The organism is Flavobacterium sp., assembly GCF_027484945.1.
Lineage (GTDB): Bacteria > Bacteroidota > Bacteroidia > Flavobacteriales > Flavobacteriaceae > Flavobacterium.
In genome coordinates, this window is record NZ_JAIXRZ010000026.1 from 1 (window position 1) to 50,950 (window position 50,950).

Here is a 50,950-nt window from a genome sequence, read left to right on the forward strand (position 1 = left end):
AATTGGTCCAATCCAATTGCTTAAATCACCAGGAGCACAAACGGCTCTTACATATAAATCATAACACGTATCTGGAGTCAATCCTGTAAAAACATGTGGATTAGTTGTTGTAACTGTAAAACCAGTAGTAGCCGTTGTTGGAGCAGGCGACCCACAAGGTAAAGCAATTACATTCCACGTAGTAGCTGTATTTGGATTCGTCCATGCTAATGTTGCACTATTGGAAGTTACGGCTGAAGTAACTAATGTATTCGGATTTGGACATGTTGGAGGTGGCGCACAAATCACATTAGCTAACCATCCTGCACCAGCCACTGAACCGTCACTTCTAAAACGGAATGTTAAACATCCATCGGGTGAAGTTGACGTAAACGATGGTAAGTTTCCGCCGGTTAATGTTCCCCAATAGGAACCGGGTAAACCTCCAGGTACATTCCCTGCACCATTGGCGCTTGGGATCTGTGGAGAAGTTATTGTGGCTCCATTAAATACATATAATCCGTCCCAGTTGGCTTCGGTTGAAAAGAATGTAAAATTCACGGTAACCACATTTCCAGCAGTTGCAGGACATATGGTAACTGTTGAATCGGTATTATTGGCATAGTCTCCATTTCCTCCTGGATCAGAGAATACCCCTCCACAAGCTGGAGGCGCTACTTGCGTTGTAATTGATACAGGTCCGGTCCATGTACTTACGTTTGGTGCAGCACAGATGGCACGAACATATACGTCATAACACGTTAATCCGTTTAATCCCGTTAATTGGTAAGGGTGTGCATTCACAACGGTTCCGTTGGTTGCCGCCGTTGGAGCAGCCGATCCACAAGGTAACGCAATAATTTGCCATTGCGTTTCTGTTCCACCATTAGTCCAGTTAAATGTTGCTGTTGTTCCCAACACTACTGTAGGTGCCAATGAAAATGGCGCCGGACAGGCTGGTGGAGCAGCACAAGTTACGTTGGCCGTCCATCCTGCAGCTGTGGTTGTTGCATTACTTCGGAAACGGAAGGTTAAACATCCATCAGGACTTGAAGAGGTAAACGAACCCGGGTTGGTAGTACCCCAATAGGCACCTGGTAAACCGCCAGGTACTGCACCCGCGCCATTAGCACTTGCTATTTGCGGTGCCGCAGTTGAGTTACCGTTAAATACATATAATCCGTCATTCGTTGCCTCTACGTTAAAGTTTGTAAAGGTCACTGTTACAACTTGTCCTGCTACTGTAGGACAAATGGTTACGGTTTGATCGGCGTTGTTGGCATAGTTTGCTGCTGTACCTCCGCCGTCAGTATACGTTCCGCCACAAGCTGGAGGAGGAACTAAAGTATTGAATATATAAGGTCCTGCCCAAGCACTAAACGTTCCGTTGCCACAATTTGCACGAACCCAATATTGATAGGCAGTATCTGCGTTTAATCCAGTTACAGCAACTCCAGCATTGGTGTTCACTGTAGTTCCTGCTCCCGCGGGGATAGCAGCACCTGAAAGTTGTACTACATATTCCCAAGAAGTTGCCCCTCCGGGATTCCCCCAAGATAAAGTCGCACCATTTAATGTGATCCCCGTAGCGTTTAAAGCATCCGGTTGGGCACAATTTAATTGTTGAATAATTAAGTTGTAGGAATAACTTTGTGTTCCAGCCGCCGAAGACAATACAATAATATAGGTTTGCCCCGCAGTGACGTTCAAACTAGGAATATTACGAATACCATTGCCGGTATTGGCAACTCCCGCCAAACAGTTTACGCCAACATTGGCACATCCTTGGTATACGAAAATACCAGAGTTGGCTGCGCCGGGAGTCATTGAAATACTGATTGCTCCTGTAGTGGTAGGTGTATAAGCATAGTATACTTCATTACCAATCATATAGTTGGTAGTCGATCCACACGATCCCCCTTGATTGGTGTCGTTGGTATCGGCATAGCCACTTGTGTTATCGTTTGTACTGTAGGGTAATCCCGGTACAGTGATTGCCGAGTTACAGGTTAAACCTGGTGTTGCTGTGGTGAAGTTAAACGGCCCCACCCAAGCACTATTACTTTGTGCACATCGGGCACGAACATAATAAACATAAGGCGTAGAAGGTGTCAGACCTGTTGCAGTATATGAGTTGGTATTGACTAAAACACCCGTCCCTGTTGGAACACCCACAGCCGGAACTACTTCTACTTCATACTGAGGAGCCGAACCGTTCCATCCTAAAACTGCAGAGGTCTGTGTTATACCCGTAGCACTTAAGTTGGTGGGAACCAAACAACGCTCTACTAAACTCACCGAATCAATTAACCAACGGTCTCCACCCAAAGCCGTAGTAGGTTGGGTAAAACGCATTCTAAAAGCAATGTAAATTTGTTGCCCTGCATAAGCTGACAAATCAACCACCTTCTCTTCGTATGTGTTAAACACCGTAGACAAGGTTGCCTCAGTATAGGTTGCAGCAGTTACTGTGTAGCTCGAAATAGTGGTTTGAGTACCTGCAGTACCTGTAGGATTTACTAAAACCGCATATTCTGTACCCTGAGGACCTGTTAAAGTAGATCGCGTCCAAAAGTGTAATTCACCATTGGCAGGAACCAAAATTCTAGGCGTAGCTAAATAGTCCTCTGAAGTATTCCCTTGACCAATATTTTCATTATTCATGAAAGCCGAATTAGTCCCGGCATAAACATTGGCAGCAGATGTAGTTATAGTCCATCGACGGGCGGTTCCTACACCATTGTCAAAAACTGCCCACTGGTTACCTGTGGCCCCAGTCCCTAAAGTCCATGGAGAAGGATTGGTCGCAACGTCCGGATTGGTCGTATTCTCAAAGCCTTCAATCCCAGGAGTGGGAAACTGGGAATATCCTGTAAAATGCATAAAAGCCAACAGGATCAATAAAGTAATTTTTTTCATAAAAATTAATAATTGATAGGTTTGTTTGTATTTATGTTGTTAGCTACCAAAAATATAAAAAAAACATAAACTAAGTAGCTTAAATTCTAAAAATTCCTCCAAATGCAATAATTTTTTGAAGAAAGAAAAAGTGTTGACTGGCTCTATCGGGTCCATTATGTGTGGTAATAATGTCTGGCATATCAATATAGCCGCCTTTCAATTCGGTTTGGATAAAAAAGTATTTAAATAAGGTCAAATTAAGACCAACTTTGGCAGCAATTCCATATCCTGCCACATGAAAATCATCATGACGCTGTTTACCTAAAACACGTGCATTTGTTTTCGGATATAAAATACCAGCACCAATTCCTTCCGTGATATTGATTTGTATTTTATCGGTATTCTTGATTGTGAATAGGGAGGAGATATCATCCACTCTTGAAAATTCAGTATTCACATAATTTAAACCATCTGTATGTTCAAAGGTTAAGAAAGGTGGGGGAGTAGTATCATCAAACCCTGTAAAGTTCTGACCAAAATTAACTGGAGTGCCCTGGTAGATACCATTAAACATGGATCCTATTTCGTTGGATGGTAAATTAATATATCCATTTACTATAGCGGTTTGGTGTTGCGTCATTACGTATTTCATATGATCCAAACCGATCGAAATATTATAGTGATCCGATATAAAATAACCCATTCTAAAATTTGTTTGGGGTATTGTCATATTAGCTGGATTGATATAGTCACAATGCCATCCTTTAGGTTTGTCATGCCCCGTAGCATCATGAACGGTGAAGTTGTAATTGGCTCCTTCGAAATGGATGTCCGATTTGGAATAGGTTTCCCGATTTCCACCCCAATAAAAATAAAATTTACCTTTATTATGTTGGGTGTATCGTTCGGGTTGAATTGCATCTTGAGATTGAGCAATTCCTGTAAAAGAACTTATTGCAATACTCAGGGCTATTCCACCCCGCAAAAGAAAATTCATTTTAAAATTGATTTATTGTTTTGCGAATCTGGGTAAGTTTATGCATCAAACCTTCAAAATAGTCCAAATGCAACATGTTTGCGCCATCACTTTTGGCATTAGCTGGATCAAAATGAGTTTCTATAAAAATACCATCGACCCCTACAGCAATACCTGCTTTTGCAATAGTTTCGATACGATCTGGGCGACCTCCTGTGACTCCCGACATTTGATTGGGTTGCTGTAATGAGTGGGTTACATCCAAAACTGTCGTAGCAAACTCTTTCATAGTAGGAATTCCACGAAAATCAACGATTAAATCTTGGTAACCAAACATACTTCCCCGATCGGTAACCATTACATTTTCATTTTTACAATCCAAAACTTTTTGGGTTGCATGCTTCATACTTTCCGGACTCATAAATTGTCCTTTTTTTAGATTTACTGTTTTTCCTGTTTCAGCAGCAGCTACAACTAAATCGGTTTGACGCACTAAAAAAGCAGGAATTTGAAGTATATCTACATATTCAGCAGCTTTTACTGCATCTTCATTAGTATGGATATCGGTAACCGTTGGAACATGAAATGTTTCTGAAACTTTACGAAGAATTTTTAAAGCTTTTTCATCACCTATTCCCGTAAAACTATCAATTCGAGATCGGTTTGCTTTTTTAAAAGAACCTTTAAAAACAAAAGGGATTTTATATTTATCGGATATTTTTACAAGATGATCAGCAATACGTAGCGCCATTTCTTCGCCTTCTATTGCACAGGGTCCTGCCAAAATAAAAAAGTTACCACTATCGGCATGCTTAATTTGCGGAATATTAATTAAATTCATGAAATTAGTTTTATGGCGCAAATATAGAAAATAAAAATCCTTCTCAATTGAAAAGTCTCTGAAGGATAGGTTTGTTTAGGTCTTATTCCAAAAGGCGTATCGAGAATCCTTGAGGACACATTATCTTTCCTTTTTCATATAGATTAATATAAAAGGTGTAAGTTGAAGTATCGCCCTTAATTTTTACCTCATAAACCTCTAATGTTCCGGCGCCTGTAGGACTTTTTTTGCTTTCAAAAGGACAGCAAGTCGCTACTTTTTTCCACTCGATTTCTTCACCATTAGGCCCAAGAAGGGATTTAAAGTATAAATCCACATTTTTAAAATTTACTCGTTCTTGGTCAAAACCCAAATTGATTGGAAATTCTTTGCTAAAGGCATATTGTTTATCGGGAGCTATTTCATTAAAGACAAAATAACCTTTTGGATACTGAGGTTTTCGACCGGTATTGTCAATATTTTTTATTACAAAATGATTTCCGCTGCATCCGGAAATAATCAAGGTTAAACAAAGAAATAGGAAGCTTCTGTTCATGGTTTTCGATTTACAATTCAAAATTGTAAATTTTATTACAATAATCAAACCACGATTTCTATTTTTGTAAAAAATGTTGAAATTATGAATTCAATTTTGGGGACATGGCATTGGGCTATATCTGGTTTTTTAATTGGAATGGTGATGTTGCTTTTGATTTTTTTAGGAAAAGGATTTGGAATGTCTTCCAATTTGCGTAGTCTTTGTTCGATGACTGGAATTGGCAAGAAAGTTCCATTTTTTGATTGGGATTGGAAAAGTCAAATTTGGAATCTAGTGGTAGTGTTAGGGGCAATGTTAGGGGGATATGTAGCTGTAAATTATCTTTCAAATGACTCTATTGTTCAGCTCAACCCTGTGACTATACAAAAATTAGAAAAACTCCATATCGATGCACCCCAATCAAAAATATTACCCGATATGCTTTTTGGCAATACGGTGTTTAGTGAACCCAAAATGATTGCCATGCTTGTTTTAGGCGGATTTCTTATTGGCTTTGGTTCCCGCTACGCTGGAGGCTGTACATCGGGACATGCTATTACAGGTCTAAGTGCTTTTCAAGGGCAATCCTTAAAAGCGGTTATCGGATTTTTTGTAGGGGGACTGTTGATGGTTCATTTTATTTTACCTTTAGTTTTTTAGTTTATGAAATACAGTCAGTTTTTACTTGTCGGTTTTGTGTTTGGTGTTGTATTAACCAAATCTGAAGCCGTTTCATGGTACCGGATTTATGAAATGTTCCAGTTAGATTCATTTCATATGTTTGGAATTATCGGAGTAGCAGTAACCACAGGCGTAATTGGGGTTCAATTGATCAAAAAATATCAACTTAACGATAGCACAGGTACACCTATTGTAATTCCCAACAAAGAAAAAGGTACTTTTCGGTATTGGATTGGAGGACTCCTTTTCGGACTTGGTTGGGCCTTGGTAGGTGCTTGTCCTGGACCGATATTTATTTTAATTGGTGCTGGATTTATGTCGGTTGGACTCGTTTTTTTCGGGGCGTTATTAGGTACGTTTGTATACGGATGGATTAAAGATTACTTGCCCCATTAAGCGCACTTTTTACCACCAATTGTAATTCTTTACTTTTTCATTTTTAAAGTAAAAAGGGAAAACAGTAACCCTCAAAAGTAGAGCAATGATTTGTGGGGAATAAAACCTAGGAGAACCACCTGAAAAAAAAGACTTCAAAGGCTATTTTATTGTATTTCGGCACTCAACCCAGCATCCAAAAGTGCGGTACACAACGGTTTAAGTTTGTCATAACTCCCGGATTTAACAGTACATTTACCTGTATAATGCACCAAAATAGCACATTGTTCAGCTTGTAATGGGGTGTGATCACAAACTTTTATTAAGGTTTCAATAACATGATCAAATGTATTCACATCATCATTGAAAACAATTAACTCATGATCAAAATTCAATTGCTCGGCCAACGCAACCGATTCCTTAACTTTTTCAAGGGTACTCATCGAATTATCCTTTTTTAATGTATTTGAGTGAAGCCCAATTATTGCGTTCTTTTTGTTTAACCAATTCCAATCCTTTTTCAGTACAGGATTTATCCAAATAAGGAATATCATCAACGTAAAATCCACTTAACAATAGCAATCCGTTTGACCGTAAACACGCTACATAGGTTTCCATATCATTTAGTAGAATATTACGATTAATATTTGCAATGATTAGGTCATACGATCGTCCTGCTAGTAAAGCGGCATCTCCTTCTTCAACTGTAATGTATTGGCATCCGTTGCGTGCGATATTTTCTAAAGAATTCAGATAGCACCAATCATCAATATCAATTGCATCAATTGGGTGTGCACCTTTCATTTCGGCTAATATCGCTAACACAGCCGTTCCGCAGCCCATGTCTAATGTTTTTAATCCTTCAACATTTGTTTCCAATAGGTGTTGTATCATCATGTGCGTGGTTTCATGATGACCTGTGCCGAAACTCATTTTGGGTTCGATTACTAAATCGTAAACCGCATCCGTTTTATCGTGAAAAGGTGCTCGAACATGACATATGCCCTCAACTACTATAGGTTCAAAATTCTTTTCCCACGCTTCATTCCAATTGACTTGATCAATTTCTTCAATAGTATAATCGATTGTAAATTCGTCCGATTGGAGAATATATAAGTCTTTGAGCGATCCTTCTCGATATAACTCTTTTTGGATATAAGCCGAAACGCCATCTTCATTCTCTACAAAACTTTCAAAATCCAATTCGGCTAGTTCTGCAATTAGAATTTCTGTAGCAGGTTCTTTGGGCTCTACAGTAAAATGAAATCCGAGATAAATAGTAGACATGAAATTTTATTTTTACAAAAGTACGGCAGAAATTGAATAAAAAACCCGACTAAAAAGTCGGGCATATACTTTATTTAGTTGGATGCGCACATTCTTTTTCAATCTTATGGAAAACATCATGTACATTTTGGAATGTTCGCATGATTTCTACATCCGGAGCTTTATTTGTGATTAGTTCACTTAATTTTTTCGTCATTTTTTTTAAAATACCTACTTGTGCTACTAGGGTTTCCGACTTTAATTCAGAAGGCATCGTATTTATATCTAATGCCTCAGAACGCTGAACTAAATAATCATGAGCATTTTTAATAGCATTTAAGTTACCATTTTCTGCTGGGTGAAATGTTTTCGATAACAATTCATGGTATTCGTGTAATTGCGACCATTTGGTAGATGCCGATTGCGCATTCATTTGAAATGCAAAAGTTGTAACTAACAACAAAATAGCTAATCGAAGTGCTTTCATAATTAAAAGATTTACTGCAATAATACAAAAATATCTAATACAACAAAGGCATTTCATCTTTTAATCCAATAAAAAGTAAGATTAAACATATACTAAAATACAGTAATTGCCTTTCGTCGTTTTTTCGATGAGTTGAACGGATTAATCTCAACCCTTACTTGGTGATAAAATAACTTTATAATTGGATCCTAAATCTACTTATTGATGCTGATATACAGCGCTTTAAATGATTTTAATTTAAAAACTTTAACAAAACTTAAATTCTAAAAACATGAGAAAAATTTCACAAGAAATTGTTGTAATTGCTTTCGTTTTATCGTCAGCATTTACAGGGGCCCAAAATTGTAATTCGGGCTTCAAAACATTCACCATTGGTGGGTGGGGGTCGGAATGCAGCGGTAATAATCCCGGATGTTATCGCGATCAAAATTTTAGCCAAGCTTTTCCTAACGGATTAGCAATTGGATGCGGATTGAACCAGCTTGTTTTAACCTCGTCACAAGCTGTTCAAGATTTTTTACCATCAGGAGGAACTTCTTCAACGCTGAATTCAGGAATTTTAATTAATCCAGGTCAGTCCTACAGCAATGTTTTAGCTGCACAATTAGTCGGAGTTACCTTGGCATTAGGGTTTGATACCTATGATTCTACTTTTTCCGACAATTCTTCAAGTTTAGGCGATTTAAGGATTGGGAGTGGCCCTTTTGAAGGTATGCGCGTGGGTGACTTTTTAGAATTAGCCAATGATGTCATAGGGGGGTGTCAATCGGGTTATTCTTTGTCGGATTTAAATGCTACTGCAACAGCAATTAATGAGAATTATGACAATGGAACCGTAAACAATGGATTTTTGATATGTGATTCTTTCCGAATAGGAGCAATTACAATTGATTCTAATGTTGACTGTTATGGTTTTCAAAATGGTCAAGTTACCCTAAATGTTGCTGGTGGTGAGCCACCTTATATATATGCATTATCCAATGGTATGACTTCAGGTTACGTTCAAGAAACAGCATTCACCTTTACAGGGTTAGCAGCCGGAAATTACTCGGTCACGATTACTGATGCAGCACAAAATACGGCAACTGGCAATGCTGTTTTCACCATTTCACAACCCTCCCAAATTCAAGTGGTAACAAGTGCTACTGCTGTTCGTTGTTTTGGGGAGTCAAATGGTTCGGCTACTATTACTTCAATTACGGGTGGGGTAGGCCCCTATTTGATTACATGGTTTAATGGAAGTACAGCACAAACCGTTACTAATTTAGTTGCAGGTTCGTATTCTGGTACAATAACCGATAGCCTCGGTTGTATGATGCCCTTTTTGGTCATTATTGATCAACCTCAAATTCTAACGGTAACAACGGTTTCTACCGCTGTACGATGTTTTGGTGGCAATGATGGTTCGTTAACCGCTTCTATATCAGGTGGAACGGCGCCGTACACTATTTTGTGGTCAACAGGAGCTACTGATACTTCAATTACGGGCTTAAGCGCAGGAATCATTTATTCAGCTCAAATTATCGATGCCAATGGTTGCGAAATCAATATAGCAGCATTTGTTACGGAACCTGCACCTTTAGTACTTTCGGTAGTAAAAGAGAAAGTGCTTTGTGTTGGAGGAACGGCTATTGCTGTTGCCTCTACTACCGGTGGTATGGCTCCCTTTACTTACTCTTGGAATACCAATCCAATTCAAGAGGGTGATTTAGCCTATTTGCAAGTTGGCACATGGGAAGTTACAGTGACCGATGCCAACGGTTGCAGTACGTCAACAAATGTAACGATGGTATTGCAATCTTGCGAAGGATTTAACACGGTTACCCAAGGCGGATGGGGGGCAAAATGTGCAGGCAATAATTGGGGTAATTATTTGAGAAATAATTTTGCTGTATTTTTTCCTAACGGTTTGACAATAGGAGCTGGCTCACGCTTTTTACGATTAACTTCTGCTTCAGCCGTTCAAGCTTTTCTTCCCTCGGGTACAACCCCACGCGCTCTAAATTCTGGAACATTGGTAAATCCAACAACACGAACTTACTCCAATGTTTTGGCAGGACAAACAGTGGCTTTAACATTAAATATAGCGTTTGATTTTAATGCCAATTTTTCTCCATCTTCACAAAACTTAGGGGATTTAGTATTAACAAGCGGGCCATTAGTTGGATTGAACGTTTATAGTGTATTGGATTTGGCCAATCAGGTGCTCGGCGGAATCTCTACTCCCTTTACTGCCGCACAAATTAATGATGCCTTAGACCGAATTAATCGAAATTATGATAACGGCGCCGTTAATTTAGGTTTCTTAACCTGTCCATGTAGACCAGGTGCAAAATTAGCAGCAACAGTACCTTTTGAAGTGACTATATATCCTAATCCAGCTACGCATTACATCCAGCTTGTTTTTGATGTTATAAATTATCCAATTAAAATTGAAGTTTATACCCTAATGGGCCAAGTACTCCTAACGAGAAATTATGAAATGGATCGATTGGAAGCTCATGAAATACGATTGGATTTGGATAACTTAAAATCTGGAATGTATATAGTACGTGTTCAATCAGGGAATGAAACGGTTGTTAAAAACATAATCGTAAAATAAGAACTGCAAACGTGTACGTAAAACTCGCTTTGTGAAAGGCGGGTTTTTTTTGTCAATTTGTTATGTTTTTTGGTCACCGTACCCTCGAATTATGCTTTGCAATAGACATATAAACGATTCAAAGGGTAAACAAACAAAATGGGTATACCTTCAATATGTAAAATTTATTTGGTACTAATAAAAAAAGGGAATAGGCTCAAGGCACATTCCCTTTTTTAAATCCGATAAGGAGATTTATTTTTTATTCTGTAAATCAAATCGATCTAAGTGCATCACTTTATTCCATGCAGCCACAAAATCCTTGACCATTTTTTCTTTCGCATCACTACTTGCATAAACTTCTGCCAAAGCGCGTAATTCAGAGTGAGATCCAAAAATCAAATCGGCACGTGTAGCGGTCCACTTAACAGCATCGGTTTTACGATCACGACCTTCAAAACTTTCTTTTTCTGTATCTTTCGCTTTCCAAACGGTATTCATATCCAGTAAGTTTACAAAAAAATCATTGGTTAATGCACCAGTTCGCATGGTTAATACTCCGGTATTGGTTCCATTATAATTGGCACCTATAGCACGCATTCCACCAACTAAAACGGTCATTTCAGGGGCCGTTAAGGTTAGTAATTGTGCTTTGTCTACCAAAAGTTCCTCTGTGGTAAAGGTGTACTGCGTTTTTTTGTAATTTCTAAATCCATCAGCCATTGGTTCCAAAACTGCAAATGAATTTACATCGGTTTGCTCCTGACTTGCATCCATACGACCTGGTTTGAACGGCACTTCTACAGGATATCCAGCTGCTTTTGCCGCTTTTTCAACACCCACATTTCCAGCCAATACAATTAGATCGGCCATAGATATTTTTTTGGTACCCGAGGTGGTTTGAAATTTTTTCTGGATCCCTTCTAATACATCCAATACTTTATTCAACTGTTGAGGGTTATTGCATTCCCAGTTGCGTTGGGGCAACAATCGAATGCGTGCTCCATTAGCACCCCCTCGTTTATCGGATCCTCTAAATGTTGATGCTGAGGCCCAAGCCGTACTCACCAATTCTTGTGTAGAAAGTCCTGAATTAGCTATAGCTGTTTTTAAGGTAATGATATCTTTTGCATCGACCAAGGGATGGTTTACCATCGGTATCGGATCTTGCCAAATTAAATCTTCTTTGGGCACTTCAGGACCTACATGACGTGTTTTTGGTCCCATATCACGGTGAGTTAACTTATACCAAGCGCGTGCAAATGCATCTTCAAATGCTTTAGGATTATCTAAAAAGTTACGGGATATTTTTTCATAAACCGGATCATATCTTAACGATAAATCCGTTGTTAGCATCGTGGCTTTGTGTTTCTTAGTAGCGTCAAATGCATCCGGTACAATCGCAGCTCCATTTTTGGCTACCCATTGGTTAGCTCCGGCCGGACTTTTGGTCAATTCCCATTCGTTGCCAAATAATAAGTTGAAGTAATCATGACCCCATTTGGCAGGCGTAGTCGTCCAAGTAACTTCCAATCCTGAGGTTATTGCATCGGTTCCTTTTCCACTTTTGTAGGAACTATTCCATCCCATACCTTGTGCCTCAATACTGGCTGCTTCAGGTTCTGGACCAACATGACTTGCCGGACCCGCACCATGGGTTTTTCCAAAGGTATGTCCCCCAGCAATTAAGGCTACAGTTTCTTCATCATTCATTCCCATACGGCCAAAAGTTTCACGAATGTCTTTTGCAGCCAATACTGGATCGGGATTGCCGTTTGGTCCTTCGGGATTTACATAAATTAATCCCATTTGAACCGCTGCTAGTGGATTTTCTAGTTTTCCATCTTGGTAGCGTTTGCTATTATCCAACCATTTGGACTCCGACCCCCAATAGACATTTGATTCGGGTTCCCACACGTCGGCACGACCTCCAGAAAAACCAAAGGTTTTAAAGCCCATTGACTCCAATGCCACATTTCCGGATAAAATCATCAAATCGGCCCATGAAATTTTATTGCCATATTTTTGTTTTATCGGCCATATTAAACGCCTTGCTTTATCTAAATTAGCATTATCAGGCCAGCTGTTTTGAGGTGCAAAACGCTGTTGTCCTGAACAAGACCCACCACGTCCATCACCAGTTCGATAGGTTCCCGCACTGTGCCATGCCATTCGAATAAATAACGGACCGTAATTACCGAAATCGGCAGGCCACCAATCCTGTGATTGCGTAAGCACCGCTTTGATATCGTTTTTTAACGCTAAGTAATCTACAGATTTGAATGCTTTTACATAGTCAAAATTAGAATCCATTGGATTGGTTAGATTTGAATTTTGACGTAAAACAGATAGATTCAACTGACTCGGCCACCAATCACTATTTTTAGTTCCTGATGAACGCATTTCTTTTTTTACCACATCCATAGTCCCATTTTGAAAGGGACATTGCACGATATCCTTTTTAGCCGAGTCTTGGGCAAATCCATTCAAGGCCGCACTCGCTATTACTAAAATTGCTATTTTTTTCATACACGTTAATTAAATTCTCAAATTAGTTTGATGTGTAAAAATATAACCTATATTTGATTGATAAAAACGATATTTTCAAACTTTACATTGATAAAATCGATGAATATACGTCAATTTGAATATATTTTAGCAGTCGCAGAAGTTAGACACTTTGAATTAGCAGCAGAAAAGTGCTTTGCTACACAATCGACTTTGAGTACTATGGTTTCTAAATTTGAAGAAGAAATAGGAATTACAATTTTTGATCGCAAAAAAAAACCGGTTGCGATAACTGCTGAGGGGGAAGTAATCATTGAACAATTGAAAGCAATTCAATCCCAAATCGGAGTGCTCAATGAATTGGCCAAAGAATTTAAAGGCGAAGTGAATGGTAATTTAACGATTGCAGTTATTCCTACAATTGCACCTCCGTTATTGCCTTTATTTTTGCAGTCATTTGCACAAAAATTTCCCCAATTGCAAATTGAAATTCGAGAGCAAACTACAAGTGAAATTATTCGACTACTTAAATCACGAGAACTGGATATTGGCATTGTCTCTATCCCGGTGAATGATCCCGATTTAATAGAAATTAAATTATATGATGAACCTTTTTTATTGATGGATTGTGGTTCTCGGTATGAAAATCCGGTGCAAACCGATGTTTTAAATCCTGCAGATATATGGTTAATGGAAGAAGGGCATTGTATGCGAACACAAATATTAAATTTTTGTGATTTGGATAAAAATTACAGCAATACCCATTTAAATTTTAATTTTAAAGCTGGTTCGATTGATAGTTTGGTCCGTTTTGTAAAAGCAAATCAAGCGACAACATTAGTCCCTTATTTGGCCACTACATCATTTCCAGAATCGGATGAACAGTATTTACGTGAATTTAGTGAACCCGTTCCGATTCGCTCCGTAGGATTGGTAGTACACCGCTATTTTGTGAAGCGCCGGGTATTGTATTTTTTAGAACAAGAAATCTTAAAACAGGTAAAACCCTTATTGCCAACAATAACAAAGTCAAAAACACTTCATCCGATTTAGATAAATATCGCCAATAGTTAAATTCAATCGATTGACACTTATTTACTCACTCGATGCAGGGTAAACGTGATCGCTGCCAGTAAAAAGAAGGCTACGGCTTGATGCGTTACACCCAACCACAGAGGAACGCTGTAAAGTAAAGTGAAAATACCCAAACCAACTTGAACAAAAACGATCAAGATGAGCGCATTCATTCCTCGTTTTTGAGTAACCGATAATGAGTATTTTTTACCAGAAAAATATAGAGTAAGAATCAGTGCAACTACAATATAAGCCAGTATTCGGTGAATAAACTGAACACCGCTTTTCCCTTCTGTAAAACGGAGTAACCAATTCGGTTTTTCTAATACAATGCTATCATGAAAAAACTGACCGTCACTCATCAACGGCCAATGGTTGTGTACATGACCCGCATCCAAACCGGCCACAAATCCACCCCAAATGATTTGGATGACCACCAAAATCCAAGTGAGACGCGCCAGATTTTTTAGAGGGGCTACACCTTCATGTCGACCGGCATATAGTAAGTCTAAGGCTACCCAAAGGGTGTAGGCAAAGGTTAAAAACGCAAAGGTCAAGTGCAAGGATAAACGAAAATGACTTACATCGGGTTGGTTGAAATCTACTAAACCACTTTTAACCATAAACCACCCTAAGAAACCTTGCATTGCACCCATTCCTAACAGAATAAAACACTTCGTTAACGTTTCGGGATTTAACCTTTTTTTCCATAAAAAATATAAAAAAGGGAGTATAAAAACCAATCCAAGTATTCGGGCAATAAAACGATGAAACCATTCCCAGAAGTAGATAAACTTGTAATCGGAAAGTGTAAAATGACTATTAATGCGTTGGTATTCTGGAAACTTTTTATATTCATCAAACGCCGTTTGCCATGCAGCCTCAGTCAAAGGAGGGAAGGTGTCGGTCACCAAATGCCAATCGGTCATCGATAGGCCTGAACCAGTTAAGCGGGTTATACCTCCCACAACTACCATTACAAATACCAAAACACATCCGGTTAATAACCAATATACAACGCCTTTGTCGGTTTTCATAGCGCTAAATTTAGAGAAAACAAAAGTACATTACAGAATTGAAATGCAACGATTAAACGGTGGTTAATTTTTTGTTTTTTTTAGCGTTTTAAATGTAAAATGAACAAAAAATGTTGGCCACAAACAAATGCCACGAGTTGCTGCATTATTGGTAATCAATTGGGTCCAATTAACCCCATTTGCTTGGCTTTTACCATCACAAAGTCGAATGCAGCTTGGTACTCATTCGGAATTTCACCTTCTAATATGGCTTCTTTTACCGCATCTTTCAATTGACCCACTTCACGCGAAGGTTTAAGATTAAAGATGCTCATAATTTCTTCTCCAGTTATCGGGGGTTGGAAATTACGCACCTGATCACGGGCTTCAACTTCTACGATTTTTTGACGAACCAACTCAAAGTTCTTGTGGTACTTTTCAAATTTCTTCGGATTCTTTGTAGTGATATCGGCTTCGCACAGTGTCATCAGACTTTCAACATCTTCGCCTGCATCAAAAATCAAACGACGAACTGCACTATCCGTTACAATGTCTTGTGCCAAAACAATTGGGCGCGAACTCATCATCACCATTTTTTGCACAAATTTCATTTTTTGATTCAACGGCATGTGCAAACGAGCAAAAAGTTTTTTTACCATTTTGCTTCCTAAGAATTCGTGACCATGAAACGTCCATCCTTGTTTTTTGTGAAAGCGTTTGGTTGGAGCTTTCCCAATGTCATGCAACAAGGCAGCCCACCGCAACCACAAGTCGTCGGTGTTCGGACAAATATTGTCAACCACTTCTAAGGTATGGTAAAAATTGTTCTTATGCGTATGTCCTTCCACTTCTTCCACGCTATTAAGTGCGGTTAATTCGGGAAGAATTCGTTCCAATAATCCTGTTTGATGTAACAGTAAAAAACCCAAAGAAGGTTGGGCTGTAGCTAAAATTTTATTCAATTCATCCACAATGCGCTCACCCGAAATAATGTCAATCCGGTGGGCATTTCGCGTAATCGAATCCAATGATGCGATGTCTATTGTAAAGTTTAATTGCGAAGCAAAACGAATGGCGCGTAACATACGCAAGGGGTCGTCAGAATAGGTAATATCGGGATCCAAAGGCGTCCGTATCAATTTTGCTTCCAAATCAGCTACCCCGCCAAACGGATCGACTAAATCGCCAAAAGTCGTTGGATTTAAAGAAAATGCCAAGGCGTTGATTGTAAAATCTCTACGTTTTTGATCGTCTTCTAATGTGCCTTCGGCAACAAAAGGATTCCTGCTGTCTTCAGCATAACTTTCTTTTCGCGCACCCACAAATTCGATATCCATATCCTTGTAGCGCAACATCGCTGTACCGTAGTTTTTAAAAATTTGTACCTTAGGATTGTGGGGGAGAAGGGAACTTACTTTAACCGCCAAATCAATACCCGAACCTACAGCCACTATATCAATATCCTTTTTGTGCTTGCGTTGCAGCAATAAATCGCGAACAAAACCGCCAATCACATAACACTCGAGATGTAATTCTTTTGCTGCTTGTGCAACTACAGAAAAGATTTTAGGGTTTAAAACTTCGGCGTAATTAGTTTTCAACGGGATTATTTTTTGCAAAAGTACAAATTCCACTCGGTTATATGGGCACCCGGGCGCGTCATCCGCTCTATCTTTTATTTCGCTTGCGCTTCATAAAAGGATGCCTCTACTACCGCTGGTGCATTCTTGGACATATCAAATATTCGAAACTAAAGACCAATGTAATGTTGGAACCCATTTAAAATATCGATTCATATATTAAAATGGTAACGCATTGACACATCGCCTCATTGTCACATTGCCTCATTGTCACATTGCCTCATTACCTTATTTCCGTATCACCTTTACTTGTGCATCCTGTGTCAACTTGATAATCGTAGAAGGAGTATTACACAATTTATCTTGGTGCAATTGTACGATATAATCGACACCATTACGGATAACTGAACTGATTTCTTGAAAGGATTTTGGGGTGGGTTCACCCGAAATATTGGCTGAAGTCGAAACCAACGGACGTTTCATGCGTTCCATTAGTTTAAAGCAAAAAGGTTCTTTGACCAACCGCATTCCCAATGAATTATCTAGAGCAATAATATTTTTGGCCACATTTTTAGGATGATCCAAAATTAATGTAGTTGGCTTTTCTGATAAATCCAATAATTGCCAGGCCACTTCTGGAATGTTATGAAACACCGAATGCAGCATGCGGTCGCCATTCATCAATACAATCATATTTTTGGATTCTTCCCGGCGTTTTAATTCGTAGATTTTATTAATAGCCGCCTCATTAGTAGCATCACAACCAATGCCCCAAACGGTATCGGTAGGGTATAGAATGATGCCACCCTTGGCAATGACTTCGTAGGCGTTATGCACTTCGGTTGCAATTAACTTTGGATCCATAGTTACGCGCGTTTCATGCGTTGTAAACGCTTTTTTCTTCGTCTAAAATTCTTTAAAATATAGCGAAACGAATTCCATTTCACCTGTAACGCCATCCAAAAATCATTACTCTTCTTTTGAACACAATAGGCTTCATACAAGGCTTCCCATTGTTCAAAGCGGTATAAAGTAGGATTATCCAATTCGATATCCATTTTTTCAGGTAATCGTAAGCCCAATTGGTCCAATTCTAAAAACACAAAATTATCAATCAGTGTTTTTTCCGAAAGGGCAATTTTTGAAAAAGGTACTTCACAGTAATAGTTTAATTGCAAATTTATTCCTTTTTTGGCAGCACAACGATACCAAATATATTGTTCACAAGCATAACGCATTTTATAGGCATCATAAACATACGGTTCATTGTAAATAATATGAGTTTCAGGAAAAAAACGTGTTGTTTCGGGTTCGGGTTGCAACGGAATATCCCATAATAATTTCATATCCCTAGTTAACCCAACTTGAAAAATATCACTTACATGATATAAAATTGGTATTCTTCTAGGGTCTTTGGTAAAGGCTACAGAAGTTAAAATACGCTGTTCAAAAACTTGATATCTGTTGTGTGCATTGTATTTGCACAAATAGTTTAAAAAACCGTTATGAATCAAATGGCAATCACTGCGTAATTTCATGGTGTATGTTCGTGTAGCTTTCAATACACCATTGCGCGTTGACACAATCTGACGGTTATTGTTATTGAATTTGGAGGTGTTGCTATCGTAATAGGAGGTGCCACCTGGATCTTCGTTTTCAATTAAAACATCAAAGTCCAAATGAGAAACGGCACTGCCTCTCCAAGTCGATAAGATAATCTCAGCACCCGGTAAATGCTGTCGCGCACTTGCCAAACAGCGTTGCGTGAGTTGCAAAGCTGCTTCATCGCCGGGTTTACCATGAACCGGACCTTGAACTACAACAGAAAAATCTGAGGGATTATACATGTTTTTCTAAATAGAGCGTCAAATCTTCAGGCGTACCCAAACCGTGCATCGCTTCAAAATCAATGTTGTAGATTTTGATTTTTTGGCCTTCTGCAATACAATAATTATAGACCGGACAGGTGTAAAATTCGTTATTGACACGGTCGTTATTGGCAATCATATCAATGGCGCCATCCACAAAATAGCGTCCATTGGTAAAGAAATAAATCCCTACCGTTGCATATTCTGAAATGGCTTTTTTCTCTTTTACTTCGGTCACATTACCCTGAGCATCGATTTTGGCAAAGGACCACTTCGGATTGCGTTCTGCATCTACAAACGTCAAAATACTGCCGTCTGCATTTTGCTCCAAACAATCGTTGATATACGCTTCTATCGAATGATCTACCAACTGATCAGAGTTGGCAATCAATAAGGGATAATCATTGTTAATGAATTTACGAGCAAACAAAACGGTACAAGCCGTTCCTTCAGTCAATTGATCCAATTCGATGAATTGAGCGTTGTAATTTTTTTCCAATGCAGCGACCAATTCCCGCTCTTGTTCCAAATGTTCTTTACGTCCGATTAAAATATAATTGGCATTGGGATAGTATAAATTCTCCATCACCCGCGCAATCATTGGCTTACCGTTTACATCGATAAAAGGTTTTGGTTTTTCATAACCGGCTTGAGCAAAACGACTGCCTTGACCAGCCATCGGAATTACAATATTAATCATAATGAATCTACGTATTTATCATTGGAAGCACCGGGAACTTTTACCACTATTGTAGTTGTGTCGGTGAGTGCTCTAAAATCAGTTGAAGTATTGGGTTCAATTTTGATAATCGCACCGGCGCCATATTTTTCACCACTCATTTCCACTTCTCCAGAAATGATTACGGTAAATTCCGTTGCGATTTTGTGATGGTGCGAAGCTTCGTATTCCCCCGCAGTATAGGATTTTACACCTACTTCTACATCATTGGTTTTGTATAATGAAGGTTCGAAGTTACCAATGAACCATCCTTTAAACATATCGGCTAAATCGTGTTTTTCAAGCGCCATTATTTTTGTGCTTTTAAGTATTCTTGTAAATTTTGTGGAGCATAAAACGAATGGTAATCCGTTTTGTTAATGCCAAAATTCACTACTTTTTGATTCTTTAAAATGTATTCATTAATCACGGATGAGGTGAAAAAGTTCCCATTGATTTGTACATCGTCCAAAATACATTGGAACGCATTGGCAAAGAAATCCTGTGCTTTTGCAAAAAAGTAAAAACCGGCAATAGCGGCATTACTAATCGGATTTTTCTCAGCCGTTTGTACCACTTCACCATGTTCAATGCGGGCATACGACCAACGTGGATGTACCGAAGGAAAGGTAACAATACCCACATCGGCTTTGCGTTCGTCGAAAGAAGAAAGAATCGCTTGAAAATTATGGTTGATGATTTGGTCGCCGTTCAATACTAAAATACGATCGTCATCCGAAAGGGAATCAATCGTCATTAAGATACTGCACAAGGCACCTTTGGTATCACTTTTCAATTTTACAATTTCGCTATTGGGTGCCAATAAACGAATGGTATTGTCCAAGTGAAATTTTCGTACATCTTCATCTTTTAAAATAAAAACAGCCTGAAAAGGTTCGGTAATCGATTGGAATTGTTCAATCACTATTTGAATCATGGGTTTGCCATCGATTTCAACCAAAGGTTTTGGATAGGAGAATCCGGCATTGGTGTACAATTCAGAACTACCGGCTAAAGGAATAATGATTTTAAGCATGTTCAATTTCTTTAATACGGTTCATAATGGCGGTAAATTGTACGTCATCCACCGTCTCTACTTTGAATAAATGGGCTCCCGAAGCGATCGCTGCTTTGATTCCGTTTTCATTATCTTCTACAATCAAACATTCTTCGGGTTGGAGTCCCAAGCGTTGAATGGCTTTTTGGTAAATCTCCGGATCGGGTTTACCGTGAGTCACATCTTGATTAGAAATAAAGAAATCCAAATATTGGGTCAAGTTGGCTTTTTGCATCATGATTTCGATGGTGTTGCGCACCGAATTCGAACAAACGGCAATATGGTAGCCTTCTTCTTTTAGTTTGGATAACGTATATTGGTGATTAAAGGAAGGTTTGCATTTGGCATAGACCATTTCCATCGTATACACTTGCTTGAGGTCGTTGATGAACCCATGCAATTTACGGGGAAAACCACCTTCCAAACTTAACATCTCCAATTTTTTCTTGGTCGGAAGTCCGTCAAAAGTGACCAAATGATCGTAGCGACTAATTTCGGTTCCAAATAAGCGCAAGGCTTTGTTTAAGGCTTCATAATGCCAATCTTTAGCATCGATGAGTACGCCATCCATATCAAACAATACGGCTTTGATTTTTGTCATTTGCCAATTTTTTAATTTTTACAAAAATAGGATATATTTTGCAATAGTATATTGCTTTTAGTATGCTAAAATATTTTGATTTAATCAATTCATTTTCAGTGTATATAGAGTCTGCGTGCCAACCGCTAATAATGCGCTTTGGAATTGTAATTCCTAATTGATTTGGATTGTGAATTTTGAAATTTTCGATAAATATTTTTTCAGAAAGGTGCGTAAATTCCGAGTTACTTTTTAAACGTGAATTATGATAATCGGTTAATAATCCTTCGCGAATCAGCAAAGACATGAGTAGATATTGTTCCGGAAAAATGGGAGCATTACCATTAATATTATTGAGTATAGAAGTTTCAGCACGTTCTGCGCTGAAGAATTTTTGTACAGCTTTAGTTTTCCCAAAAAGGAAAATATCTGATGGATGAAATAATAGTCCGATACCATGTTTGACAAACTGTTTATATGGATTTCTTGAAAAATAATTAAGTAATACAATTTTAGATTCAAACAAAACTGCTTTGTCATCGAATTGAAATCCGCATAAATAACTACTAGTAAATACAATATCAGTTCGTGTTTTAACGGCATAAGGAGTTTTAACTTTTTCTAAACCATGTTGAGAAGAAACTATAAGGCGGTTTACATTACATTGTTCAGAATATACAGTATTTAATACTTCCGGTGCTTGCTGTTTAACCAATAAATCATAATCAAGTTCATTTGTATTTTCGGTGTCCCATGTGGATAGAATAATAGTTGCACCCTTATAGTGTTTTCGGATGCTCTTCAATACCAAAAGTGTATTAAATGATTCCTCATGAACTATGGGACCCTGCACAACAAATGAAATATCTTGAGGATGGATCATTAGCTTTCTTGAAAAAAGAGTGTAGCGACCTCTGGTAAATCGGTACACAAAATGATATTGGGAAGTCTATGTAAGTTTTCCGATTTTAGTAAATTCCAAAGTGTTTCAGGATCTCTTTTGTGTAATTCGGGCGATACTAGAGCTACTTTTTTGTCATCGTCTATAAATTTGCGAATCAACGTGTTATCATACCATAAGCTTTCAAATGCATCTAACCAAATACCATTACACTCTGCGTATTTGCTAACCGCGGTTTCGTATTCGCTGCGACGGGAATAGTAGATAAACCCGTGGCGATCGTAGTGCAATAAATCCGGAACCGACATGTCAAAAACAAAATAATTGGTGATGTGGTGCGCCTGTAATAATTCCATCAACGGTGCTTGCAAACCATCCGCTTTAATATTTAAAGCTAAAGTTCCCGTGCAGTTAAACTGATTGTAAATTTCAAAAAAAGTTCGAGCAAGTATACTGTTTTCATCGGCTATATCGTGAGCAATCACTAATTCACCTTTATAGTCACGAATATCAGTTTCGGTTCCTATATTTTTTGAAAATGAACGAATAAATGCAGCTTCGGTATTTTTTTCTTGTGGATCAATCCAATAACCCCGGTGACTTATGATCTCCATGATTTTTAATTTTTGACAAAGATAAAAAGCTATTCTTAGCTCGCAAGATTACAGCTAGTCATCTACATGTAAATTTACTTTATTTAATAAGTATTTTATGATCAAAAAGAAGTTTAATTTTCATTAAAATGATATCTTTTATTTTAAGCTTGATTTATTTTTAGGTAAAAATTTCTGAGATTTTTCCTTGACTTTTTTTAAAATGTTAATAGTCAATCAATAAGATTTTCTTATTTATTTATAGTGTTACAATTTAAACTTCTCCTTCGATTTATATCTTTGTAAAAACAAATTCATGAAACTGCTTTACTTTTACCCCGAATTTCCACTTCAAGCCTCGCAAGGAAATTCTATTCGGGTAATAGCTTTGTTGGATTATTTTAAATCACGTGGTCATCAAGTCGATTTCGTGTGTGAAGCCCCAGAAAATAAGCAAGGAGAAATGCTTGAAGAGTTGAAAAAAAGCGATTTAGTTTCTAATTGTTACTTTCTTCGTAATTATCAGAAAAAAAAGCATAAACTCGGTTACTTATTTCAGATTTCAATTCCTAATTTACTTCATGGGCGTATGCGCCAGTTTTACCGAGTTAAACCCGGTCAACAAAAAGATTTTAATAGAATTCTACAAGATAAGCATTACGATTTAATTTTGATTTCGTATGCCTGTTGGTCGGGTTTAATAGAAGATAATCCGTTTACAGGAAAAGCTCAGTTATGGTTAGATACACATGATTTTCTCACGGCACAATTTCAATCTACACGTAGGTTTGATTTAGGGAAGTCGATGGAAACAGAAATAAAATTATTAGGTTTATTTGATAAAATACTCGTAATTTCTCCAGAAGAGCAGTATGTCTTTTCACAATTTATAAAAAAACCAATCGAGGTGGTCACCCATTCTATTCCCAATGCTTCTAAATATATTTCGGAGTCAATTGACTATGATTTTATTTTTGTAGGTAGTGATAATCAACATAATATCCAATCGATACAATGGTTTTTCAACCATGTTTATCCTTTACTGCCAAAAACTGCTCGTTTCATAATCATTGGAAAAATAACTGATTTTGTTGCAGAATATCCCAATGTAACCAAAGTTCGTTTTGCACCATCGTTACAAGTTTATTATCAAAAAGCTAAAATAGCTCTTTGTCCTATGGTTTCTGGTACTGGACTTAAAATTAAGGTGGTAGAGGCGCTTTCCTATGGATTGCCTGTCGTTTGTCAACCCCGAAGTATAGATGGATTATGGAATAAAAGTGAAAACGGTTGTTTGGTTGCCAATGAACCAGAGTTATTTGCTTCTCATTGCATACAACTTTTGAATGATGAGCCATTATATAATTACCATTGTGAACAGAGTCGTACCTATTTCAAAAATCACCACGATACACAAAAGATATATCAAGAATTAGACCGTATATTTGAGAACTATGAGAAAGAAACATAATCGTCTTATCACAGAAATTATTAAGTTATGGTTGCGTCTTGTAAATAAGTCGCGCTATTTTGAATACAAGTTCCAATTAAAAGAACAAGGTGTAAAAATGCGCCATACGGAGTTCTTAGAGGGAGAATTAACACGTATTCGTAAAGCAATTGTTCAAAAAAAAACATTAACTTTCAAACACTCAGGGCATATGGGAGATTTGATTTATGCCTTACCTGTAATCAAAGCTCTTGCTCAAAATGCTCAATGTGAACTCTACATACAATTAGATCAGCGTATTGGACGTAATTACCATAAACATCCGAATGGTAATATTATGATTAATCAACGTGGGTTTTTAATGCTGAAACCCCTCTTAGAGCATCAATCATATCTTTCAAAGGTAGCTATTTATCAAGGAGAATCATTGGATATAGATTTGGATTTATTCCGTAAAATGCCATTTGCACTTGATTTTCATTCCGTTCGCTGGTACTATCATATCACTGGAGTTTTTCCTTCAATGGAGGAGCCCAGTATTGAAGTCGAACCGCTTCCTCAATTTGCAGATAAAATAGTTGTGGTTCGCACTTTTAGGGGGCGAATGCCAAAAATTAATTATCATTTTCTTACTCAATATAATAATGTTGTTTTTTTGGGAACAAAACCTGAGTTTGATGATTTTGTATTGGAAGTACCAAATGCGACTTTCCATAATGTTTCCGATTTTAAAGAACTTGCTGGTGCAATTAAAGGGTGTAAATTATATATTTCCAATCAAACCTTTGCCTTTGCTTTAGCTGAAGGTCTAAAAGTTAAACGAATTTTAGAAGGAAATCCCTATACTCCTTTTGTTTTTCCTGTAGGAGGAATTGGTACGGAAGTCTTCTTTCAACATGATTTTGAAGCCAAAGTTGCTGAATGGATTACATCAGAGGCTGATCTTTTGCCGGTGACGTAATGATGAAGATAACGGTGCTCCTGCCCACAATGTTTTGAATAGATACCCGTATTTGGGTTTGATGAGTAAGCTTAAACTATAATTTAAGCGCAAATAGTTTAATAAAAATACAAAGGGTAAATAACCGTAGTGTTTTCGGATGATGTAAAGTAAAGAAATTTTCAATTCGGTTTTAATCAAAATACTACTGGGGGTACTAGCGCCATGATGATGAACGTAGTGTGCCTCTGGAACTAACCAACATGATTTGCCCAAGCTCTTTTCGATGCGTTTACATAAATCGGTTTCTTCATAGTATAAAAACAAATTAGTATCAAATCCACCTACAGCATTAAAATCAGCACATCGAATGAACATAAAACTACCCTGCACATAATTTACAGCTATTGGCTCGAAATATTCTTTTTTTCGATTCGGATATTTTTTGGAATTGATTAGCTCTAAAAATTGTCTTCCCAATAGTTCTTTAGTTACCGATGCAAAATGATCAAAAGCAACCGTGCGCGCGCCATTTTCTTTAAAGGATTGTCCGCCAACTACAGCAACCTCTGGCCGGTTATCAAGGAATTTTTTAAAAATACCCAAACAATCGTTTAGAAAGAAAGTATCGCTATTGACAAAGGCAACATAGTGTGCATTAACCTGCTGGTAGCCAAGCATATTTCCCATACCAAAGCCCGTATTGATAGCACTGCGAATAAGTTGTATATCCGAATAAATATGTTGGTCACAATAGGCTTTTAATTGCAAATAATCTTCCTTTTCTGATCCATTGTCAACAATGATAAGTTGAATTGAAAGTTGTTGTGGTGTGAACTTTAATAGGGTGTCAATACACTTGCTGGTCATTACTCCAGAATTGTAATGCACAATGATAACGGCAATGTCTTTCATTATTATTCAATTTTTCGGTACATCATCCACAATTGTAAATAACGTTTAAATACGGAAAAGGAGTGTACATAGGCCAATATAAATCCTTCTTTTCCATCTAAAATCCCTAAGCGAAATAAATATTGCCAGAAAAAGCGGTAGAGGGGACGAATAAAAAAATGATAGCCGTTTGGTCGCTTCTTTTTTTGATACAAATTTAAAGCTTGTAGTTTACTATAAAGGTTGAGTTTGTCGTTATAATTATCGAAACTCTTATAACTATAATGGTTCAACCGATTTTTAAGTACGCCCACTTGACCGTCACTTTTGACTTCTTCGTGTACTAAATTTCCGTTGTAAGAACCATAGTTTTTGTTGAATAACCGAATGGCTTTGTCGTTTTGCCAACCTCCAAAACGGATGCGCTTACCCATAAAGTGAAATGTCCTTTTTATGAAAAAAGCCGTTTTATTTCCAGGATTAGCTACGGTAGTTTTTATTTCTTCTTCCAATTCGGCTGAAATGATTTCGTCCAAATCAAAAAACAAAATCCAATCATGAGTTGCCTGCTCAATCGCGTAATTCCGTTGCTCTGAAAAATTTGTAAATGAACGGGTGATTACTTTTACCCCCAAAGATTGCGCAATTGCAACTGTTTGGTCTGTACTTTCAGAATCTACAAAAATTATCTCATCTGCAAATGATAAGCTCGCTACGTATCGTTCAACATTAGCCTCTTCATTGAAAGTAATGGCCAATGCGGTGATTTTAGACGAACTTGAATTTTCAGACATAGAATTGATATGAATCTGCAACAAATATACTATTTTTACTCAATTCCAATTTCAAATTTCACTTACCGTGGCGCGACTTCCCATTTTGATGTACCATAATGTTACTGCTGATCCTCGACTAAGTAAAGGTTTAACCATTGCTGCTTCACGTTTTGAAGAACATTTAAAGTTTTTACAGTCAAAAGGTTATCAATCGTATTTTTTATCCGAATTAGAAGGGAAATCAAGTGTAAATGGGTGTGCTGTTTTGATTACGTTTGATGATGCCACTGTTAATCAATTGGAATTTGCGGTTCCTTTATTAAAAAAATATGGCTTTAAAGCGGTGTTTTTTGTACCGTTTGCCTACCTCGGAAAGACCGATGCGTGGAATACTGAAAGACCGAATCAGGGAGAACCCATTATGACCGCGGAACAATTACGCACTTTGGATCGGGAAGTCATAGAATTAGCGCATCATTCCTTCAGTCATCAACCGTTTGCTCAATTCAATGAAAATGAAATTGCGTACGATTTTGAATCGGCTTTTGCTGTAATTGAAAAAGAACAACTAAATGTTTATCCTGCATTAGCCTATCCTTATGGGAGTTACCCTAAAAAAGACCCTTCTCGAAAACATTTTTTCAAAATAATAAGTCAACATGGTATGCGTTTTGCTTTTCGCATCGGAAATAAAGTAAGTGCCTTTCCTTTCACCAATCCTTTTGAAATTAAACGAATCGATATTAAAGGGGAAGATAGCTTGTGGAAGTTTAAATGGAAATTGCGATTTGGGAAGGTTTTTTAGTCTTTAGACATTAGACTTTGGTCGCTAGACGTCAGAATTTAGATGTTATTATGATCCTTAACACCGGTTGATTTATGCTGTCTTTTTTAGGTTGTTGAATGAAGGAATAGGGTTTTTTATATTCTTTTGCCAAATGGAAGAAGCCTGACAACCTATACCAATAAAATTAAATAAAATTAGGGAAAGCATTTCAATAGCATATTCCAAATTTGGTACACGATGCTAACCGTTTAAAATTTAAAATTTAGAATTTATTTCATCTCCCGTTCCAACAACATCAATTTTACATAGCGTGAAAAAACCCCATAAGCATTGACCATTGCTAATGCTAAACCTGGGATGCCGTCTAAAAATCCTTTTTTCAAAACATAAGAAGAAAAAAAGCGATAAGAGGGTTTGAAGATTAAATGAAATAGGGTCACTTTATTTCCTTTTTCTCGCGCCATTCCCGCCTGATACCATGCATAGGAATTTTTTTTACTTAACGCATGAAACAAACCTTTGTACGTATAGTGAATCATAAAGTGCTGCAATTGACCGATAGAGCCCTTTACGTTTAGTTTTTCGTGTACATCACCCTTAAAATGAACGTGGTCATTTTTTACCAAACGTAAGACGCGATCTACCTTGTGATACAAAAAGCGATTCATGAAATAGTGCGGAAAATTGATTTTGTATCCGGCATGTTTCGGATTTTTCAAGGTTTCCAGTATTTCCAACTTTAGCTTGGGTGTAACCCGTTCATCGGCATCAACAAACAAAATCCAATCGCCTGATGCCAATGCAATTGCTGCATTTTTTTGATTGGAAAAATTATCAAATTTCCGTTGTATTACTGTGCAACCTAACGATTGTGCCAGTTCATAGGTGCCATCTGTACTAAAAGAATCAATAACAATAATTTGTTGTGCAAAAGCAACCGATCGAACGGCATCTTCTAAATAATGAAATTCGTTATAAGTGGGTATTATGACAGAAAGAGTTTGCATTCTTAAGGTTTAGAAAACAAATTTAATAAAATTAGGTTACCTTTGCACCCATGCGAAAGAATGTTACGGTAGTATTAACACAGGGAACTGGTACACGCCCATTTTCATTGACACTGCAAGGTTATGCGGCACAAAATTACCGCAATTTTGAGGTTGTAGTCGTAGCCAATACTGATTTTTCACTCCACTTAGGTGATTGGTATTTTAAAATTTCAATTTGTACAGGTCCTGAATTAATTAATTATTTACAACATTCCCATTCTGATTATGTGATTTTTGCTGATGCTTATGCCATTCCTCGCTTTGATTTTGTTGAAGAACATATTAAAAATAGGGAAGAAGGCTATTATTTAACAGGGTCCCGTTTTTTTATTCAATCCACGATTTGGGATCAATTAAATCCCAATTACATTGAATCGGGTGCTTGTTTTAATAAACGTTTTCTTCAACAACAGGGACTATATTCAAGTGTTTTTGGATTTCGCCCGTTACAACCGGGAATATGGTCGGGAATTTTAGATCGAATACTTCCTTGTTTGGAGTTTAATTTCTCCAATGCATCCCTATGGAAAGCAGATTTTCTGTCATTAGCTGCATTGGGTCAATGGGATGATCAGTATTCGCGCGATCGATTTTATCGTAATTTAGGGACATTAAAAAAGAAGTCTGTTAAAAATAATACGTTTCTCATGGCAACATCAAAAGATAAAAACCTAAAAATTTCAGTAGTGGTGAGTACATACAATGCTGAAGAATGGTTGGAAAAAGTTTTGATTGGTTACCAACACCAAACCTATACGGATTTTGAATTAATTATTGCCGATGATGGATCGCGTCAATCAACAAAAGAGTTAATTGATCGCTATGCTGCGGCTTATCCTGTTCCGATGCGCCATTTATGGCATGATGACCTAGGGTATCGCCGTCAGGAAATTTTAAATGTTGCAATAATGGAAGCGCATCATGAATATATAATTATGACCGATGGCGATTGTATTCCGCGACATGACTTTGTTGAAATTCATGCGCTTGAAGCTGAGCGTGGTCGCTTCTTGTCAGGAGGTTATTGCAAACTGACGATGAAAACTAGTAAACACATTTCTGAACAAGATATTGTAAACCAAAATTGTTTCAACGTAAGTTGGCTGAAATCTATTGACAAACTCGGTTTTTCCAATACGTTAAAGTTGGGGGCTAATCCGATTATAGCTAAATTATTGGATTTTATTTCGCCCACAACACCTTCGTTTAATAATTGTAATTCTTCTGGTTTTCGCGAAGACATGATTGCCATTAACGGCTATGATGAGCGAATGAAATATGGTGGTCCGGATCGTGAATTTGGCGAACGCCTTGAAAATTTTGGTGTGAAAGGAAAACAAATTCGCCACAAAGCTGTAGTATTGCATTTGGATCACCCCCGAGGTTATAAAACCCCAGAATCACTTGCGGCTAATTTGGCAATTCGTAAGGAAGTTAGGGCTAAAAAAATCAAGTGGACTCCCTTTGGTATAAAAAAATAATCAGGTTATGCGAATTTTAGTCACCGGTGCTGCGGGATTTATTGCTTCCCATTTGTGTGAAAAGCTTCAGGCATTAGGTCATGAAGTGTATGGAATTGATAATTTTAATGATTATTACAGTCCCGACCTGAAATTACGCAATGCATCTGATCTTCAAGCCAAAGGAATTCCAATTTTTAAGGTTGATTTAAATGCCGATTTAAAAGAAGTATTTCTCCAACCGTATGATTTTATTTATCATTTGGCTGCCCAACCGGGTATTTCTGCCGATACCACATTAGATGATTACATGGTTAACAATATCAAAGCAACGCAAAATTTATTAGAAGCGGTTCTTACCTATAATTCTGATTTAAAATCATTTGTAAATATTGCGACTTCCTCTGTTTATGGCCTTGAAGCAACTGTAGATGAGTGTGTTCCAGCACAACCTGTTTCTTTTTATGGGGTGACTAAATTGGCTGCAGAACAATTGGTTTTAGGTCTTCATCGTACAGGTAAATTAAATGCTTGTTCAATTCGCTTGTATTCAGTCTATGGGCCTCGTGAACGTCCAGAGAAATTGTACACCAAATTAATTGAAAATCTAATCCACAACCAACCTTTTCCATTGTTTGAAGGCAGTTTACGACACGAGCGCAGTTTTACCTACGTTGGTGATATTGTGGAAGGTTTAGCCGCAATAATTGGTCGTGAATCACGTGTAAACGGCGAAATAATTAATTTAGGTACCGAGGAGGTCAATACAACAGAAGAAGGCATTAAAGCAGTTGAAGCGATTTTAGGTAAATCCTTGATTGTTCAACAGTTTCCGGCTCGAAAAGGGGACCAACAGCGAACGGCAGCTGTCATCGATAAAGCCCGTCAACTACTGGATTATAATCCCAAAACGTCATTGCGACAAGGATTGGAGCTACAAGTCGCCTGGTACAAGGAAAAATTCACGTCCTAAACTTAGCCCAAATGGTGCTTTAGAAATGCGTGTAATCGATCCAAATACAAAGTGGGGTTGTGTTCACGGTACAATTTTGTTGGATCGGCTTCGATTTTTTTCCGTTCTTCATACGAAAACGAACCATACAGTTCGGGTTTGTCTTCTCGTAAATGCACAGAGGTGTGCATTATACCATCTTCAAAACTAGCCCAATGATCTTTGCTTACGTAGGGAGAAAATAGTGTAAACGTTGGTTTGTTTAACGCTTTGGCGATATGGACTGACCCGCCTTCATTGGCCACTAAAACATCACATTGTGCCATAAGTTTGATAAAATCCCGAATGGATGGTGCATAAATATCTAAGATGATCCGGTCTTTAAATTCACAAAGGGCTAAAATTTTTTGCGCCTCTTCTTTTTGATGGGGTGAATAATTAAAAAGGAGATAAACATCAAAGTGCTGTGAAATGTAATCACAAACCTGTGCTACATAGTCGTAGGGCATTGATTTTTGCGGGGTACTACCTAAAATACCGAGCACAATCACCTTTTTATCTTTGTAGGGTCTTAGCCAATCTTCCTTTTTCTCAGCTTCTGATAAAAACAATTTTGGTGCATAATCAATAGGCTCAAAATCACCAGCAAATTCAATTAAATGAACCCGATCTTCAATAGCTTTCCCACAAAATTTATCCGATGTTTCAAGACCTTCTGTGGGATGGGTATAGTAGTTCCAATTTCCGAATTTTTTTCTTGATTTATGACCAATTGTCATTTTTGCCCCTGAAAATTTACAAATTAAACGGCTTTGGGTTTTGGAATAAGGATCAAAGATGATGTCGTACTTTTGCTGACGCACCCATCGGATAAAACGGATGAGGTTGGGTAGTTTTTTCAATTCTTTTTCCTGTATCGGAATAATTTTATCAATGTTCGGATTCTGTTCCAAAACCCCTGTGGTGAAGCCGTAAGCCATAAAATGTACTTCACTATCGGGGAATTTGCGTTTAAAGTTGTTGGCAATTACCGAAGCGATCAATACATCACCGATACGTTTGTTTTGAATGATTAGAATCTTTTGCATAGGAGAAAATCTTGCTGCAAAGTACAATTTTTTATACATTTACCCAACTTAAAACTTGCCTGTGCCAACGATTCTGCATCCAAAATATGCTCCGCAACAAACCGCTCTGGAAAACTTGGCTGTTCACTTTGAGCAATCGGGAACGTTAATCGTGAAAGGTGCGCGTAATTCAATTAAAACCAACGAGTTAAATAATGAAACGGTAAGTATTAAATTCTTTAAAACGCCAGGCTTTTTTAAATCAATCATTTATTCGTGGTTCCGTCAAAGTAAGGCCAAACGCTCCTTTGATTATGCGCTGTATTTGCAACAACACGGTATTCTAACTCCTTTTCCTATCGGTTATATCGAAGAACGTAAGGCTTTGGGTTTGTTGGGCGATAGTTTTTATTTTTGCCAGCATATAGACTACGATTTTACAATTCGTGAACTCATTCATGATCCTTTGTTTCCCAACCGTAAAGTGATTATCGAGCAGTTTACTGAATTTACGTTTAAAATGCACGAGGCAAACATTAATTTTTTAGATCATTCTCCCGGAAATACCTTGATTAAAGAAGTTGGAGATGGGCGCTATTACTTTTACTTGATTGATTTGAATCGAATGCGGTTCGAACCCATGAACATTCTGCAACGCATGGATAATTTCAAGAAAATGTGGTTGTCAAAAACCATGTTGCAAACGGTAGCGGCAACCTATGCCCGTTTGAGTGGAATATCTGAATCTGAATTGTGGCCAATATTATGGCAAACCTCCCAAGATTTTAAGCGTAAAATCAACAAAAAGAAGTGGTTAAAACGAAAGTTGAGGAAGTAGGGTAGTTTTCAGTGGGCAGAAGGCAGTGTTCAGTGGGCAGTAAGCAGTGATCTGTTCTAAGACTTTAGACTTTAGTCTTTAGAAAGCGACTACAGACTTATGGTTTCAATTTTGTAATAGTGCAATATTTCAGCCTTGCAGGATCGAAATAAGCCACTTATAATTTATAATTCAAAACTTGTACTTCATAACAACAACTTCCCGTAGGCTTCTGCCGCTTTATGAACTTGTTCCGACCAGTCATCGGCAGCATTATCATCGGCGCCATCAGAAATATATTTAAGACAAAGAAATGGGATTTTTTCTTGTTGTGCGATATAGGCGAGCGCATAAGCTTCCATGTCAACAACGGTATAACTTGTGTTGCCCTGTTCCATTTCAAAACTATCGCCGGTACCACATACGGCTTGAGGTAATCCATCAAAAATTTCACCATATTCCAATACAGAAGGAATACCCGATAATGGGGTTTCATACTGCTCAAATCCAAGGCCGCGCACATCCATATCACGTTGCACAAACTGTCTGCAGTTTACTACGGTACCTTTAGGGAAATGGGAGCTACCTGCCGATCCCAGGTTGATGATTAATTTTGGCCGTTGAGAACCCAATATTTTGGAAAGTGCATACGTAGCTTGTACTTTTCCAATACCCGTAAAAAGAATGTTTTGCCCATCAAAAACATCAGCTGCTTCAGAAGCTAATGCAAAGCAGAAAAGAATTTCGTCAGGTGAATAGGATTTAAGCATAGTGTTAGTTTTTGGTTACGCTACTTTTGCATCAACAATTGTCTTATCTTTTGTGTTAACTAATTGTAATGCTTTCAACGCTTTATATTCTATAAATACCAGTAAATTTTAACGATCGACTCATTGATCGAAATCCAATATTTATGCGAAATTTGAAATAGGAAACGTGAAGCCTCTTACACGGCTACATCATATTCCCGTAACGCATCATTTAACGATGTTTTTAAGTCGGTTGAAGGTTTGCGTTTACCGATAATTAGGGCACAAGGCACTTGATAGCTTCCTGCTCCAAATGTTTTGGTGTAACTGCCTGGAATGACTACTGATCGTGCGGGTACAACCCCTTTATATTCTACCGGTTCGCTGCCTGTAACATCAATAATTTTTGTAGAGGCGGTCAAACAGACATTAGCCCCCAAAACCGCTTCTTTTTCAACACGAACGCCTTCTACAACAATACAACGTGAGCCAATAAAAGCTCCGTCTTCAATAATTACGGGTGCCGCTTGTAACGGTTCGAGTACGCCACCAATTCCAACACCTCCACTTAAATGTACCTCTTTTCCGATTTGTGCGCAGCTCCCTACGGTTGCCCAAGTATCTACCATTGTTCCTTCATCAACATAAGCTCCGATATTGACATAACTTGGCATTAAAATCACACCTTTCGAAATATAGGCCCCATGACGTGCAACTGCATGTGGGACTACACGAATGCCTTTTTCGGCATAGCCCCGTTTGAGTGGAATTTTATCATGGTATTCAAAAATACCCACTTCAAAGGTTTCCATTTTTTGAATAGGGAAGTACAGCACTACGGCTTTTTTTACCCATTCGTTCACTTGCCAACCGGTTTCGTTGGGTTGTGCTACACGTAAGGTTCCAGCATCCAATTGGTTGATGACTTCACGAATGGCATTTTGAGTAGCTTCTTCTTTTAATAATTCGCGGTTTGACCACGCATTTTCTATAGTTTGTTGTAATTCTTTCATGTGCTAAAATTGAATGACAAAGATAAAGGTTTGTTTGTTTTTATGGCATAAAGTGCGGGTTTTTCCATCGATAACCACGGCTAATTTTTTTCAAGGTCCTTTCCCAAAATCCCATTTTTTTGTAGGCTCTTTTTTCTTTAGACAGTATCCAAGGATTCCATTTTGGCGCGTGTTGGAGGCGATGATCCCAAGAAGAATAGTAGGCGAGAAAGTCCCTAATTACCAATCGGAACTCTTTGTAATACCAATAATGGTGAATCATCGATTTTGCTTCTTGGAGTTGTTGGTCAGCAAAAGCTTTGGTTACCGCAATTTGTTCCATACTAAATAATGGATACCTTGCATATAAAACATCCATTAGGACTTCTGCACGTTGGAGTTGGGGAAGGTGAATATTCGTAATCCCGATACAGCCAGAATTCCAAACTTCAAACTGCTCATTCAAACCAATTATTTCACCATTTGGAAGCGTAAATTGCTGTTGTTGGCGAAGTAACTTTTTCATTTTTGTTGCAATTCCACCCGAGTTAGCATACAGCGGCCCCTCGTTGGTATCCATAAAGACCGCTCCATCTGCAATTGCTTTAAATAAAGGCTGCAAAGGTTGTCGAAATACAACATCGCTATCGACATATAGGAATTGCCCCGAATACAAGCGCAAGCATTCTTGAAGGACTTTAATTTTTACACGATAGGGATAATTATCGGCTCCTTTCCAAATTGAAATTTGGTTGGGTGTTAATTCATGAAGTAGGATTTCTTGTGGGACTTGTGATTGTAAATACGCTAGGTCATCAGTAAAAATATGGACGTTACAATCGGGTTTGATTTGAATTTGATACAATGAAAATATCGACCAAAGGATTTCATTTTGATAATCCCGACCTCCAAATGCAACGTAAATTAGATGGTTTTGTAGTGTCATACAACAAATATAATCGTTCCAATTGGGATAACCATTGTTAAATAATTAGTCCTTTGTTAAAGAATATTTTAAAAGGTTACCATTACCATTAGGTAAAATAATTTGTACATTTGACATATGCCACGACTATTAGCTATAGACTACGGAATAAAGCGCACGGGTATTGCCGTAACTGATGAGCTACAACTAATAGCTTCAGGATTGACAACGGTTGCAACGTCAGAATTACTCCCTTTTTTAAGTGCTTATTTTACGACTGAAAATGTGAGTAAGGTTTTGGTTGGTGAACCCAAACAAATGAACGGTTTGCCTTCGGAAAGCGCACCACTAATCAATGATTTTGTAGCCCGTTTTCAAAAGCAATTTCCTGAGATCCTAGTCGAACGTGTTGACGAACGGTTTACTTCCAAAATGGCTTTTCAAACGCTTATTGATAGTGGCCTTAAAAAAAAACAAAGACAAAATAAAGGACTCATCGATGAGATTGCTGCGACTATTTTATTGCAGGATTATCTTACCCGTAAAATGATATAATCCCTTTTCAAAAGGTAAAAATGTACTATTTTTGCGTTATAATTTAAAACTTCACTCATGATTTTACCTATTGTAGGTTACGGCGATCCAGTTTTACGAAAAGTTAGTGAGGCTATTTCACCGGAATATCCCCAATTGAAAGCGTTAATTGCGGATATGTATAACACCATGTACAATGCTTATGGTGTGGGCTTGGCTGCCCCACAAATAGGTTTGGCGATTCGTTTGTTTGTGATTGATACTGAGCCATTTGCGGATGGAGATGTGATTGATTCAGCAGAAAGAGAACAGTTAAAAGGATTTAAAAAAACCTTTATTAATGCAGTTCTTTTGAATGAAGAAGGGGAAGAATGGGGATTTAATGAAGGTTGTTTGAGTATTCCCGATGTTCGGGAAGATGTCTATCGTAAAGAGCGAATTACGATTGAATATTACGATGAGAATTTTGTAAAGAAAACGGAAGTTTATGATGGTCTAATCGCTAGGGTAATCCAGCATGAATATGATCATATTGAAGGAATTTTATTTACCGATAAAATTGCAATGCTTAAACGCACCTTACTAAAGAAAAAACTTCAAAATATTATGGATGGAAAAGCGCGCCCTGATTACCGAATGAGATTTTATAATAAAAAAGGACGTTAATTCAAACAAATAAATATATTTGCCACCGAAAACAATAAATCAAATGAAAATTGATAAAATATTAGCCATTTCTGGTAAACCCGGATTATTTGAATTAAAAATACAAACCCGTTCAGGCTTTGTAGCAGAATCGTTATTGGATGGTAAAAAGATTACCGTTGGAATGCGTAGTAATGTTAGTTTATTGTCTGAAATTTCGATGTATACTTTTACGGAAGAAAAGCCATTAGTTGAGGTGATGCGTGCCATAGCCCAAAAAGAAAATGAAGGTCCAGCCCTTTCTCATAAAGCGGATAATGCCGAGTTGATTGCCTATTTTCAAACGGTATTACCCGATTATGACCAAGACCGCGTATATGCTTCAGATATTAAAAAGGTTTTAAATTGGTATAATATTTTACAAGCGAAAGGCATGGTTTCAAAAGAAGAACCTATAATTGAAAACGCCGCTGAAATTAAAGACCATGTTGTAGAAGAAGTTAAGGCAAAAAAGAAGCCCGCTAAGAAAAGCGAATAAATTTTAAGAAAAAAATCAAATAGCATTTATCCCGATCATATTTATGGTCGGGATTGTTTATATTTACCCAAAACGATTTCTATGAATACGCGCGAAACGCAACTTCAAGCTTTTAATCGATTACTCGATATAATGGACGAATTACGCGAAAAATGTCCCTGGGATAAAAAGCAAACCTTACAATCATTACGTCATTTAACCATTGAAGAAACCTATGAATTAGGCGATGCGATTTTGAATAATAATCTTGATGAAGTCAAAAAAGAGTTGGGCGACTTGCTTCTGCATATTGTATTCTATGCAAAAATAGGCAGCGAAAAAGAAGCATTTGATATTGCTGATGTGGCAAATGAAATCAGTGATAAATTAATACACCGTCACCCGCATATTTATGGTGATGTTGTTGTGGCCGATGAGGAAGAGGTGAAGCAAAATTGGGAAAAATTAAAATTAAAAGAAGGCAAACAATCGGTTTTAGAAGGTGTTCCTAATGGTTTGCCAGCGATGGTAAAAGCAAGTCGTATCCAAGATAAAGTTAAAGGCGTAGGCTTTGATTGGGAAGTTCCCGAACAAGTTTGGGAAAAAGTACAAGAGGAACTACAGGAGTTAAACGAAGAAGTTGTTTCCGGAAACCACGATCGTATCGAGTCCGAGTTTGGAGATGTTTTGTTTTCTATGATAAACTATGCCCGATTCATAAAAGTTAATCCTGAAGATGCGTTGGAGCGAACGAACAAAAAATTCATCAAGCGCTTTCAATACCTTGAACAAAAGGTAAATGAAATGGGAAAATCTTTAGCCGATATGACTCTAGCAGAAATGGATGTGTATTGGAATGAGGCGAAGAAGCTTTAATAATTTGAATACCTGCCTGCCTGCCGGCAGGTTTGATAATTTGATAATATTAATAAACAATGACTAACGACTAAAGTCTAAAGTCCAACGACTAAAGTCTAAAGTCCAAAGTCTAAACTCAAACAACTACTATGGAAAAAAACGAATTAAAACGTACACTTGGTCTTATTGATGCGACTAGTTTGGTAGCAGGATCGATGATTGGATCTGGTATTTTTTTGGTCACTTCTGCTATGGCACGTGACGTGGGTTCGGCGGCTTGGATTTTGGTTTTGTGGTTGATTACCGGACTCTTAACCATGTCCGCTGCGCTTAGTTATGGTGAATTAGCGGGAATGATGCCAAATGCAGGAGGGCAGTTTGTTTATATTCAACGCGCCTATGGTAAACTCATTTCCTTCCTTTACGGGTGGACGGTATTTACTGTAATTCAAACCGGAGTTATTGCTGCCGTTGCAGTGGCATTTGCCAATTATACCGCTGTGTTTTTTCCAGTTTTAGAAAATAATCTACTTACAATCGATACGTTTGTATTCACCAATAAACAACTATTGGCAATCGGGAGTATTCTTTTGCTCACCTATATTAATACTCGTGGAGTTCAAAATGGAAAGTTTATCCAACTGGTGTTTACTTCGGCAAAACTCCTTGCCTTGTTTGCATTGATTATTTTAGGCTTATATGTAGGCTTACAATCGGAGGTTTTGGCTCAAAATTTTACCAACGTTTGGGAAGCAAAAAAAACGATCAATCACGAAGGAACGCTTGAAATTTCCCTCTTAAGTGGTGTAGCATTACTAGGTGTAATGGGTGCAACCATTATCAATCCTTTGTTTTCAAGTGATGCATGGAATAATGTAACTTTTATTGCGGGTGAAATTAAAGACCCCAAGCGCAACATCCCCCGAAGTTTATTTTTAGGGACGTTGATTGTGACTATAATTTATTTGCTTGCGAATGTGGCCTATTTATCTTTATTGCCTTTAAATGGATCACCCGATGGCACCACAGTAATGGAGCGCGGAATTATGTTTGCTGCCGAAGATCGTGTTGGGGCAGCAGCGGCAAGCGTAATTATGGGTAATGTTGGAGTATTGGTAATGGCCGGACTCATAATGGTGTCGACTTTTGGTTGCAATAGTGGTTTAATTTTAAGTGGAGGGCGTCTGTTTTACGCTATGGCGCAAGATGGTTTGTTTTTCAAAAAAGCAGCTGAACTCAATAATAAAGATGTGCCCGCTCGTGCATTGTGGGTGCAAGGAATATGGGCTTCGGTACTTTGTCTTACGGGTAAATATGGCGATTTATTAACCTATGCTACTTTTGCATCGTTACTGTTTTATATACTCACGATTGGTGGCCTCTTTATTTTACGTAAACGAGAACCCAATGCAGAACGACCCTACAAGGCCTTTGGTTATCCGTTTGTTCCCATGATATATATGGTAATTACAGCACTCATTTGTTTTGCTTTATTAATTTATGATACCCGTAATACGGGACTTGGATTGGGTATTGTAGCATTAGGAGTTCCTGTATATTATTTATTTTTGAGAAAAAATGAATAGAATAGGAGTTTCAATTTTAAAAAGTTATTAAAAATAAGATTTCAGAGTGTTTTTTCATAATTGGATTCTAAAATTACATTCAACCTAATAGGGGACGGTTGGATAACTCGTGTATCTTGGTCCCGGAACATTGTATTTTTGAATGCGTGAAGGTTGCATGAGTAACACTATTTTTACCCAAATGTATAGCACTGTTACTAGCTGTAAAATGATATTTGTCATGCAAAAAAAATCCGCTATTCAGCGGACTCTTTATTTTGTTTGATCAAAGTATTGATGTGTTTTAGTTTATCTTTCCATGTTGCCAACTCTCCTTTGTGTCGTTCGATGCTTTTCTTTACTTCATTGACAATCGGGTTGTTTTTGGAATTTTGAAAAAATTGAATATTGTTTTCCAACTGAAAGATTTCTTGTTGTACTTCATCAATCTTTCGCATTATAAATAACTTTTCATTATCCAATTTGCGACGATCATCTCCAACAAACGTATCCAATTTACTCGTAAAACGGTTCATTTCACCTTCTTTTTTACTCGTGCTCAATTTTTCAAATAAGGCATCTAAGATTTTATTGAATTTACCTTCAATATGACGGCGATTAAAAGGAACTTTACCCAATCCTTTCCAGTTATCTATATGTGCTTTTATCGCTTCGAGGTCTGATTTATGTTCACCCGATAATTCAAAGGTTCGCAATTGTTCCAAATAGGCTTTCTTTTGGTTAAATGCTTCTATTTCAACCGCATTTTCTTCTTTTTTACTGTCCTTTAAACGTTCAAAATAGAGATTGCAAGCTTCTTTGAATTCTTTCCAAAGCGAATCTGAAAATTTACGTGGTACATGGCCAATCGCTTTCCATTCCTCTTGAATTTGTTTCATTATCATAGTGGCTTTCTCAAAGTCCTCTGAATTTTTTAATTCATTGGCTTTTACTACTAAGGCTTGTTTACGACTTAAATTATCGCTTTGGTCGCGTTTGATGTCTTTATAAAATGAATTTTTAAGAACATTAAAATTACGTACGGCCAGTTTAAATGCAGCCCAGGTCGCTTCATTGAGTTCTGCCGGAACTTTTCCTGCTGCAAAGAATGCATTGCGCAACGATTCAACTTTGGCAATTTGATTTATCCATAAAGCATGCGTATTCACTTTTTCTGTTGCCAATTGTTCTAATTGTGCAATAATAGCTTGCTTTTTCTGTAAATTTTCTGTTTCTTGAATTCGGAAACTTTCGGCTAATGATTCCCGTTTATCATGCATTTGTTTTGTTAATGCACTAAATTGTTGCCACAGCTCCTCACGAACTTCTTTCGAAACTGGTCCAATTTCTTCTTTCCAAATGCGGTGTAAGTCTTGCAATTCACGAAATGCCTTATTGATATCGGTTTCGTCTAATAGTGCTTGCACCCGTGCTATGATTCGTTGTTTTTGATCTAAATTATTTTTAAATTCCAAATCACGAGCTTCACGGTCCAAATGGAGAACATCATAAAAATTTTCCAAATGGAAATGATAGTTATTCCATACGTGATTGTATTTGTCTTTGGGAATTGGTCCTGCATTTTTCCAGCGTTCGCGAATATCATTTAATTGTTTAAGGGCTTGCGCTATGTTACCCGATGAATTGGCAACTACATGTTTCAATTCTTCAACCAAAGCTTCTCGTTTCTCGAGATTTAATTTTAACGCATTTTGAAGCGATTTAAAGTGTTTGGTTTTTAAATCTCTGAATTGATTATATAACAGGTCAAAGCGTTTTTTTAATGGAAAATCATACTGAAAGTCTTCTGTCGAATCGGGATTTTCAGCATAGAATTCGTCACGCTTTTCATCGATAAAATGATGAAATTTAGCCAAAAATGATTTGCGCACTTCTTCAACATGTTCATTTACCGACATAATGTGTTCTACTTGAACCAATGATTCCAATTGTGCAACCAATTGTTCCATTGACAAGGTGTCATAATCTTGCATCGGAATATCATGACGGCCCTTCAAGGTCACATCTTCACTTTCTTCGGCATTGACATCGGCAATTGCATTTACGGCTGCTTCTTGAGCAGTGACTTCAATTGGAGCATTCGCTTCAATCGTTTCACCCGAAAGCACTTCTGTCTCAACTGGATTTTCAGCAGTTAAAGAAACTTCAACTTCGGTATCGGGTACCGGGTTTTCTTGATCTATTTCCGGCGTAACCGTTTCCTGTACCTCAGTATTTTGTGGGTTATCTTCGGTTTGATTTTCCATTCCGTCTGAGCCGTTTTGTTCTGGCATCAGGTTATCATTCAATTCTTCAGACATTCGCTTGTGTTGTGAAGTTATATACTAATTAAGGGCGAAAGATACTAAACCAAAGGCAAAGTTCAAAAGAAAATAATGCTTTGTAGCGGCATTACTATTTTAATTAATGGACATCAACTATTTTTCTGTTCTATTTATTCCAAATTTCCCATGCTTTTTCAGCTTGAAAAACCAACATTGAATAACCATTTTTGACTACGGCACCTTGGGATTCGGCTTGTTGTAAAAATGCAGATTTTTCGGGATTATAAATTAAATCAAAGGCCAAGTGCTGTGGTGTGAATAAATGATAGGGAAGCGGTGGGAAAGCTTCTATATTTGGGAAAGTTCCTAAAGGCGTGCAATTGACAATAAGTGTGTGGGATTCAAAAATTGAAGGCTCTAATTCTTCATAATGAATACAATTGACTTGATTTGTTCTGGAAACAAAAGTAGCCGTAATTCCGAGCTGTTTTAACCCGTAAGCGATTGCTTTGGCAGCTCCGCCTGTTCCAACAAGTAATGCTTTTTTGTGGTGGGATTGCAGCAAAGGCTTCACTGCTGTGTTAAATCCGTACCAGTCAGAATTATATCCTTTTAATTGCCCATTTTTTTTAAAACGAATTACATTGACGGCACCAATTTCTTGAGCATTTTTTGATAATTCATCCAAATAAGGAATGATCGATTCTTTGTAGGGAGTCGTTACATTTAACCCTTTTATATCGGGATATTTTGCTAAAATTTCAGGAAAAGCAGTGATATCTTTAAGATCGAAATTTTCATAAATACACCCATTATCATTTTCGGCTTCAAACTTTTGGCTGAAATAGGTCCGAGAAAACGAATAGTCAATGTTTCGACCAATTAATCCAAAACGATTTTTGGGAGTATTTGCCATTATTTTTCAAACTTCGAAATATAATTTTGGACCTCAGTTTGCTCCCAAATCGATGGGAATAATGTAGCAATAAGTGTATGATTTTGATAATTCAAGCGCAATCCGTTGGCCAAATGAAATAAACCTTTTTCGCTTAAATTTTGGATAAAATACAAACCGGCTAATCGGTACTCAATTTCTTGCTCTTCAGGATAATATTCTGATGCTTGCAAAAGGGTATGCACGGCATGCTCATATTCACCTAAGTACTGTAAAATACCAACCCAAAACAACCAAGTATCCAATTCAAAATCACCCAACTCGACGGCTTTACGGTAACCGTATTCCGCCTCTTCAAAAAAGTTCATTGCCTCGTTAATGGTTGCATATCGTTTCCAATATCCAGGATTTTGATCGTCAATAGCAAGTGCTTTGTTGACATGAAACAAAGCTTTTTGGAAGTTTTTTTCGCGTATGTAAAAATCAGTTATTGCAATCCAACCCTTGTCCAAAAGGGGGTCTTCATGAACTGTTTGGTTGAAATACTTCATTGCCTCTGCGCGGTTTCCTAACTTTTCATAACATTTCCCGATACGCAACAAGGCATAGGAGGTTGGATCATCTAAAGCTATGGTTTGGTTATAACACGCAATGGCTTCTTCATAGCGTTTTAGTCGCTCCAATGCTTTCCCTTTTTCCATAAATGCTCCCACAAAGGTGTCATCTATATAGGTGGCAAATTCAAAAGCACGAACAGCATTTTCATAATCTTTTAATCCATAATACAAACGACCCGATTGGTGCCAAGCGATTTCACTATACGGATTACGCTCAATATATGTTTTTAAATAATCGACGGCCGCTTTGTTTTGATCCAAAAATTCAAAACAATAAACTACATTATAAAGAGCAGATTGATCTAGGAAATCTTCTTCGAGGCATTTAATAAAACTTTCTTTAGCAGCTTCTAAATTATCCATGAAAAGATATTCCATCCCCATTAAGTTGTAGACATCGGCAAAATCATCGGTATAATTTAAAGCTTCCTGCAAACATGCTACGGCTTTCTCGTGGTTGTCACGTTTGGAATAAATACTAGCCCGTTGAATGAAAATTTCTTCATTATGAGGCTCTATTGCATACAATTCGTTTAACAATTTTTCAGCAGCGTCCAATTTGTCTTCATAAACAAGCATTTCAACTTGAACCAATTTTAATCCGGTCGATTTTGGATGCTGGTCCAATCCCAATTTAAGCGCTTTTTTGGCTAAATTGGTTTTGCCCATATCGAGATAATACAAAATGATTTCCTCAAATTCTTCCGAATCGAAGAAGAACACTTTGTTTGTTTTCAGCATCGACTCAAAACGATTGAGTGATAAATTGTGGTTTTCTTCTTCGTGATCCAAATACATAGCAAATGGGTTTACGTTTGGTTTATTAAAGGTACTGAAACCTTATCGGAAAACGTAAAAAGTAACGATTTGTTTTAAACAATTTAATTAACAGCCGATACGGTTAATTAAGGTTATCTTCAGCGAGGAGTTCGTCTAGCGTTTCAAGTAAGATTGCGCATCCTTCTCGAATTTCTTCTTCTGAAATAGTTAGGGGTGGTGTAATGCGTATTGCTTTTCCTTCGAATAAGAGCCAAAATAAGATCAAACCTTTGTCTTGTGCTTTTAGAATTGCGCGATTGGTTATTTCGGGTGTTGCGGTCATTGCGGCCAACATTAAGCCTCGTCCTCTAATTTCTTCGATTAAGGGATGAATTAATAACGAGCGAAATAATTTTTCCTTTTCTATCGATTGAAGGGCATAATCTTGTTCCAAAACCACTTGTAGGGTCGCTAAACTGGCAGCAGCAATAACAGGATGACCACCAAATGTAGTAATATGCCCTAGTTTCGGGTCATGACTGAGCAAGTCCATATATTTTTCATTGGCAATAAATCCGCCAACCGGCATTCCGCCAGCCATTCCTTTTCCTATAACGACAACATCAGGAACAACATTGTAATTTTCATAGCCAAACAATTTACCGGTTCGACCAAAACCCGGTTGGATTTCATCGATTATCATCAATGCGCCTACCGCTTCACAGCGTTGTTTGACTTTAGCTAGAAAATCATTCTGGGGTTCGATAAATCCAGCACCACCTTGAATACTCTCTAAAATAATCCCCGCAGTTTTTGTGGTAATTTTTTCTAAATCCGCTTCGTTGTTAAATGTGATAAAGTCGACATCGGGAACCAATGGGCGAAAGATTTGTTTGCGCTCTTCAAATCCCATGACGCTCATCGAACCCATAGTGTTGCCATGGTACGCATTATGGCAAGCGATTAATTGCGATCGTCCTGTAACGCGGCGAACTAATTTTAGAGCCCCTTCCGTAGCTTCTGTACCAGAGTTTACCAGGTATACTTTGTTTAATGAGGGATGCATGTTTTGTACCAATAATTTACAATATTGGGTTGCCGGATGTTGTGCATATTCGCCATACACCATAACATGCGAATAGCGGTGTAATTGGTCAATAATTGCTTGATTTACGCGAGGATGTTGGTGCCCAAGTGAACAGGCAGATACCCCCGCTACAAAGTCAAGGTATTTTTTATTTTGGGTATCGTAAATATAGCTTCCTTTAGCATAGGCAACTTCCATCGCCAAAGGATAGGGTGAGGTTTGTGCTTGGTATTTAAAAAAGTCCGCTTTACTACTCATCGTAAGTCGGTTTTATTTTTTAGGTTTTGAAACGTTTTTTTTATCGTAATTCAAGGTTTCCTTTCGAATCGGCATGGGTTGGACAACCTTTGCTTTTTCTTTTTCCGATTCGCTTTGAATCTTGATTTCAGCTTCTTTTTCCTCTTCAGGAAAGATGTCTTCTTTTGATTTTATTTTTTCATCAATACGCCATACAAAGCCCCGAAGTTTTCTTACATTTTCTGGAAATTCGTTTTCAGGATACAGTGTGCCATTGTTTTTATTAAAAAACGTTATGGTTTCTATTTTTCCGTTTTCCAACAAAAGGTTAATCCGACTACAAGCTGATTTTTCGATACCGATAAGTTCGTTCTGATCATTACGGGTAAAATAAATCACTTCATTATTTTTAACGACATCGACTTCATAGAGTTTATTATCCCTAAATTTTCCATACAAGTTGACTCCTTTAATCTGATTGAAACCCGCGCCAAGCGTATCTTTGGATATGATAAATGCGTTGTTTAACACTTTAAGCGAATCCAGTTTTTCGGTCGTATTATTTCCAATTAAATGCATTAAATCTCCCGTTAACTGTTTTTCATTATTCCATAAAATGGGACGTCCAATGAGTTTTGTTAGCGCCGACTTTTGATCGGAATGAATCGAGTCGCACTTGCCGCTTAAATCGGTTTTATAAAAGCGAACATTTTTTTGACCACGAATGATGCGCTCACCGGCTTTTCCTGTTAAGAAAATTTTCTTAGCATGAACAAACATCGAGTCGTTTTCAATTTGGTATCGAACACTAGCGTGTTTGGTAATAAATACGGAATCTTGTTTTTTAAAAATTTCGGCATAATGGCCTTTAACGATCGCTTTATTAATAGAATCGGTAATTTTTACATTTCGAGTCCCCGAAGAAAACTCACGGGCTCGATCAAAATACAAACTATCACCTTCTATCAGTCGTTCTTTGTATTTGATATACGATTTTCGGAGAAAATGCCCGCTATTTTTTTTGGTGTTGTAGAACCCGTTTTCGGTATATATAAAGTTATCTTTTCCTGTAATTGTCGAAGGTCCAAATAAATAAGAATGCCCAGAATTGGTATAATAATCGAGGTGATTGGACTTGATTACATACTGCGGATTTTTCAGTTCGACTGCTGTTAAAAACCGGTATTTTTTTTCTTTAACATAATAGGTGCCCGAATTGCTCTTTAGGGTATTGTCGCGATTGGTAATTAATCCTTTGGTGCGGTAATACGCTTCTTGTTTCATTCGGTCAAAATGAATCGTATCTGTAATTAAGCTCGATTCGGGAGAACGCATAACAACATCACCGGTAGCATAGGCTTTTTTTACATTACCATTATATTCGGCATACTTGCTATTTAAATATAATGTATCTCCTTGAACCATTTGCACTTGTCCAAATGCCTTTATGTAATTTTCTTTTTGAAAAAAATAGGCTTTGTTGCACGTCATAATTACCCCTTCATGATTTACGCGTACGTTACCTGTAAGCAAAACTGCATCGGGAATTTCAAATTGGTTAATGTCTTGAAAGTCGGCATTTTCAACAATAATTTTACCCGGTTGACGTTGGGAAAACAGAGTGGCACAAGTGCTAAAAAGGATTAGAAATAAACAGGTTCTAAATTTCAAGGTTTAAAATTTTAGCAAATTTATGAAAATCAGTCCTACCGAATCCGCTATTAAGTTTTTTTTATCATGGTAACGGAACGAATTCTAATTTCTATCTTTGTTTTTTGCCTTTAAAACTTAAAATTATGAAAAAAACACTACTTATTGGCGCTTTAGTATTTACCCTTCATGGGTTTGCACAAGGACAATCGAAAACGGTTGCTAGCCCAATGGCACACAAAAAGGTAGTTTATCAAGTTTTTACACGTCTTTTTGGAAATACCCAAACAACCAATAAGCCTTGGGGTACTAAAGAAGAAAATGGAGTTGGAAAGTTCAATGATTTTACCGATAAGGCTTTGCAGGAAATTAAAGATTTGGGTGTAACACACATTTGGTTTACCGGTGTGCCCCACCATGCTTTAGTTGCAGATTATACTAAATTTGGTATTTCCAATGATGACCCCGATGTGGTTAAAGGTCGCGCGGGTTCCCCCTATGCTGTTAAAGATTATTATAATGTGAACCCCGATTTGGCAGTCGATCCATCCCGTAGGATGGAAGAGTTTGAAGCGCTTATTCAACGAGCGCACCAAAAGGGGTTACAAGTTATAATTGATATTGTGCCCAATCATATTGCCCGCAATTATCACAGCATTTCCCATCCGGATTATGTTAAAAATTTTGGTGTAGATGATGATGTTACTCAGGAATACGCACGTAATAATAACTTTTATTATATCCCAGGAGTTCCTTTTCAAGTACCCTTTTCAACCGATTACAAACCATTAAACGGTGAAAAACACCCTTTAATTGATGGTAAATTTGATGAAAACCCAGCCAAATGGACCGGTAATGGTTCCCGACAACCCCAGCCCAATAGTAATGATTGGTATGAAACGGTTAAGGTCAATTATGGGGTTCGTCCTGATGGATCAAAAGATTTTCCAGAATTGCCCGATGGTTTTGAGAAAAAAATGGCAGCCGAACATTTTGAATATTGGAAAACCCAAGACGTTCCGAATTCCTGGTGGAAGTTTCGTGAAATTGCAGAGTTTTGGCTTGCAAAAGGGGTTGATGGTTTTCGGTATGATATGGCAGAAATGGTTCCTGTAGAGTTTTGGAGTTTTATGAATTCAGCCATAAAAATGAAAAATCCCAATGCTTTTTTATTGGCTGAAGTATACAATCCAAACGAGTATCGTAATTATATCTTTAAAGGGAAAATGGATTATTTGTACGATAAAGTAGAAACGTATGATCATTTGAAAGCTGTAATTCAAGGACGTACAGTAACCGACGGATTAATAACTATACGTAATCGTAATAAAGATATCGATTACCACATGTTGCATTTTTTAGACAACCACGATGAGCAGCGGTTAGCTAGCCCAGAATTTGCAGGCTCGGGTGAACGAGGTAAACCATTAATGGTGGTTTCAACTACGTTGAGTTCATCGCCAACTATGGTGTATTTTGGTCAAGAAGTGGGTGAGCCTGGGAATGAAGATGCCGGTTTTGGTAAGCGTTCTCGTACCAGTATTTTTGATTACATCGGAGTTCCTAACCACCAACGGTGGATGAATCACGGAAAATTTGATGGCGGTTTGTTGACGGAAAAAGAAAAAGCTTTACGTGATTTCTATAAACGTTTATTGAACTTCAGTATTGAAAGTTCGGCCTTGATGGGGAATTACTTTGATTTACATACCGTTAATGCTCAAACAGCGGGATACAATGGTCAACAATATGCATTTGCCCGTTGGTCGGATACCGAAAAGTTAATTGTGGTATCCAATTTTGATTCCAATCATTCCCAAACCTATACTTTGAAACTACCCAATGAATTGATTAACCTTTGGCATCTAAAAGATGGGAACTATCCTGTAAAGGATGTGTTGTATGGAAAGACGTTTCCATTAAAAGTCAAACAAGGCCTCGGATTTATAGATTTGAAACTAGAAGGCAGTGAATCCTTTATTTTAAAGTTATAAAAAACAAAACCCGCTTATGAAAAGCGGGTTTTTAATTTATCTCATTATGGTTTGTTTTCGATCGGGACCAACCGAAATCACTTTAATCGGCACTTCCACTTCTTGTTCGATAAAAGCGATGTAGTCTTTGAGTTCTTGGGGTAAACTATCATAGGTAGTCAAACCGGTAAGATCGGCATTCCAACCTTTGAATTCGGTATAGATTGGCGTTACATTTTCCTCTTCAATGTTATAAGGTAAATGATGGATGGTTGCACCTTTATAATTATAGGCAGTACACACTTTCAATGACTCAAAACCAGAAAGCACGTCGCCTTTCATCATCATCAATTGGGTTACGCCATTAATTTGAATCGCATACTTTAAGGCCACTAAATCCAACCAGCCACAACGACGTTGACGACCGGTTACAGAGCCAAATTCATTACCGACGCGTGCCATTGTAGCCCCAACCTCATCAAACAATTCCGTCGGAAAAGGGCCGCTTCCAACACGCGTTGTATAGGCTTTAAAAATACCATAAACATCTTTGATTTTGTTGGGTGCAATACCTAAACCGGTACATGCTCCGGCAGCAGTGGTATTGGATGAAGTTACAAAGGGATACGTACCAAAGTCAACATCTAACAGTGAGCCCTGCGCACCTTCGCACAAAATTGATTTCCCAGCCTTTTGCGCTTGTACTAAATATTCTTCGCTGTCAATAAAGGTTAGTTGTTTTAATACTTCAATTGAAGCAAAGAATTCGGCTTCCATTTCAGCCAAATTATACTGGATAGCCACATCGTAGAATTTAATCATTTCTTCGTGTTTGTTGGCTAAATTACGGTAACGCTCTTGGAAGTCATCCAATTCGATATCTCCTACACGAATACCGTTACGACCGGTTTTATCCATATAGGTTGGACCAATTCCTTTTAAGGTCGAACCGATTTTGGCTTTTCCTTTTGCTGTTTCAGATGCTGCATCTAATAAACGATGTGTTGGTAAAATTAAATGCGCTTTACGGGAGATGAATAATTTGCTTTTTACATCCATATTGAATTGTTCCAAGCCCTCCAATTCTTTTTGAAAAACAACGGGATCAATTACAACACCGTTTCCGATAATATTAATTGAATTAGGGTGAAAAATTCCAGAAGGAATCGTGCGTAAAACGTGTTTGATACCGTCAAACTCTAGCGTGTGACCAGCATTGGGTCCGCCCTGAAATCGAGCAATAATATCGTATTTTGAGGTCAGAACGTCGACAATTTTTCCTTTGCCTTCATCGCCCCATTGTAATCCTAACAGTAAATCTACAGTCATTGTTGTGTGGTTTGTGTTGTATTGTATTATGCTTTTTTATTGGCATAGAAATAAAGGGAATGGTTATGTATTTCAATTCCAAAAATTTCTTCCATCGTTTTTTTAATCGTTTGAATTCGGGGATCACAAAATTCAATTACTTCACCGGTATCGGTCATTATTATGTGGTCGTGCTGTTTATCAAAGTATGATTTTTCATAATGCGCTTGGTTTTGTCCAAATTGATGTTTCCGTACCAAGCCACAATCGAGAAGAAGTTCGATCGTGTTGTACAACGTTGCCCGACTTACACGATAGTTTTTATTTTTCATTTTGATGTATAAATTTTCGACGTCAAAATGTTCTTCACTATCGTAAATTTCTTGAAGTATTGCATAGCGTTCAGGAGTTTTGCGGTGTCCGTTGGATTCCAAATATGCCGTAAAAACATGCTTTACGGTCTCCTGATTTTTAGCGTTATCCGAAGCGATTTGTGTCATAGACTACAAAGATACTTTTTTGTTTAATTGGGGCAAAACTTGAAGTGGCATTTTTTTAATGTGTTAATGAGTTAATGTGTCGATGTGTCGATGAGTCAATTTGAAAATAGAGAATAGAGAATAGAGAATAGAGAATAGAGAATAGAGAATAGAGAATAGAGAA

48 protein-coding genes are annotated in these 50,950 nt (G+C 37.6%); 16 read left to right on the forward strand and 32 right to left on the reverse strand.

The genetic code is table 11. The annotated features are described in order from the left end of the window. The 4 genes from Q0039_RS03955 to Q0039_RS03970 all read right to left on the reverse strand — a co-directional run. Positions 1-2,898 (reverse strand): fibronectin type III domain-containing protein (locus Q0039_RS03955; RefSeq protein WP_297509388.1); only part of this gene is annotated, 2,898 nt, incomplete at its 3' end. 79 nt (positions 2,899-2,977) lie between these two features. Further along, positions 2,978-3,877 (reverse strand): hypothetical protein, encoded by a 900-nt coding sequence (locus Q0039_RS03960; protein WP_297509391.1) that lies wholly within the window; start codon positions 3,875-3,877, stop codon positions 2,978-2,980. 1 nt (position 3,878) lies between these two features. Continuing rightward, positions 3,879-4,697 carry a 3-deoxy-8-phosphooctulonate synthase gene (kdsA, locus tag Q0039_RS03965; RefSeq protein WP_297509394.1) on the reverse strand — a complete coding sequence of 273 codons (819 nt, stop codon included), beginning with the start codon at positions 4,695-4,697 and terminating at the stop codon, positions 3,879-3,881. 82 nt (positions 4,698-4,779) lie between these two features. Further along, positions 4,780-5,232 (reverse strand): 2-dehydro-3-deoxyphosphooctonate aldolase, encoded by a 453-nt coding sequence (locus tag Q0039_RS03970; protein ID WP_297509398.1) that lies wholly within the window; start codon positions 5,230-5,232, stop codon positions 4,780-4,782. Positions 5,233-5,316: 84 nt separating this feature from the next. Between Q0039_RS03970 and Q0039_RS03975 the strand changes: the two genes are divergently transcribed. Beyond that, positions 5,317-5,874: a YeeE/YedE thiosulfate transporter family protein gene (locus Q0039_RS03975; RefSeq protein WP_297509401.1), complete on the forward strand. Its 558-nt coding sequence runs from the start codon at positions 5,317-5,319 to the stop codon at positions 5,872-5,874. Positions 5,875-5,877: 3 nt separating this feature from the next. Further along, the gene (locus tag Q0039_RS03980; RefSeq protein WP_297509403.1) at positions 5,878-6,291 is read left to right on the forward strand and encodes a DUF6691 family protein; all 414 of its coding nucleotides are present in this window, start codon (positions 5,878-5,880) and stop codon (positions 6,289-6,291) included. Positions 6,292-6,437: 146 nt separating this feature from the next. Here Q0039_RS03980 and Q0039_RS03985 read toward each other — a convergent pair whose 3' ends face one another. From Q0039_RS03985 to Q0039_RS03995, 3 genes are all read right to left on the reverse strand, one after another. Further along, positions 6,438-6,713 carry an ATP-dependent Clp protease adaptor ClpS gene (locus tag Q0039_RS03985; protein ID WP_297509405.1) on the reverse strand — a complete coding sequence of 92 codons (276 nt, stop codon included), beginning with the start codon at positions 6,711-6,713 and terminating at the stop codon, positions 6,438-6,440. A 4-nt stretch (positions 6,714-6,717) separates the two neighbouring features. Next, positions 6,718-7,557, reverse strand: a complete 840-nt coding sequence (gene prmA / locus Q0039_RS03990) for a 50S ribosomal protein L11 methyltransferase (RefSeq protein ID WP_297509408.1) — start codon at positions 7,555-7,557, stop codon at positions 6,718-6,720. Positions 7,558-7,627: 70 nt separating this feature from the next. Further along, the gene (locus Q0039_RS03995) at positions 7,628-8,023 is read right to left on the reverse strand and encodes a hypothetical protein (RefSeq protein ID WP_297509411.1); all 396 of its coding nucleotides are present in this window, start codon (positions 8,021-8,023) and stop codon (positions 7,628-7,630) included. Positions 8,024-8,294: 271 nt separating this feature from the next. On the opposite strand from Q0039_RS03995, the gene Q0039_RS04000 reads away from it, so the two are divergent. Further along, the gene (locus Q0039_RS04000; protein WP_297509414.1) at positions 8,295-10,625 is read left to right on the forward strand and encodes a T9SS type A sorting domain-containing protein; all 2,331 of its coding nucleotides are present in this window, start codon (positions 8,295-8,297) and stop codon (positions 10,623-10,625) included. 234 nt (positions 10,626-10,859) lie between these two features. Here Q0039_RS04000 and katG read toward each other — a convergent pair whose 3' ends face one another. Continuing rightward, on the reverse strand, positions 10,860-13,133 hold the full coding sequence (gene katG / locus Q0039_RS04005; RefSeq protein ID WP_297509417.1) for a catalase/peroxidase HPI: 2,274 nt from the start codon (positions 13,131-13,133) through the stop codon (positions 10,860-10,862). Between the two features lie 99 nt (positions 13,134-13,232). On the opposite strand from katG, the gene Q0039_RS04010 reads away from it, so the two are divergent. After that, positions 13,233-14,165: a LysR substrate-binding domain-containing protein gene (locus Q0039_RS04010; protein ID WP_297509420.1), complete on the forward strand. Its 933-nt coding sequence runs from the start codon at positions 13,233-13,235 to the stop codon at positions 14,163-14,165. 38 nt (positions 14,166-14,203) lie between these two features. Here the strand turns inward: Q0039_RS04010 and Q0039_RS04015 are convergent, their stop codons facing one another. The 10 genes from Q0039_RS04015 to Q0039_RS04060 form a co-directional block, all read right to left on the reverse strand. Then, on the reverse strand, positions 14,204-15,223 hold the full coding sequence (locus tag Q0039_RS04015) for a COX15/CtaA family protein (protein WP_297509423.1): 1,020 nt from the start codon (positions 15,221-15,223) through the stop codon (positions 14,204-14,206). Between the two features lie 155 nt (positions 15,224-15,378). Further along, positions 15,379-16,803, reverse strand: a complete 1,425-nt coding sequence (locus Q0039_RS04020; protein WP_297509426.1) for an HD domain-containing protein — start codon at positions 16,801-16,803, stop codon at positions 15,379-15,381. Positions 16,804-17,070: 267 nt separating this feature from the next. Next, positions 17,071-17,646, reverse strand: coding sequence for an L-threonylcarbamoyladenylate synthase (locus Q0039_RS04025; protein ID WP_297509430.1), 576 nt, complete (start codon positions 17,644-17,646; stop codon positions 17,071-17,073). Positions 17,647-17,648: 2 nt separating this feature from the next. Next, positions 17,649-18,629, reverse strand: a complete 981-nt coding sequence (locus Q0039_RS04030) for a WavE lipopolysaccharide synthesis family protein (protein ID WP_297509433.1) — start codon at positions 18,627-18,629, stop codon at positions 17,649-17,651. Continuing rightward, positions 18,622-19,350 (reverse strand): glycosyltransferase family 2 protein, encoded by a 729-nt coding sequence (locus Q0039_RS04035; protein WP_297509437.1) that lies wholly within the window; start codon positions 19,348-19,350, stop codon positions 18,622-18,624. The genes Q0039_RS04030 and Q0039_RS04035 overlap by 8 nt, the downstream gene beginning before the upstream one ends. Further along, entirely contained in the window at positions 19,347-19,679 is a 333-nt protein-coding gene (locus Q0039_RS04040) for a hypothetical protein (RefSeq protein WP_297509440.1), read from the reverse strand. Before Q0039_RS04040 ends, Q0039_RS04035 begins: the two co-directional genes overlap by 4 nt. Next, positions 19,679-20,404: a glycosyltransferase family 2 protein gene (locus Q0039_RS04045; protein ID WP_297509442.1), complete on the reverse strand. Its 726-nt coding sequence runs from the start codon at positions 20,402-20,404 to the stop codon at positions 19,679-19,681. Before Q0039_RS04045 ends, Q0039_RS04040 begins: the two co-directional genes overlap by 1 nt. Further along, entirely contained in the window at positions 20,397-21,026 is a 630-nt protein-coding gene (locus Q0039_RS04050) for an HAD family phosphatase (RefSeq protein WP_297509445.1), read from the reverse strand. Before Q0039_RS04050 ends, Q0039_RS04045 begins: the two co-directional genes overlap by 8 nt. After that, a complete protein-coding gene (locus Q0039_RS04055; protein ID WP_297509448.1) occupies positions 20,998-21,888 on the reverse strand; it encodes a WavE lipopolysaccharide synthesis family protein in 891 nt (296 codons plus the stop codon). The genes Q0039_RS04050 and Q0039_RS04055 overlap by 29 nt, the downstream gene beginning before the upstream one ends. Then, entirely contained in the window at positions 21,888-22,520 is a 633-nt protein-coding gene (locus Q0039_RS04060) for a hypothetical protein (protein WP_297509451.1), read from the reverse strand. The genes Q0039_RS04055 and Q0039_RS04060 overlap by 1 nt, the downstream gene beginning before the upstream one ends. Positions 22,521-22,815: 295 nt before the next feature. On the opposite strand from Q0039_RS04060, the gene Q0039_RS04065 reads away from it, so the two are divergent. Both Q0039_RS04065 and Q0039_RS04070 read left to right on the forward strand, forming a co-directional pair. After that, complete coding sequence (locus tag Q0039_RS04065) at positions 22,816-23,970, forward strand: glycosyltransferase (RefSeq protein ID WP_297509455.1); 1,155 nt, start codon at positions 22,816-22,818, stop codon at positions 23,968-23,970. Continuing rightward, a complete protein-coding gene (locus Q0039_RS04070) occupies positions 23,954-24,910 on the forward strand; it encodes a hypothetical protein (RefSeq protein WP_297509458.1) in 957 nt (318 codons plus the stop codon). Before Q0039_RS04065 ends, Q0039_RS04070 begins: the two co-directional genes overlap by 17 nt. On the opposite strand, the gene Q0039_RS04075 is transcribed toward Q0039_RS04070, so the two are convergent. Together Q0039_RS04075 and Q0039_RS04080 are read right to left on the reverse strand one after the other, a co-directional pair. Further along, positions 24,881-25,804, reverse strand: coding sequence for a glycosyltransferase family 2 protein (locus tag Q0039_RS04075; RefSeq protein ID WP_297509461.1), 924 nt, complete (start codon positions 25,802-25,804; stop codon positions 24,881-24,883). The genes Q0039_RS04070 and Q0039_RS04075 overlap by 30 nt on opposite strands. 2 nt (positions 25,805-25,806) lie before the next feature. Next, entirely contained in the window at positions 25,807-26,601 is a 795-nt protein-coding gene (locus Q0039_RS04080; protein WP_297509465.1) for a glycosyltransferase family 2 protein, read from the reverse strand. Between the two features lie 43 nt (positions 26,602-26,644). Here Q0039_RS04080 and Q0039_RS04085 point away from each other — a divergent pair, with 43 nt between their 5' ends. Next, positions 26,645-27,364 (forward strand): polysaccharide deacetylase family protein, encoded by a 720-nt coding sequence (locus Q0039_RS04085; RefSeq protein ID WP_297509470.1) that lies wholly within the window; start codon positions 26,645-26,647, stop codon positions 27,362-27,364. 251 nt (positions 27,365-27,615) lie between these two features. Here the strand turns inward: Q0039_RS04085 and Q0039_RS04090 are convergent, their stop codons facing one another. Continuing rightward, a complete protein-coding gene (locus Q0039_RS04090; RefSeq protein WP_297509474.1) occupies positions 27,616-28,353 on the reverse strand; it encodes a glycosyltransferase family 2 protein in 738 nt (245 codons plus the stop codon). 50 nt (positions 28,354-28,403) lie between these two features. Between Q0039_RS04090 and Q0039_RS10280 the strand changes: the two genes are divergently transcribed. Further along, positions 28,404-29,876: a glycosyltransferase gene (locus tag Q0039_RS10280; protein ID WP_366520869.1), complete on the forward strand. Its 1,473-nt coding sequence runs from the start codon at positions 28,404-28,406 to the stop codon at positions 29,874-29,876. Positions 29,877-29,883: 7 nt separating this feature from the next. Further along, complete coding sequence (locus Q0039_RS04100) at positions 29,884-30,828, forward strand: NAD-dependent epimerase/dehydratase family protein (RefSeq protein WP_297509477.1); 945 nt, start codon at positions 29,884-29,886, stop codon at positions 30,826-30,828. Between the two features lie 2 nt (positions 30,829-30,830). Here the strand turns inward: Q0039_RS04100 and Q0039_RS04105 are convergent, their stop codons facing one another. Beyond that, on the reverse strand, positions 30,831-31,895 hold the full coding sequence (locus tag Q0039_RS04105; RefSeq protein WP_297509480.1) for a glycosyltransferase family 9 protein: 1,065 nt from the start codon (positions 31,893-31,895) through the stop codon (positions 30,831-30,833). A 61-nt stretch (positions 31,896-31,956) separates the two neighbouring features. Between Q0039_RS04105 and Q0039_RS04110 the strand changes: the two genes are divergently transcribed. Continuing rightward, entirely contained in the window at positions 31,957-32,712 is a 756-nt protein-coding gene (locus Q0039_RS04110) for a lipopolysaccharide kinase (protein WP_297509483.1), read from the forward strand. A 185-nt stretch (positions 32,713-32,897) separates the two neighbouring features. On the opposite strand, the gene Q0039_RS04115 is transcribed toward Q0039_RS04110, so the two are convergent. From Q0039_RS04115 to Q0039_RS04125, 3 genes are all read right to left on the reverse strand, one after another. Next, positions 32,898-33,461, reverse strand: coding sequence for a nucleosidase (locus tag Q0039_RS04115; protein WP_297509486.1), 564 nt, complete (start codon positions 33,459-33,461; stop codon positions 32,898-32,900). A gap of 176 nt (positions 33,462-33,637) precedes the next feature. Continuing rightward, on the reverse strand, positions 33,638-34,453 hold the full coding sequence (locus Q0039_RS04120) for a 2,3,4,5-tetrahydropyridine-2,6-dicarboxylate N-succinyltransferase (RefSeq protein ID WP_297509490.1): 816 nt from the start codon (positions 34,451-34,453) through the stop codon (positions 33,638-33,640). A gap of 40 nt (positions 34,454-34,493) precedes the next feature. After that, positions 34,494-35,378, reverse strand: coding sequence for a hypothetical protein (locus Q0039_RS04125; RefSeq protein WP_297509494.1), 885 nt, complete (start codon positions 35,376-35,378; stop codon positions 34,494-34,496). A 117-nt stretch (positions 35,379-35,495) separates the two neighbouring features. Here Q0039_RS04125 and ruvX point away from each other — a divergent pair, with 117 nt between their 5' ends. The 5 genes from ruvX (at position 35,496) to Q0039_RS04150 (ending at position 39,497) form a co-directional block, all read left to right on the forward strand. After that, positions 35,496-35,912, forward strand: coding sequence for a Holliday junction resolvase RuvX (gene ruvX / locus Q0039_RS04130; protein ID WP_297509498.1), 417 nt, complete (start codon positions 35,496-35,498; stop codon positions 35,910-35,912). Positions 35,913-35,969: 57 nt separating this feature from the next. Further along, on the forward strand, positions 35,970-36,557 hold the full coding sequence (gene def / locus Q0039_RS04135) for a peptide deformylase (protein WP_297509501.1): 588 nt from the start codon (positions 35,970-35,972) through the stop codon (positions 36,555-36,557). A gap of 43 nt (positions 36,558-36,600) precedes the next feature. Then, positions 36,601-37,074 carry a DUF5606 domain-containing protein gene (locus Q0039_RS04140; protein WP_297509504.1) on the forward strand — a complete coding sequence of 158 codons (474 nt, stop codon included), beginning with the start codon at positions 36,601-36,603 and terminating at the stop codon, positions 37,072-37,074. Between the two features lie 81 nt (positions 37,075-37,155). Then, entirely contained in the window at positions 37,156-37,929 is a 774-nt protein-coding gene (gene mazG / locus Q0039_RS04145; RefSeq protein WP_297509507.1) for a nucleoside triphosphate pyrophosphohydrolase, read from the forward strand. Between the two features lie 131 nt (positions 37,930-38,060). Then, entirely contained in the window at positions 38,061-39,497 is a 1,437-nt protein-coding gene (locus tag Q0039_RS04150; RefSeq protein WP_297509512.1) for an amino acid permease, read from the forward strand. A 236-nt stretch (positions 39,498-39,733) separates the two neighbouring features. Here Q0039_RS04150 and Q0039_RS04155 read toward each other — a convergent pair whose 3' ends face one another. The 5 genes from Q0039_RS04155 to Q0039_RS04175 form a co-directional block, all read right to left on the reverse strand. After that, positions 39,734-41,797 (reverse strand): DUF349 domain-containing protein, encoded by a 2,064-nt coding sequence (locus tag Q0039_RS04155; protein WP_297509515.1) that lies wholly within the window; start codon positions 41,795-41,797, stop codon positions 39,734-39,736. Between the two features lie 130 nt (positions 41,798-41,927). Continuing rightward, positions 41,928-42,677 (reverse strand): shikimate dehydrogenase, encoded by a 750-nt coding sequence (locus Q0039_RS04160; protein ID WP_297509518.1) that lies wholly within the window; start codon positions 42,675-42,677, stop codon positions 41,928-41,930. Beyond that, on the reverse strand, positions 42,677-44,071 hold the full coding sequence (locus tag Q0039_RS04165; RefSeq protein WP_297509520.1) for a tetratricopeptide repeat protein: 1,395 nt from the start codon (positions 44,069-44,071) through the stop codon (positions 42,677-42,679). Before Q0039_RS04165 ends, Q0039_RS04160 begins: the two co-directional genes overlap by 1 nt. A 103-nt stretch (positions 44,072-44,174) precedes the next feature. After that, positions 44,175-45,377 carry an aspartate aminotransferase family protein gene (locus tag Q0039_RS04170; protein ID WP_297509523.1) on the reverse strand — a complete coding sequence of 401 codons (1,203 nt, stop codon included), beginning with the start codon at positions 45,375-45,377 and terminating at the stop codon, positions 44,175-44,177. A gap of 12 nt (positions 45,378-45,389) precedes the next feature. Then, a complete protein-coding gene (locus Q0039_RS04175) occupies positions 45,390-47,000 on the reverse strand; it encodes an OstA-like protein (RefSeq protein WP_297509535.1) in 1,611 nt (536 codons plus the stop codon). A gap of 236 nt (positions 47,001-47,236) precedes the next feature. On the opposite strand from Q0039_RS04175, the gene Q0039_RS04180 reads away from it, so the two are divergent. Then, positions 47,237-49,000 carry an alpha-amylase family glycosyl hydrolase gene (locus Q0039_RS04180; protein WP_297509538.1) on the forward strand — a complete coding sequence of 588 codons (1,764 nt, stop codon included), beginning with the start codon at positions 47,237-47,239 and terminating at the stop codon, positions 48,998-49,000. A gap of 36 nt (positions 49,001-49,036) precedes the next feature. On the opposite strand, the gene Q0039_RS04185 is transcribed toward Q0039_RS04180, so the two are convergent. Both Q0039_RS04185 and Q0039_RS04190 read right to left on the reverse strand, forming a co-directional pair. Beyond that, complete coding sequence (locus Q0039_RS04185; protein WP_297509526.1) at positions 49,037-50,308, reverse strand: adenylosuccinate synthase; 1,272 nt, start codon at positions 50,306-50,308, stop codon at positions 49,037-49,039. A 26-nt stretch (positions 50,309-50,334) separates the two neighbouring features. Beyond that, a complete protein-coding gene (locus Q0039_RS04190; protein WP_297509529.1) occupies positions 50,335-50,787 on the reverse strand; it encodes a transcriptional repressor in 453 nt (150 codons plus the stop codon). Between the last annotated feature and the right edge of the window lie 163 nt (positions 50,788-50,950).

Coding starts and splice junctions, on each gene's coding strand:
- prmA (WP_297509408.1), bottom strand. CDS start 7,557: ATGTCTACTATTTATCTCGGATTTCATTTTACTGTAGAGCCCAAAGAA.
- Q0039_RS04120 (WP_297509490.1), bottom strand. CDS start 34,453: ATGAAAGAATTACAACAAACTATAGAAAATGCGTGGTCAAACCGCGAA.
- Q0039_RS03970 (WP_297509398.1), bottom strand. CDS start 5,232: ATGAACAGAAGCTTCCTATTTCTTTGTTTAACCTTGATTATTTCCGGA.
- Q0039_RS04185 (WP_297509526.1), bottom strand. CDS start 50,308: ATGACTGTAGATTTACTGTTAGGATTACAATGGGGCGATGAAGGCAAA.
- kdsA (WP_297509394.1), bottom strand. CDS start 4,697: ATGAATTTAATTAATATTCCGCAAATTAAGCATGCCGATAGTGGTAAC.
- Q0039_RS04045 (WP_297509442.1), bottom strand. CDS start 20,404: ATGCTTAAAATCATTATTCCTTTAGCCGGTAGTTCTGAATTGTACACC.
- Q0039_RS04030 (WP_297509433.1), bottom strand. CDS start 18,629: ATGTATAATCCCTCAGATTTTTCTGTTGTAGTTCAAGGTCCGGTTCAT.
- katG (WP_297509417.1), bottom strand. CDS start 13,133: ATGAAAAAAATAGCAATTTTAGTAATAGCGAGTGCGGCCTTGAATGGA.
- Q0039_RS04150 (WP_297509512.1), top strand. CDS start 38,061: ATGGAAAAAAACGAATTAAAACGTACACTTGGTCTTATTGATGCGACT.
- Q0039_RS03995 (WP_297509411.1), bottom strand. CDS start 8,023: ATGAAAGCACTTCGATTAGCTATTTTGTTGTTAGTTACAACTTTTGCA.
- Q0039_RS04035 (WP_297509437.1), bottom strand. CDS start 19,350: ATGATTAATATTGTAATTCCGATGGCTGGTCAAGGCAGTCGTTTTGCT.
- Q0039_RS03980 (WP_297509403.1), top strand. CDS start 5,878: ATGAAATACAGTCAGTTTTTACTTGTCGGTTTTGTGTTTGGTGTTGTA.
- Q0039_RS04040 (WP_297509440.1), bottom strand. CDS start 19,679: ATGGCGCTTGAAAAACACGATTTAGCCGATATGTTTAAAGGATGGTTC.
- Q0039_RS04075 (WP_297509461.1), bottom strand. CDS start 25,804: ATGAAAGACATTGCCGTTATCATTGTGCATTACAATTCTGGAGTAATG.
- def (WP_297509501.1), top strand. CDS start 35,970: ATGATTTTACCTATTGTAGGTTACGGCGATCCAGTTTTACGAAAAGTT.
- Q0039_RS04060 (WP_297509451.1), bottom strand. CDS start 22,520: ATGGAGATCATAAGTCACCGGGGTTATTGGATTGATCCACAAGAAAAA.
- Q0039_RS04050 (WP_297509445.1), bottom strand. CDS start 21,026: ATGACAAAAATCAAAGCCGTATTGTTTGATATGGATGGCGTACTCATC.
- Q0039_RS04090 (WP_297509474.1), bottom strand. CDS start 28,353: ATGCAAACTCTTTCTGTCATAATACCCACTTATAACGAATTTCATTAT.
- mazG (WP_297509507.1), top strand. CDS start 37,156: ATGAATACGCGCGAAACGCAACTTCAAGCTTTTAATCGATTACTCGAT.
- Q0039_RS04010 (WP_297509420.1), top strand. CDS start 13,233: ATGAATATACGTCAATTTGAATATATTTTAGCAGTCGCAGAAGTTAGA.
- Q0039_RS03975 (WP_297509401.1), top strand. CDS start 5,317: ATGAATTCAATTTTGGGGACATGGCATTGGGCTATATCTGGTTTTTTA.
- ruvX (WP_297509498.1), top strand. CDS start 35,496: ATGCCACGACTATTAGCTATAGACTACGGAATAAAGCGCACGGGTATT.
- Q0039_RS04165 (WP_297509520.1), bottom strand. CDS start 44,071: ATGTATTTGGATCACGAAGAAGAAAACCACAATTTATCACTCAATCGT.
- Q0039_RS03960 (WP_297509391.1), bottom strand. CDS start 3,877: ATGAATTTTCTTTTGCGGGGTGGAATAGCCCTGAGTATTGCAATAAGT.
- Q0039_RS04000 (WP_297509414.1), top strand. CDS start 8,295: ATGAGAAAAATTTCACAAGAAATTGTTGTAATTGCTTTCGTTTTATCG.
- Q0039_RS04160 (WP_297509518.1), bottom strand. CDS start 42,677: ATGGCAAATACTCCCAAAAATCGTTTTGGATTAATTGGTCGAAACATT.
- Q0039_RS04065 (WP_297509455.1), top strand. CDS start 22,816: ATGAAACTGCTTTACTTTTACCCCGAATTTCCACTTCAAGCCTCGCAA.
- Q0039_RS10280 (WP_366520869.1), top strand. CDS start 28,404: ATGCGAAAGAATGTTACGGTAGTATTAACACAGGGAACTGGTACACGC.
- Q0039_RS04015 (WP_297509423.1), bottom strand. CDS start 15,223: ATGAAAACCGACAAAGGCGTTGTATATTGGTTATTAACCGGATGTGTT.
- Q0039_RS04190 (WP_297509529.1), bottom strand. CDS start 50,787: ATGACACAAATCGCTTCGGATAACGCTAAAAATCAGGAGACCGTAAAG.
- Q0039_RS04100 (WP_297509477.1), top strand. CDS start 29,884: ATGCGAATTTTAGTCACCGGTGCTGCGGGATTTATTGCTTCCCATTTG.
- Q0039_RS04105 (WP_297509480.1), bottom strand. CDS start 31,895: ATGCAAAAGATTCTAATCATTCAAAACAAACGTATCGGTGATGTATTG.
- Q0039_RS04155 (WP_297509515.1), bottom strand. CDS start 41,797: ATGTCTGAAGAATTGAATGATAACCTGATGCCAGAACAAAACGGCTCA.
- Q0039_RS04125 (WP_297509494.1), bottom strand. CDS start 35,378: ATGACACTACAAAACCATCTAATTTACGTTGCATTTGGAGGTCGGGAT.
- Q0039_RS04025 (WP_297509430.1), bottom strand. CDS start 17,646: ATGGATCCAAAGTTAATTGCAACCGAAGTGCATAACGCCTACGAAGTC.
- Q0039_RS04180 (WP_297509538.1), top strand. CDS start 47,237: ATGGCACACAAAAAGGTAGTTTATCAAGTTTTTACACGTCTTTTTGGA.
- Q0039_RS04170 (WP_297509523.1), bottom strand. CDS start 45,377: ATGAGTAGTAAAGCGGACTTTTTTAAATACCAAGCACAAACCTCACCC.
- Q0039_RS04115 (WP_297509486.1), bottom strand. CDS start 33,461: ATGCTTAAATCCTATTCACCTGACGAAATTCTTTTCTGCTTTGCATTA.
- Q0039_RS03985 (WP_297509405.1), bottom strand. CDS start 6,713: ATGAGTACCCTTGAAAAAGTTAAGGAATCGGTTGCGTTGGCCGAGCAA.
- Q0039_RS04070 (WP_297509458.1), top strand. CDS start 23,954: ATGAGAAAGAAACATAATCGTCTTATCACAGAAATTATTAAGTTATGG.
- Q0039_RS04055 (WP_297509448.1), bottom strand. CDS start 21,888: ATGATCCATCCTCAAGATATTTCATTTGTTGTGCAGGGTCCCATAGTT.
- Q0039_RS04140 (WP_297509504.1), top strand. CDS start 36,601: ATGAAAATTGATAAAATATTAGCCATTTCTGGTAAACCCGGATTATTT.